The 52,698-nt window shown below is 61.9% G+C and carries 62 protein-coding genes and 1 pseudogene (1 of these 63 only partly in view); 21 read left to right on the forward strand and 42 right to left on the reverse strand.

What is annotated here, in order from left to right:
* The first annotated feature begins 84 nt into the window (after positions 1-84).
* Positions 85-1,752 (forward strand): carboxylesterase family protein, encoded by a 1,668-nt coding sequence (locus PMI07_RS33115; protein ID WP_245277263.1) that lies wholly within the window; start codon positions 85-87, stop codon positions 1,750-1,752.
* Between the two features lie 75 nt (positions 1,753-1,827).
* Here PMI07_RS33115 and PMI07_RS33120 read toward each other — a convergent pair whose 3' ends face one another.
* Positions 1,828-2,223, reverse strand: coding sequence for a helix-turn-helix domain-containing protein (locus tag PMI07_RS33120; RefSeq protein ID WP_037088804.1), 396 nt, complete (start codon positions 2,221-2,223; stop codon positions 1,828-1,830).
* 126 nt (positions 2,224-2,349) lie between these two features.
* Here PMI07_RS33120 and PMI07_RS33125 point away from each other — a divergent pair, with 126 nt between their 5' ends.
* Positions 2,350-3,108 carry an SDR family oxidoreductase gene (locus PMI07_RS33125; protein WP_007767438.1) on the forward strand — a complete coding sequence of 253 codons (759 nt, stop codon included), beginning with the start codon at positions 2,350-2,352 and terminating at the stop codon, positions 3,106-3,108.
* A 44-nt stretch (positions 3,109-3,152) separates the two neighbouring features.
* Here the strand turns inward: PMI07_RS33125 and PMI07_RS33130 are convergent, their stop codons facing one another.
* The 5 genes from PMI07_RS33130 to PMI07_RS33150 all read right to left on the reverse strand — a co-directional run bounded on the left by PMI07_RS33130 (position 3,153) and on the right by PMI07_RS33150 (position 6,723).
* A complete protein-coding gene (locus PMI07_RS33130) occupies positions 3,153-3,683 on the reverse strand; it encodes a dihydrofolate reductase family protein (protein WP_007767432.1) in 531 nt (176 codons plus the stop codon).
* 87 nt (positions 3,684-3,770) lie between these two features.
* On the reverse strand, positions 3,771-4,328 hold the full coding sequence (locus PMI07_RS33135) for a dihydrofolate reductase family protein (RefSeq protein WP_007767431.1): 558 nt from the start codon (positions 4,326-4,328) through the stop codon (positions 3,771-3,773).
* Between the two features lie 240 nt (positions 4,329-4,568).
* On the reverse strand, positions 4,569-5,381 hold the full coding sequence (locus PMI07_RS33140; RefSeq protein ID WP_007767430.1) for a VOC family protein: 813 nt from the start codon (positions 5,379-5,381) through the stop codon (positions 4,569-4,571).
* 59 nt (positions 5,382-5,440) lie between these two features.
* On the reverse strand, positions 5,441-5,911 hold the full coding sequence (locus PMI07_RS33145; RefSeq protein WP_081761038.1) for a DUF1579 domain-containing protein: 471 nt from the start codon (positions 5,909-5,911) through the stop codon (positions 5,441-5,443).
* Positions 5,912-5,961: 50 nt separating this feature from the next.
* Positions 5,962-6,723 (reverse strand): thioredoxin family protein, encoded by a 762-nt coding sequence (locus PMI07_RS33150; RefSeq protein ID WP_007767428.1) that lies wholly within the window; start codon positions 6,721-6,723, stop codon positions 5,962-5,964.
* 57 nt (positions 6,724-6,780) lie between these two features.
* Between PMI07_RS33150 and PMI07_RS33155 the strand changes: the two genes are divergently transcribed.
* A complete protein-coding gene (locus PMI07_RS33155; RefSeq protein WP_037088892.1) occupies positions 6,781-7,236 on the forward strand; it encodes a MarR family winged helix-turn-helix transcriptional regulator in 456 nt (151 codons plus the stop codon).
* A 51-nt stretch (positions 7,237-7,287) separates the two neighbouring features.
* Here PMI07_RS33155 and PMI07_RS33160 read toward each other — a convergent pair whose 3' ends face one another.
* Complete coding sequence (locus PMI07_RS33160; protein ID WP_007767422.1) at positions 7,288-7,710, reverse strand: organic hydroperoxide resistance protein; 423 nt, start codon at positions 7,708-7,710, stop codon at positions 7,288-7,290.
* Between the two features lie 150 nt (positions 7,711-7,860).
* Here PMI07_RS33160 and PMI07_RS33165 point away from each other — a divergent pair, with 150 nt between their 5' ends.
* Complete coding sequence (locus tag PMI07_RS33165) at positions 7,861-8,322, forward strand: MarR family transcriptional regulator (protein WP_024164394.1); 462 nt, start codon at positions 7,861-7,863, stop codon at positions 8,320-8,322.
* A gap of 70 nt (positions 8,323-8,392) precedes the next feature.
* Here the strand turns inward: PMI07_RS33165 and PMI07_RS33170 are convergent, their stop codons facing one another.
* The 3 genes from PMI07_RS33170 to PMI07_RS33180 all read right to left on the reverse strand — a co-directional run bounded on the left by PMI07_RS33170 (position 8,393) and on the right by PMI07_RS33180 (position 10,795).
* A complete protein-coding gene (locus PMI07_RS33170) occupies positions 8,393-9,094 on the reverse strand; it encodes a L,D-transpeptidase (RefSeq protein WP_037088805.1) in 702 nt (233 codons plus the stop codon).
* A gap of 233 nt (positions 9,095-9,327) precedes the next feature.
* A complete protein-coding gene (locus PMI07_RS33175; protein WP_007765168.1) occupies positions 9,328-10,152 on the reverse strand; it encodes a L,D-transpeptidase in 825 nt (274 codons plus the stop codon).
* A gap of 178 nt (positions 10,153-10,330) precedes the next feature.
* Entirely contained in the window at positions 10,331-10,795 is a 465-nt protein-coding gene (locus tag PMI07_RS33180; protein ID WP_007765170.1) for an Rrf2 family transcriptional regulator, read from the reverse strand.
* 137 nt (positions 10,796-10,932) lie between these two features.
* On the opposite strand from PMI07_RS33180, the gene PMI07_RS33185 reads away from it, so the two are divergent.
* On the forward strand, positions 10,933-11,820 hold the full coding sequence (locus PMI07_RS33185) for an NAD(P)/FAD-dependent oxidoreductase (protein WP_007765174.1): 888 nt from the start codon (positions 10,933-10,935) through the stop codon (positions 11,818-11,820).
* 26 nt (positions 11,821-11,846) lie between these two features.
* On the opposite strand, the gene PMI07_RS33190 is transcribed toward PMI07_RS33185, so the two are convergent.
* From PMI07_RS33190 to PMI07_RS33210, 4 genes are all read right to left on the reverse strand, one after another.
* Entirely contained in the window at positions 11,847-12,800 is a 954-nt protein-coding gene (locus tag PMI07_RS33190; RefSeq protein WP_037088893.1) for an alpha/beta fold hydrolase, read from the reverse strand.
* Positions 12,801-12,909: 109 nt separating this feature from the next.
* Positions 12,910-14,535, reverse strand: a complete 1,626-nt coding sequence (locus PMI07_RS33195) for a cisplatin damage response ATP-dependent DNA ligase (RefSeq protein WP_007765181.1) — start codon at positions 14,533-14,535, stop codon at positions 12,910-12,912.
* A gap of 224 nt (positions 14,536-14,759) precedes the next feature.
* The gene (locus tag PMI07_RS33205; RefSeq protein WP_007765188.1) at positions 14,760-15,770 is read right to left on the reverse strand and encodes a ligase-associated DNA damage response exonuclease; all 1,011 of its coding nucleotides are present in this window, start codon (positions 15,768-15,770) and stop codon (positions 14,760-14,762) included.
* 37 nt (positions 15,771-15,807) lie between these two features.
* A complete protein-coding gene (locus PMI07_RS33210) occupies positions 15,808-17,340 on the reverse strand; it encodes an MDR family MFS transporter (protein ID WP_024164396.1) in 1,533 nt (510 codons plus the stop codon).
* 118 nt (positions 17,341-17,458) lie between these two features.
* On the opposite strand from PMI07_RS33210, the gene PMI07_RS33215 reads away from it, so the two are divergent.
* The 3 genes from PMI07_RS33215 to PMI07_RS33225 are packed head-to-tail and all read left to right on the forward strand — an operon-like array spanning position 17,459 to position 18,640.
* Entirely contained in the window at positions 17,459-18,010 is a 552-nt protein-coding gene (locus PMI07_RS33215) for a MarR family winged helix-turn-helix transcriptional regulator (protein ID WP_007763480.1), read from the forward strand.
* Positions 18,011-18,067: 57 nt separating this feature from the next.
* Positions 18,068-18,313 carry a type II toxin-antitoxin system ParD family antitoxin gene (locus PMI07_RS33220; protein ID WP_024164397.1) on the forward strand — a complete coding sequence of 82 codons (246 nt, stop codon included), beginning with the start codon at positions 18,068-18,070 and terminating at the stop codon, positions 18,311-18,313.
* On the forward strand, positions 18,314-18,640 hold the full coding sequence (locus PMI07_RS33225) for a type II toxin-antitoxin system RelE/ParE family toxin (protein ID WP_024164398.1): 327 nt from the start codon (positions 18,314-18,316) through the stop codon (positions 18,638-18,640). It begins immediately after the preceding gene.
* On the opposite strand, the gene PMI07_RS33230 is transcribed toward PMI07_RS33225, so the two are convergent.
* Positions 18,637-20,154 carry a diguanylate cyclase gene (locus tag PMI07_RS33230; RefSeq protein WP_024164399.1) on the reverse strand — a complete coding sequence of 506 codons (1,518 nt, stop codon included), beginning with the start codon at positions 20,152-20,154 and terminating at the stop codon, positions 18,637-18,639. The genes PMI07_RS33225 and PMI07_RS33230 overlap by 4 nt on opposite strands.
* Before the next feature lie 230 nt (positions 20,155-20,384).
* Between PMI07_RS33230 and PMI07_RS33235 the strand changes: the two genes are divergently transcribed.
* Positions 20,385-21,764: a TIGR03808 family TAT-translocated repetitive protein gene (locus tag PMI07_RS33235; RefSeq protein ID WP_007768748.1), complete on the forward strand. Its 1,380-nt coding sequence runs from the start codon at positions 20,385-20,387 to the stop codon at positions 21,762-21,764.
* On the opposite strand, the gene PMI07_RS33240 is transcribed toward PMI07_RS33235, so the two are convergent.
* Positions 21,761-22,072 carry a type II toxin-antitoxin system RelE/ParE family toxin gene (locus PMI07_RS33240; RefSeq protein ID WP_007768751.1) on the reverse strand — a complete coding sequence of 104 codons (312 nt, stop codon included), beginning with the start codon at positions 22,070-22,072 and terminating at the stop codon, positions 21,761-21,763. The two genes, PMI07_RS33235 and PMI07_RS33240, sit on opposite strands and share 4 nt — an antisense overlap.
* Positions 22,069-22,356 (reverse strand): type II toxin-antitoxin system ParD family antitoxin, encoded by a 288-nt coding sequence (locus PMI07_RS33245; RefSeq protein WP_007768755.1) that lies wholly within the window; start codon positions 22,354-22,356, stop codon positions 22,069-22,071. Before PMI07_RS33245 ends, PMI07_RS33240 begins: the two co-directional genes overlap by 4 nt.
* Before the next feature lie 133 nt (positions 22,357-22,489).
* On the opposite strand from PMI07_RS33245, the gene PMI07_RS33250 reads away from it, so the two are divergent.
* The gene (locus PMI07_RS33250; protein WP_007768758.1) at positions 22,490-23,149 is read left to right on the forward strand and encodes a glutathione S-transferase family protein; all 660 of its coding nucleotides are present in this window, start codon (positions 22,490-22,492) and stop codon (positions 23,147-23,149) included.
* A gap of 4 nt (positions 23,150-23,153) precedes the next feature.
* Here PMI07_RS33250 and PMI07_RS33255 read toward each other — a convergent pair whose 3' ends face one another.
* A complete protein-coding gene (locus PMI07_RS33255) occupies positions 23,154-24,050 on the reverse strand; it encodes a LysR substrate-binding domain-containing protein (RefSeq protein WP_024164400.1) in 897 nt (298 codons plus the stop codon).
* Positions 24,051-24,153: 103 nt separating this feature from the next.
* Between PMI07_RS33255 and PMI07_RS33260 the strand changes: the two genes are divergently transcribed.
* Positions 24,154-24,354 carry a hypothetical protein gene (locus tag PMI07_RS33260; RefSeq protein WP_007751065.1) on the forward strand — a complete coding sequence of 67 codons (201 nt, stop codon included), beginning with the start codon at positions 24,154-24,156 and terminating at the stop codon, positions 24,352-24,354.
* Between the two features lie 36 nt (positions 24,355-24,390).
* Positions 24,391-24,741, forward strand: coding sequence for an MmcQ/YjbR family DNA-binding protein (locus PMI07_RS33265; protein ID WP_007751067.1), 351 nt, complete (start codon positions 24,391-24,393; stop codon positions 24,739-24,741).
* Positions 24,742-24,750: 9 nt separating this feature from the next.
* Here PMI07_RS33265 and PMI07_RS33270 read toward each other — a convergent pair whose 3' ends face one another.
* Both PMI07_RS33270 and PMI07_RS33275 read right to left on the reverse strand, forming a co-directional pair.
* Positions 24,751-25,383, reverse strand: a complete 633-nt coding sequence (locus PMI07_RS33270) for a glutathione S-transferase family protein (RefSeq protein ID WP_007751068.1) — start codon at positions 25,381-25,383, stop codon at positions 24,751-24,753.
* A 67-nt stretch (positions 25,384-25,450) separates the two neighbouring features.
* Complete coding sequence (locus PMI07_RS33275; RefSeq protein ID WP_007751069.1) at positions 25,451-25,807, reverse strand: hypothetical protein; 357 nt, start codon at positions 25,805-25,807, stop codon at positions 25,451-25,453.
* 117 nt (positions 25,808-25,924) lie between these two features.
* Here PMI07_RS33275 and PMI07_RS33280 point away from each other — a divergent pair, with 117 nt between their 5' ends.
* A complete protein-coding gene (locus PMI07_RS33280; RefSeq protein ID WP_007751070.1) occupies positions 25,925-26,680 on the forward strand; it encodes a DeoR/GlpR family DNA-binding transcription regulator in 756 nt (251 codons plus the stop codon).
* Positions 26,681-26,926: 246 nt separating this feature from the next.
* On the opposite strand, the gene PMI07_RS33285 is transcribed toward PMI07_RS33280, so the two are convergent.
* Complete coding sequence (locus PMI07_RS33285; RefSeq protein ID WP_007751073.1) at positions 26,927-27,934, reverse strand: asparaginase; 1,008 nt, start codon at positions 27,932-27,934, stop codon at positions 26,927-26,929.
* A 96-nt stretch (positions 27,935-28,030) separates the two neighbouring features.
* On the opposite strand from PMI07_RS33285, the gene PMI07_RS33290 reads away from it, so the two are divergent.
* Positions 28,031-28,768, forward strand: a complete 738-nt coding sequence (locus tag PMI07_RS33290; RefSeq protein WP_037088807.1) for a DUF3750 domain-containing protein — start codon at positions 28,031-28,033, stop codon at positions 28,766-28,768.
* 73 nt (positions 28,769-28,841) lie between these two features.
* Here PMI07_RS33290 and PMI07_RS34660 read toward each other — a convergent pair whose 3' ends face one another.
* The 6 genes from PMI07_RS34660 to PMI07_RS33315 all read right to left on the reverse strand — a co-directional run bounded on the left by PMI07_RS34660 (position 28,842) and on the right by PMI07_RS33315 (position 33,877).
* Positions 28,842-28,988, reverse strand: coding sequence for a DUF1127 domain-containing protein (locus PMI07_RS34660; RefSeq protein ID WP_007751079.1), 147 nt, complete (start codon positions 28,986-28,988; stop codon positions 28,842-28,844).
* Between the two features lie 604 nt (positions 28,989-29,592).
* Positions 29,593-29,874 carry an XRE family transcriptional regulator gene (locus PMI07_RS33295; protein ID WP_007751081.1) on the reverse strand — a complete coding sequence of 94 codons (282 nt, stop codon included), beginning with the start codon at positions 29,872-29,874 and terminating at the stop codon, positions 29,593-29,595.
* Positions 29,875-29,887: 13 nt separating this feature from the next.
* Positions 29,888-30,199, reverse strand: coding sequence for a type II toxin-antitoxin system RelE/ParE family toxin (locus PMI07_RS33300; protein WP_007751083.1), 312 nt, complete (start codon positions 30,197-30,199; stop codon positions 29,888-29,890).
* Positions 30,200-30,245: 46 nt separating this feature from the next.
* Positions 30,246-31,247 carry an NAD(P)H-quinone oxidoreductase gene (locus PMI07_RS33305; RefSeq protein ID WP_007751085.1) on the reverse strand — a complete coding sequence of 334 codons (1,002 nt, stop codon included), beginning with the start codon at positions 31,245-31,247 and terminating at the stop codon, positions 30,246-30,248.
* 102 nt (positions 31,248-31,349) lie between these two features.
* Complete coding sequence (locus tag PMI07_RS33310; RefSeq protein WP_024164401.1) at positions 31,350-33,155, reverse strand: GGDEF domain-containing protein; 1,806 nt, start codon at positions 33,153-33,155, stop codon at positions 31,350-31,352.
* A 173-nt stretch (positions 33,156-33,328) separates the two neighbouring features.
* Positions 33,329-33,877, reverse strand: a complete 549-nt coding sequence (locus PMI07_RS33315) for an HdeD family acid-resistance protein (RefSeq protein ID WP_024164402.1) — start codon at positions 33,875-33,877, stop codon at positions 33,329-33,331.
* Positions 33,878-34,367: 490 nt separating this feature from the next.
* On the opposite strand from PMI07_RS33315, the gene betC reads away from it, so the two are divergent.
* Positions 34,368-35,891, forward strand: a complete 1,524-nt coding sequence (gene betC / locus PMI07_RS33320; RefSeq protein WP_007751352.1) for a choline-sulfatase — start codon at positions 34,368-34,370, stop codon at positions 35,889-35,891.
* Position 35,892: 1 nt separating this feature from the next.
* Positions 35,893-37,356 carry a betaine-aldehyde dehydrogenase gene (gene betB, locus PMI07_RS33325; RefSeq protein ID WP_007751351.1) on the forward strand — a complete coding sequence of 488 codons (1,464 nt, stop codon included), beginning with the start codon at positions 35,893-35,895 and terminating at the stop codon, positions 37,354-37,356.
* 8 nt (positions 37,357-37,364) lie between these two features.
* On the opposite strand, the gene PMI07_RS33330 is transcribed toward betB, so the two are convergent.
* Together PMI07_RS33330 and PMI07_RS33335 are read right to left on the reverse strand one after the other, a co-directional pair.
* The gene (locus PMI07_RS33330) at positions 37,365-37,718 is read right to left on the reverse strand and encodes a helix-turn-helix transcriptional regulator (RefSeq protein WP_007751349.1); all 354 of its coding nucleotides are present in this window, start codon (positions 37,716-37,718) and stop codon (positions 37,365-37,367) included.
* Between the two features lie 3 nt (positions 37,719-37,721).
* Positions 37,722-37,919, reverse strand: a complete 198-nt coding sequence (locus tag PMI07_RS33335; protein WP_244448008.1) for a cytotoxic translational repressor of toxin-antitoxin stability system — start codon at positions 37,917-37,919, stop codon at positions 37,722-37,724.
* A 99-nt stretch (positions 37,920-38,018) separates the two neighbouring features.
* Between PMI07_RS33335 and betA the strand changes: the two genes are divergently transcribed.
* Positions 38,019-39,668: a choline dehydrogenase gene (gene betA, locus PMI07_RS33340; RefSeq protein WP_007751344.1), complete on the forward strand. Its 1,650-nt coding sequence runs from the start codon at positions 38,019-38,021 to the stop codon at positions 39,666-39,668.
* On the opposite strand, the gene PMI07_RS33345 is transcribed toward betA, so the two are convergent.
* The 10 genes from PMI07_RS33345 to PMI07_RS33390 form a co-directional block, all read right to left on the reverse strand.
* A complete protein-coding gene (locus PMI07_RS33345) occupies positions 39,669-39,968 on the reverse strand; it encodes a type II toxin-antitoxin system RelE/ParE family toxin (protein ID WP_007751341.1) in 300 nt (99 codons plus the stop codon). It abuts the gene before it with no gap.
* Entirely contained in the window at positions 39,965-40,237 is a 273-nt protein-coding gene (locus tag PMI07_RS33350; RefSeq protein WP_007751339.1) for a YlcI/YnfO family protein, read from the reverse strand. The genes PMI07_RS33345 and PMI07_RS33350 overlap by 4 nt, the downstream gene beginning before the upstream one ends.
* Before the next feature lie 65 nt (positions 40,238-40,302).
* Entirely contained in the window at positions 40,303-40,773 is a 471-nt protein-coding gene (locus PMI07_RS33355; RefSeq protein WP_007751337.1) for a DUF6644 family protein, read from the reverse strand.
* Between the two features lie 7 nt (positions 40,774-40,780).
* Positions 40,781-41,122, reverse strand: coding sequence for a DUF6152 family protein (locus PMI07_RS33360; RefSeq protein WP_245277271.1), 342 nt, complete (start codon positions 41,120-41,122; stop codon positions 40,781-40,783).
* A gap of 145 nt (positions 41,123-41,267) precedes the next feature.
* A complete protein-coding gene (locus tag PMI07_RS33365; protein ID WP_024164404.1) occupies positions 41,268-42,629 on the reverse strand; it encodes an AcvB/VirJ family lysyl-phosphatidylglycerol hydrolase in 1,362 nt (453 codons plus the stop codon).
* Positions 42,626-43,945: a phosphatidylglycerol lysyltransferase domain-containing protein gene (locus tag PMI07_RS33370; protein WP_007752804.1), complete on the reverse strand. Its 1,320-nt coding sequence runs from the start codon at positions 43,943-43,945 to the stop codon at positions 42,626-42,628. The genes PMI07_RS33365 and PMI07_RS33370 overlap by 4 nt, the downstream gene beginning before the upstream one ends.
* Positions 43,946-44,178: 233 nt before the next feature.
* Positions 44,179-45,216 carry a sulfate/molybdate ABC transporter ATP-binding protein gene (locus tag PMI07_RS33375; RefSeq protein ID WP_007752802.1) on the reverse strand — a complete coding sequence of 346 codons (1,038 nt, stop codon included), beginning with the start codon at positions 45,214-45,216 and terminating at the stop codon, positions 44,179-44,181.
* A 15-nt stretch (positions 45,217-45,231) separates the two neighbouring features.
* Positions 45,232-46,110 carry a sulfate ABC transporter permease subunit CysW gene (cysW, locus tag PMI07_RS33380; RefSeq protein WP_007752800.1) on the reverse strand — a complete coding sequence of 293 codons (879 nt, stop codon included), beginning with the start codon at positions 46,108-46,110 and terminating at the stop codon, positions 45,232-45,234.
* A complete protein-coding gene (gene cysT, locus PMI07_RS33385; RefSeq protein WP_007752798.1) occupies positions 46,103-46,960 on the reverse strand; it encodes a sulfate ABC transporter permease subunit CysT in 858 nt (285 codons plus the stop codon). Before cysT ends, cysW begins: the two co-directional genes overlap by 8 nt.
* 13 nt (positions 46,961-46,973) lie before the next feature.
* Positions 46,974-48,020 carry a sulfate ABC transporter substrate-binding protein gene (locus PMI07_RS33390; RefSeq protein ID WP_007752794.1) on the reverse strand — a complete coding sequence of 349 codons (1,047 nt, stop codon included), beginning with the start codon at positions 48,018-48,020 and terminating at the stop codon, positions 46,974-46,976.
* 246 nt (positions 48,021-48,266) lie between these two features.
* On the opposite strand from PMI07_RS33390, the gene PMI07_RS35900 reads away from it, so the two are divergent.
* The gene (locus PMI07_RS35900) at positions 48,267-48,434 is read left to right on the forward strand and encodes a hypothetical protein (protein WP_245277265.1); all 168 of its coding nucleotides are present in this window, start codon (positions 48,267-48,269) and stop codon (positions 48,432-48,434) included.
* A 12-nt stretch (positions 48,435-48,446) separates the two neighbouring features.
* Here PMI07_RS35900 and PMI07_RS35905 read toward each other — a convergent pair.
* The 3 genes and pseudogenes from PMI07_RS35905 to PMI07_RS33400 all read right to left on the reverse strand — a co-directional run.
* Positions 48,447-48,500: pseudogene (locus PMI07_RS35905) on the reverse strand (hypothetical protein); the annotation flags it as partial.
* A 49-nt stretch (positions 48,501-48,549) separates the two neighbouring features.
* On the reverse strand, positions 48,550-48,795 hold the full coding sequence (locus tag PMI07_RS33395; protein WP_007752793.1) for a type II toxin-antitoxin system ParD family antitoxin: 246 nt from the start codon (positions 48,793-48,795) through the stop codon (positions 48,550-48,552).
* Between the two features lie 56 nt (positions 48,796-48,851).
* Entirely contained in the window at positions 48,852-49,307 is a 456-nt protein-coding gene (locus PMI07_RS33400; RefSeq protein WP_007752778.1) for an Rrf2 family transcriptional regulator, read from the reverse strand.
* A gap of 361 nt (positions 49,308-49,668) precedes the next feature.
* On the opposite strand from PMI07_RS33400, the gene PMI07_RS33405 reads away from it, so the two are divergent.
* The 3 genes in view from PMI07_RS33405 to cysN are tightly spaced (at most 41 nt apart) and all read left to right on the forward strand, a layout consistent with a single transcriptional unit that may run on beyond the window.
* Positions 49,669-50,439 carry a phosphoadenylyl-sulfate reductase gene (locus tag PMI07_RS33405; protein WP_024164406.1) on the forward strand — a complete coding sequence of 257 codons (771 nt, stop codon included), beginning with the start codon at positions 49,669-49,671 and terminating at the stop codon, positions 50,437-50,439.
* A 41-nt stretch (positions 50,440-50,480) separates the two neighbouring features.
* A complete protein-coding gene (gene cysD / locus PMI07_RS33410) occupies positions 50,481-51,434 on the forward strand; it encodes a sulfate adenylyltransferase subunit CysD (RefSeq protein ID WP_007770206.1) in 954 nt (317 codons plus the stop codon).
* Between the two features lies 1 nt (position 51,435).
* Positions 51,436-52,698 carry the 5' portion of a sulfate adenylyltransferase subunit CysN gene (gene cysN / locus PMI07_RS33415; protein ID WP_024164407.1) on the forward strand. The gene runs 225 nt beyond the window's last position, so 1,263 of the gene's 1,488 nt are visible here — the first part of the coding sequence; its start codon is at positions 51,436-51,438; its stop codon lies beyond the right edge, outside the window.

Consider the following 52,698-nt stretch of genomic DNA (forward strand, 5'->3'; position numbering starts at 1 on the left):
CGCGCGACCCGCGGCCTGGAGGACATGGGAGGAGAAACAATGTCTCACCAAGCGAGGCACCTGCGGGTGCGCATGAGTATGCTTATGACGCTTATCGCCCTCGGCAGCACCGCCGCCAACGCCCAATCGAATGCGCCGCCGTCAGCGGACGGAGTGGGCATCGTGAAGGTGGAAGGCGGACAGGTCAGCGGCGTCGCGACCGATGTCGGCGGCGTACAGCTCTTCAAGGGCATTCCCTTCGCCGGCTCGACGGCGGGCAAGAACCGATTTCGCGCGCCGCAGCCGGTCGAGCCCTGGGAAGGGGTCAGGAAGGCGGACAGCTGGGGCGATCAGACGATGCAGGACATCACGATCAATCCGGTCGGCGGCTTCTGGGGAGACGAATTCTATTTCGATCCCGCCTTCATGCCCAAGGCCAGCGAAAGCGGCCTGAACCTCAACATCTTCACGCCGGCCAAGACCGCTGGCGACAAGCTGCCGGTCTATGTGTGGATCCATGGCGGTGGCAACGATCACGGTTATGCGTCCGAGATCGAGTTCTACGCGTCCAAGCTCGCCGCCCAGGGCGTGATTGTCGTACCGATCCAGTATCGCGTCGGGGTGTTCGGCTATCTCTCTCTCGCCGAACTCTCCAAGGAGGATCCCGACGGCATTTCCGGCAATTACGGCAGCCGCGACATCATCAAGGCGCTGCAGTGGGTAAAGGAGAACATCGCGGGCTTCGGCGGCGACCCGGCACAGGTGACGATCGGCGGGCAATCGGCGGGATCCACCAACGTGGCGGCGATGCTGCGCTCGCCTCTGGCCAAGGGGCTGTTCAAGCGCGCTGTGATCGAAAGCACGACGAGCATGCTTCCCCAGCCTTTCCCGGCTCAGGAGGAGCGCGAGAAGAAGAACGCAGCGGCGATCGAGGAGATATTCGGCAAGCCGATGAGCCTTGCCGACCTGCGCGCCTTCCCCGCAGAGGATTACCTGACGAAGAAGACCAAAAGCGGGGCCACGCTCTACAACGCCCTCAAGCAGGCCGTCATGACGCCGCCCTTCACGCTCGACGGCAAGGTGTTCACCAAGGAAACGGTCAACATCATCCGGCCCGGCGCACTCGACGGCATCGGCGTGATGATCGGCGGCACGTCGGACGAACTGACCTCGCTTTCCGGTCCGCTGCCCTCCGGCGCGCAGCCGCCTGACGGGACGATGACGACCGAAGAGTTCGACAAGGCTATGCAGGCCGTCTATGGGGACGCCTACAAGAAGGTCTACAGGCCGTCCGATCCGCGCGATGCCTATCGCCTGTATCTTCGGTCGCAGGCGGACTACCGGATCCAGGCCTCGCTGATCGCGGCGGAGTACATCAAACGCCACAACAAGGACTCGGATGTCTTCGCCTTCTACTTCAACCACCGGCTTCCCGGGCGCAATACCGAGTTCTACGGCTCGTTCCATTCGTCCGATCTCTGGTACTTCTTCAACTCGTTGCGCGAGGCGCCGGGACATCGCGGCTGGACAGGCGCCGACTACCGGATGGCCGAAACCATGTCGACCTACCTCGCCAACTTCGTGAAGACCGGCAATCCGAACGGCGCCGGCCTTCCCGAATGGCAACAGCCGGTGAAGAGCACGGCGTTCATGCGGTTCGCCGACGGCTACGCCTATCCGGTGAGCTCGACGCCCTATCCGGAACGGGATGCGCTGAACCGGGCGACGGTGCTCAAGAAGAACAACATGACGGAAGCCGATCTCAGCCAGTAGGAAACAGCAATCCGCCGCGCCCGATCGGGTGCGGCGGATTGGCATGATCCCAGCCGACAAAGCCGGGATTGGGCCTCAAGCGCCCCCGTTGCGCTCCTCGAAGGCCTTGCGCGCCGCCTCGATATCGGCGTGGCGGACCGCGGCCCATTCCCAGACGCTGCAGAAAGCGGCGCTGAGGCTTCGGCCGAGTTCGGTGAGGGTGTATTCCACCTTGGGCGGGATGACCGGATAGACCGTGCGCGAGACGAAACCGTCGCGCTCCATCTGCCGCAGCGTCTGGGTCAGCATCTTCTGGCTGATGCCGCCGGTCAGCTTGCCGATCCGGGTGAAGCGCAGCGTGCCGTGTTCTTCCAGCACTTCGAGGATCAGCATGGTCCATTTGTCGGCCACCTGGCCGATGATGCCGCGCACCAGTTCCTCCAGGACCGGATCGATCTCATCGGGGATCTCGCGGCCCGAGGGCGACCGCATCGGCGTTCGAACTCCCTGATCCACAGTCACTCTCCTTTTGGTGCGTATAAATCTTTTGGGTGCCTTCTTACGAATAGAGATTGATAGCCGTATTTTCCGGTCACGCAACACGGAAAGACAACGACCATGAAAATGAACGGCAACACGATCCTCATCACCGGCGGCAATTCGGGCATTGGCCGGGCTCTGGCCGAAGCGTTCCATGCGCTCGGCAACCAGGTGATCATCACCGGCCGGCGCCAGTCGACGCTCGACGCGGTGACGGCCGCCAATCCCGGCATGAAAGGCATGGTGCTCGATCTTTCCGATGCCGAGGGCATCAAGGCATTTTCCGCCGCGCTGGCGGCCGCCTATCCGTCACTCAATGCCATCATCAACAATGCCGGCATCATGGTGCCGGAACATATCGGCGCGGGTTCGGACTATCTCTCGACCGCCGAGGACACGATCACCGCAAACCTGCTCGGCCCGATCCGGCTGACCGCGGCGCTGCTGCCGCAGCTCAGAACCCAGGAAGATGCGGCGATCCTCACCGTATCCTCCGGCCTCGCCTTCGTGCCGATGGCGCTGACGCCGACCTATTCGGCCACCAAGGCCGCCATCCATTCCTATTCGATGGCGATTCGCCAGCAGCTCAAGGATAGCGGGCCGCAGGTGATCGAGATCGTGCCGCCCTATGTTCAGACGACGCTGATGAGTGACCGTCAGGCGAGCGATCCCAACGCCATGCCGCTTGCCGATTTCATCTCGGAGGTCATGGACATCCTGGCGACGCAGCCGGACGTCAAGGAAGTCGTCGTCGAGCGCTGCAAGCCGCTGCGTTATGCGGCCGAGAACGGCAATTTCGACGCGATGTTCAACGGCATCAACTCGATGAGCCACTGACTACGGACGCGCGCTGGCGGGCTGATAGCTGACGAGACACGCGATCAGGCAGGAATGTATGTCAGCCTGATCACGTCCTCGCCGACGTGATCGGTGGAGACAAGGCGGAGCGGTGGCCGCGGGCCGGCGAAGAACGGCTTGCCGCGCCCCAGCACGACGGGGTGGAAATAGAGCCGATACTCATCGACAAGACCAAGGTCGGTCAGGCTTCGTGCGAGGTCCGGTCCGGATACTGAAATCTCTCCAGCGAGCCGAGCCTTCAGGTCACGGATCACCGCCTCGACGTCGTCCTCGACAAGGGTGGCGTTGGGGCCGACCGACTTCAACGAGCGCGACACGACCCATTTCGGCAGGCGCCGCCATGCCGCCGCGAACTCGCGGTGTTCAGCACTCCACTCGGGACGGTCCTCGTCCCAGTAGCGCATGGTCTCGTACATGCGGCGACCGTACACACTGCCCGTCAGGTCGCGCACGTGCTCTATCCAGTGGCGAAAGAGTTCGGGGCATGTCGACATTTCCATGTGGTCGACATAGCCGTCCAGGGACTGGTTCATTCCAAAGACAAGCTTCGCCATGCTGCAAAATCTCCACCGAGGGTATTCGGAATAACTTGAGGCGACATGACGCCACTTGAGGTCGGGGGCGAAACGCCCTTCTATCCACTAGCTGCCGTTCACGACGTCGTAGCGCATGAAGACGGTGCCGTTTGGGAAGGGCACCTCTTCGATGCGCGCGAGTTTCATCTTGTTGCGCGTCTGGAACATCGGCGTACCGTCACCGACCGCGACGGGCACGTAATAGATGCCGACCTCGTCGACCAGGCCGGCATCCAGATAGGCGGCGGCGAGTGTCGGGCCGGACACGAAAATGTCCCGTCCGGTTTGGATCTTCAGGTCGCGCATCGCCTCGGTATCGAGAGAGGGCAGGATTTTCGTACGCCGAGTCTTCGGCTCGGTCAGTGTCTCCGAGACGACGATCTTGTCGGTTTGTCGCCAGAGCTCGGCATATTCCGCCTCAAACGGCGTCCCGCCCTGGTAGGTCTCCCAGATCGCCATGGTTTCGTACATGCGCCGGCCGTAGACGGCGAGGCCACAGCGGCGCCCCTCCTCATTGGCATGGCCATGCACTGCCGCATCGATATGTCCCCAGTCGAAATCACCCGTGGCATCGTTGATATAGCCATCGAGCGAGATCATCATCTCGAACACAAGCTTTGCCATCGGTTCCTCCTCAGGCGACCGTGATCAGCGAAGCGGTCGATTCGTCCGGCATGTCGATCGGGATGTCGATCGGGATGTCGTGGCCGCAGGCACGCTCATGCACGGCCCATTTCGCACATCAGTTAATCAGGCCGCACGATTGGGGAAACCCTCACCCTTTGGGGCATGCCTTCGCGTCTTTTCAACGCCTCGCATGCACTTCAGAGTGAGGGCTTCCACCCGCCAAACAGACTGCTCTGCCTACTTCTTCGCGGAGGTCAGTGCGAAGAAGGCGCCCTGCGGATCGAGCGCCTGGACGATCCAGGAACCGCCGGGAACTTCCATCGGGCCGTGAACGACCTTGCCGCCGCCTGCCGTCAGCCGGGCGATTGCGGCGTCGATCGAGTCGACGATGAAATAGTAGCACCAGCAGGCCATCGGCACTTCCGCCGGCTTGGTCATCATGCCGCCGATCTGCCGGCCGTTATGGGAGAAGATGTGGTAGGTGCCCATCGGCCCCATGTCGAAATCATGGTCGAGCTTCCAGCCGAACATCTTGCCGTAGAAATCGACCGCTTCCTTGCCGTTGCCGGCATAAAGCTCGCGCCAGCCGACATTGCCGACGGCATCCGGGGCGAGTTCCTGCGGCGGATTTTCCATCGGCAGCGGCGTCATGATGCAGAGAACCGCACCATGCGGATCGGCGACGACCGCAAAACGGCCGATGCCCGGAATATCTTCCGGCTCACGCTGGACGCGGCCGCCATTGGCGACAAAGTCCTTGGCCATCTGGTCGACATCGTCGACCGCGACATAACCGGTCCAGTTCGGCGGGATCTTGCCTTCGAGTTCCGGCGGGAAGTTCATCATGCCGCCGATGCCGGGGCAATTGTCGCCTTCACCCATCTCGAACAGGTAATAGGCGGGCAGGTCGGGCATGCTCATCGCCTTGACCTTCCAGCCCACCACCGACGAATAGAAGTTTCCGCCGGCATCGGTGTCGGGCGTCATCAGCTCAACCCAGATGAATTTGCCATGGGTCTCGGATCGAGATCCGGTAACGGTCTGCAACATGGTCGTCTCCTCTACGAGTTACTGCGTCGACCGACGCGTTGAATTGGACACACGCAGGCTCAGCGCTTGCGGGCGTAGTTCGCCTCCATGAACTGCTTCCAGGAACCGTCCGGCTGTTTTGCGCTGGAATTGAAGGTGCGGTGATCGTCGTCCGTGAAGATGATCTGCTCGCGGTAATCGCCGATCTTGCCGGGCTCGGCGAAATCCGGGCCGGTCGTGTAGAGATTGAGCGTCGATCCGCCGTCCGATACTTCGCCCTCGTAGACCCACAGATGGTTCATCATCGTGCCGAGCCAGGTGCCGACATATTTGCCCTTGGCCGGATCGTAGCCGAGGGTGAGGATGGTGGTGGCGGGGCCACCGCCGCCGGGCATCTCGCCGCTGCCTTCGGCGACGAACCAGATGCCGTTCAGCGACCGGCAGACCTCGATCCATTTTTCATCGTGGCCCATGCTGGTGGACGTCACCTCCCAGAGGCCGACCATCCTTTCCAGAAAGCCGTGCTCGGTCTGAGGCTTGGGCATTTCCATCATGCTCATCGTCTTTTCCTCCTCTTTTCAGACGTCCAGAATGAACCCGTTCAATGGCAGCAGGATGAAGCCGCCTCTTCCGGTTTCTGTTCGTATTCGTCGTGACGCTTGACGAAATTCATCGTCGAATCCTCGTTGCGACCAAGCGGCGCCCGGTCGAGGATCATCAGCGTGCCGATCAGCTCTTCGCCGCCGCGGGCATAGGTGGAATAGGTATGAAATACCTCCCCCGCCTCGTTCCTGTAGAAGGCTGACAGGCCCGGCAGTTCGTCATGCGCCTCGGACGGCGGGACTTCGCGGAAGTTATAATACACCTTCTCCTTGGCGAGGTCCTCCCTCGTAAAGGAAACGTGATAGTCGAAGTTGAAATCACTGCCGAAGGACGAGACCCAGGGGAATTTCCAGCCCATGCGCTTTTTGTAGGCCTCGATCTTGTCGAGCGGCGCGCGAGCGACAGTAACGTAGGTGACGTCGTGATTGTTGAGATGCACCAGCGCGCCATCGACATGGTCCGACTGGAAAGAGCAGCCGGGGCAGCCGGCCTCCCAGTCCGGGCCGAGCATGAAATGGTAGACGAGCAACTGGCTGCGGCCGTCGAACAGTTCGGCGAGCGACTTTTTGCCCTTGGGGGTGTCGAAGACATAGTCCTTGTCGACCTTCACCCAGGGCATGGCCAGGCGTTCAGCGCGCACCTTGTCGCGCAGACGGGTCTCTTCCTTTTCCAGAGCCAGCAACTTGCGCCGGGCCTCCAGCCACTCCTCGCGGCTGACGACCGGGTTCTGGGGCGGGTTCTTCGATGCGGTGACATCCATGACAGGCCTCCTCCTATGCTTGACAGAATAGGTTGATATCAACATACTCTTCCCATGCTGTCAAACTCTCCGACCATTGACGTGATTCCCTTTTCGACCACGCTGCATGTGCGCGACACGTGCCTCTGCCTGCATGTGCAGCGGGCGGCGCGGGCGCTTGCCCGGCGTTTCGACAATGCGATGAAGCCGATCGGGCTCACCAATGGGCAGTTCTCGCTGATGATGTCGCTGAACCGGCCGCAGCCGGCGCCGATGGGCCAGGTCGCCACCCTGCTCGCCATGGACCGCACGACACTGACGGCGGCGCTCAAGGTGCTCGAACGGCGCGGCCTCGTCGAAACCACGGTCGACCCGAAGGACCGGCGCGGCAAGCTTTTGCGGCTGACGAACGACGGAATGACCATGCTGTCGGCCGCACTTCCGATCTGGATACGGGTGCATGCGGAGATCGACGCCGAGCTTGGCGAGGGCGGGCCTGAAGGGCTGCGGGCGACGCTGGGCACCATCAAATAAAAGAAAAGCCGGCACGACGGCCGGCTTTCCATCTCGAAATTGTCAGAACGATCAGGCGACCGAGACCGGCACTTCGGTCGAGGTGCGCATGGCGTGGCTATAGGGGCAGACGATGTGGGCCTTGGCGGCAAGGTCTTCGGCGACCGACTTTTCAACGCCCGGGATGCTGACCAGAAGCGAGACTTCGATGCCGAAACCGCCTCCGTCTTCGCGCGGGCCAATGCCGACGGTTGCCGTCACCTTGGCGTCGTCCGGGATCTTCACCTTTTCCTTGGCCGCGACAAACTTCAGCGCGCCGAGGAAGCAGGCGGAATAACCGGTGGCGAAGAGCTGTTCCGGGTTGGTGCCGCGGGCGCCGTCACCGCCGAGTTCCTTCGGAACGGTGAGCGTGACGTCGAGAACGCCGTCTTCCGAGGCGCCATGGCCGGCGCGGCCGCCGGTGGCGGAAGCCTTGGTGGTGTAGAGAATGGGCATGGTCTAACTCCCTTGGGTCTGTTCAGGTAAATCTTGTCCGCAATTCAATTGCGCACAATCTAATTACGCGCATTGCATTTTCCCGTCAAGCCTGCGAAAATGCGGGCCGGGAAAAAGATAGAGCACAGACACGTGAAGGCAGGACCGGCCATGCAGAAAAAAGCACGCGACCCGGACAATTTCGAAATCAAGCTCGATGCGCAACTGTGCTTTGCGATCTATGGCGCGGCGCATGCCTTCACGCGCACCTACAAGCCGCTGCTCGAACCCCTCGGACTCACCTATCCGCAATATCTGGTGATGATCACGCTGTGGGAAGAGGACGACCAGCCGGTGAAGGCGATTGGCGACCGGCTCGGGCTCGATTCCGGCACGCTCTCCCCTCTCCTCAAGCGCCTCGAACAATCCGGCCTCGTCGCCCGCAAACGCGATCGTGACGACGAGCGGCAGGTGCGGATCTCGCTGACGGCGAAAGGCGACGAACTTCGGCACCAGGCGACGGGCGTTGCAGAGGCGATCGGCAAGGCCGTCGGCTGCGGCCTCGAGGGAGCCGTGGCGCTGCGCGACGAACTGATCGCGCTGAAGCAGAGGCTGACAAAGGCGGGAGAGTGAGGAATCCCAATCCCCTTCAGCGCAAATCCGGGTTGCGCCGGGGATCACTAGCAAGTGCCTGTGACAGAAATTACTGCCAAACCACGATACGCGCCTTTTCCGGCACGCGGTCGTAGAGGTCGATGATATCCTGGTTCATCAGCCGCACGCAGCCCGACGAGACGGCCTTGCCGATCGAGTTCCATTCCGGCGAGCCGTGCAGGCGGTAGAGCGTGTCCTGGCCGTTCTTGAAGATGTAGAGCGCGCGGGCGCCGAGCGGGTTCAGAAGGCCGGGCGGCATGCCGCCGTTCTTGGCCGAATATTTGGTGAGTTCCGGCTGGCGGGCGACCATTTCGTCCGGCGGCGTCCATTTCGGCCATCTCTGCCGCCACTGGATGACGCCCTCGCCTTCCCAGGCAAACCCCTCGCGGCCGATGCCGACGCCGTAGCGCATCGCGGTGCCGCCGGGTTCGACGAGGTAGAGGAAACGCGAGGCCGTATCGACCACCACCGTGCCCGGACGCTCTCCGGTCGGATCGACGACCTGCTGGCGATAATAGCGCGGATTGATCTGTCGGTAGGGGATCGCCGGGATGACGAAACCGCCATCGACCACGGAGCCGTACATCATATCCAGCTCCGACGAAGGCCCTTCGATGGGCTCCGGGCGGAAAGCGACGGTCGTCACGATCGGACGCGGCGCGGATGAAGCGCAGCCGGCAAGCGTGGAGGCCGTGCCCACACCGAGGAGAGACAAGAAACTCCGGCGGGAAAAGGAAGGGTTCGGGATCATCTGAGACAGGACCGCTCGATAGGGAACGCAGGGAACAGCAAAATCGCACTTTAACGGCAGGGCGGCCGAAAGGTTCCGACTCGCTCCTCAAGCAGGAAGATAGGGCGGCGGTTCTTAACCAACCATTCACGACGCCTACACGGCGGTTCAAACCGATGGGATGAAACGAAAAAAGAGCGGCATCGCCGCCCTTTCCATGGATTGCCGGGCGATTGCCAGGCGTATTCCGGTGGTCAGAGGACCACGATCGAGGTGCCTTCGGGCACCCGGTCGAAGAGGTCGATGACATCCTGGTTGAGCATGCGCACGCAACCGGACGAGGTCTGCTTACCGACGGACTGCCAGTCCGGCGTGCCGTGCACCCGGTAGAGCGTGTCCTTGCCATCCTTGAAGATATAGAGCGCGCGGGCGCCGAGCGGATTGTTGAGGCCGGGGTTGGCACCGCCCTCGGCGGCCGCGAACTTGCGCAGTTCCGGCTGGCGGGCGACCATCTCGTCCGGCGGGGTCCAGCGCGGCCATTCCGCCTTGCGCTGGATGACGCCGCGGCCCTGCCAGGAGAAACCGGCCTTGCCGAGGCCGACGCCATAGCGGATCGCCTTGCCGCCCGGCTGGACGAAATAGAGGAAGCGTTCCCGGGTATCGACGACGATCGTACCCGGCGCTTCATTGGTGCGGTAATCGACATCCTGGCGCAGATAACGGGCATCGATTCGCGAATAGGGAATGGCCGGAAGCGTGTGGCCGTCGTCGCGGATCACGCCGTACATGGACCGGTGGACCGGATTGGAAACCGGCAGCCCATAGGTCTGGTGGAAAGTCGACGGATAGAGCTGACGCTTGTGCGGAATGGCGCCCGGCATCGGAGGCGGCTGGTTCGACGGCGGATCGGCATAGGGCGCGACGTTGAAGACCGGCGACGTCTCCTGGACGAAGACGTCCGGGTTCATGCGGCTGGTATCGGTGACCAAAGGGATCTGGCAGCCGGTCAGCGCCGCGGTCGCGGCAAGCGTGAAGGAAAGCCCGAGGTTTCGGCGGAAAGGTCGAAAAGAGAATGGCATGGGAACCCGCTTCCGGCAGATGACGTCTACCCCGACAATGGCAGATGCGGCTGGCGCGAGGCTGGTGGAACGGGGCGCCCAGATGGCACATCGTCAGATGCGGCGCGACTTACTCGTTAACTTCCGGGTGTCCGGAATGAAGAGCCGCCGAGCCGCCCCACGGATCGCGTGAATGTGGCTAACCGGCCTTGCACTCTGCCCCATGCCCGTGCGCGGGCAGCATCGCAAACCGCGCCTCGAAATCGCGGGCAATATCGGCAAGCGTCACATCGCCCAAACGCTCGAGCAGGAGTTTTTCGGCCGCGACAAAGGCATCCGTGAGCGCGGCATTGACGGCCTGTTCCACAAGGCATTGCGGCGTGTCGCAGGCAGGTCCGACCGCGAATACGGGCGGCCTGCCGATTGCGTGGTAGATGTCGAGCAGCGTCATCTCTCCCAGCGGTCGGGCAAGTTTCCAGCCGCCGCCGTGCCCCTTTTCGGACGTGACATATCCCGCGTCCCGAAGCCCCGCCATCGTGCGGCGGATGACGACGGGATTGACGTCCAGCATCGCTGCAATCCTCTCGGACGTCGCTGCGCCTTCATGCCGATCCATGTGGATCAACACGTGCAGCATGCGCGACAGCCGGCTGTCATGTCTCATCGATCGGCACTCCAGTTTCCCTCTCGTTTGCTGACCCTAGCACAAGTTCATATTACGCAACAATACAAGTTACAAAAGCGTTGACTGCGCCCTGTCACGCAACTTATGTTGTTTCGAGATAGCCAAGGAGTATCAGCATGTCCTACGATTGCATCATCATCGGCGGGAGCTACGCCGGTCTTTCGGCCGGCCTGCAGCTCGCCCGCGCCCGCCGCCGCGTTCTGGTGATCGACGACGGCCGCCGCAGGAACCGTTTTGCCGAGACTTCCCATGGGTTCCTCACCCGCGACGGGGAAAGGCCCGAGACAATTGCCGGTGAGGCTCGTTCGCAGCTGATGGCCTATCCGACCGTCGAATGGCTCGACGCACGGGCCGACGATGCCCGGAAAAGCGAAACCGGATTCTCGGTGACAGCAGGCGGCAAGGAGCTTGCGGCGAAACGGCTGGTGCTCGCCATGGGCGTCAAGGATCACCTGCCTGAGATCCCCGGCCTGATCGACCGGTGGGGCAAGAGCGTCTTTCATTGCCCCTATTGCCACGGTTACGAATTGAACCGCGGGCGGATAGGCGTGATCGGTGTCTCCGCGATGTCGATGCACCACGCGCTGATGCTACCCGACTGGGGGCCTACGACCCTGCTGCTCAACGATGCGTTCCGACCTGACGTGGAACAGGCCGGCCAGCTGGCAGCGCGCGGCGTCACCATCGAAGAAACGTCGATCTCGTCGATCGGCGGCCATGCCGAAATCCTGCTGCAGGATGGCCGGGCCTTGAGTTTTGCCGGACTTTTCGCCCTGTCGCAAACGGAATTGGCAAGCCCCCTCGCCGAACAGCTCGGCTGCGCCCTGGAGGATGGACCGGTTGGCCAGTTCATCCACACCGACATGACCCAGCAGACCAGCATTGCCGGCGTTTTCGCCTGCGGCGATGCAGCCCGCGCTGCGGGCTCGGTGGCCATTGCCGTCGGCGACGGCGCCATGGCAGGCGCTGCGACGCACCGATCGCTGATGTTCGGGCATTTCTGACGACGCGTAGCGGGCTCGGTTCGGCCCTAACCCGTGACCTGGTTGAAGAAGCGGATGCTTTCGGCGACCGCGCCGGGGACGACGCCGTTGTGGTTGCCGGGCAGTAGCTTTGCCTCGATCAAGACGCCGGCCGATTTTGCCCGGTCCATCAGCAACTGATGGTCGGCGTCGAAGGGCCTTTCCTCGGTGCCGCGCAGCAGGAGCGTCGGGCATTTGAGGCTGTGGCCGAAGCAGACCGAGGAGCGCATGATGAACTCCTTCTGGTCGCTCTCGTCGAAACGGACCTCGCGCTCGAACCGGCCGAAATAACGCCAGGAATTGACGCCCGCCGAGATCGGCGCCGAGGCGCGGAACTTTCGCGTCATCGAGGCGAGCAGCGCCAGCGTGCCGCCGTTCGAATGGCCGGCGAGGAAGAAACGGTTCTTGTCGATGCCCGGCAGTTCCTCCAGGTAGCTGGCCGCGGCCAGCGCATCCGAAGTCTCGTCGTAGAAGCCCGAATAATTGCCGGCCTGGCCGTTCTCGCCGCGGAACGAGGGCAGCATGACGACATAGCCCGCCTCCCAATAGGCCTTCATCAGTTCCCAGTGACCGTCCCCAGTGGCGTTGCCGCCGTGCAGGAAGAGAACCGCGGGTTTCAGCTTGGTGGAGGGCTCATAAGGCGAGACCCAGGCGATCAGTTCGATCGAGCCGTTCGGGCCGCCGCGATACATCACCTTCCTGGCGCCTGCGGGCGTGCCAAGCGGGGGAGACTGTTCCGGCGACGGGCCCTTCCTCAAGAGATTGGTATGGAACCGCTTGCGGGCTTCGCCATAGTCTTCCTTCTCGAGCGGCGGAACGTCGGGAACGGGAAACTCCGCGCTGGCCACGGCCGGCAGCAGGGCTGCGACCGCGAGGCCGGCGGACCCCGCCAGAAGCATGCGGCGGGTGACGCCATCGTGTCGCGAGGGGAATTTCGAAGCAAAGATGCGGTCTGATGCCATGTCTTTCGATGCCATGTCTGCGGAATCCATTCGTCCGTTGCGCGCGATTCCGATTTCAGCACTCGTGAAAGGCGCTGTCCATTCAACGATTCGGGAACAGCAACGGGTTTCAGCCGGTCTTGGCATCCAGCATCGCGGTCAGGGTCGACAGCCGGTCGGCATCGCGCGGCAGCTTGTCATAACGAAGCCGGGCGATACGCGGGAAACGCATGGCGACGCCGGACTTGTGGCGGGTCGAGCGGTTGATGCCCTCGAAGGCGACTTCCAGCACGAAACCGAAATCCCGCTCCGCCCGCACCGCCCGGACCGGCCCGAAGCGATCGACCGTGTTGTCGCGCACGAACTTGTCGAGCACTTCCAGCTCCGCATCGGTAAAGCCGAAATAGGCTTTTCCGACCGGCACGAGTTCCTCGCCGTCGGGCGTCTCGGCCCAGACGCCGAAGGTGAAGTCGGAATAATAGCTCGAGCGCTTGCCATGGCCGCGCTGGGCATAAAGCATCACCGCGTCGATATTGTAGGGATCGCGTTTCCACTTGAACCACGGCCCCTTCAGGCGGCCGGCCTGGTAGGGGCTGTCCTTGCGCTTGATCATTACCCCTTCGATGACCGGATCGGGCGGGGAGATGCGGATGCGGTCGAGTTCGTCCCAGGTGGCGAAGGGCACAAGCTGCGACAGGTCAAAACGGTCGTGCGGCGCCCGCTCGATGACGTCACCGAGCCGCCTGCGGCGCTCGAAGAAGGTTTCGGCGCGGATATCGAGATCGCTTTCGAACAGCAGGTCGTAGGCGCGCACGAAGGCCGGATATTCGTCCAGCATCTTGCCCGTCACCGTCTTGCGGTTCAGCCGCTGCTGCAGGTCGGAGAATGTACGGGTCGGGTTGTTGGAGCGGGCGGTGCCGCCGACCAGCAGTTCGCCGTCGATGACGCCTTCGAAATTGATCGACCCGACGACATCCGGAAAAGCGCCGGTGATGTCGTCGCCGGAGCGGGAATAAAGCTTTTTCGTGCCACCATAGCTCGACATCTGGACGCGAATGCCATCCCATTTCCATTCGGCGGCGTAATCGGCGGGATCGAGCTTTTCGAGATCGCCCGGCTCGACCGGATTGGCGAGCATGACCGAATGGAAGATCGCCGGCGTTGCGAGAACCGGCTTGTCGGCCCTGCCCTCAAGCCAGGCGAAGAGCGGTTCGTAGGGCGGGGTCAGCCCGTGCCAGAGGGTTTCGATCTCGGTGACATCTTTTCCACTCATGTCCGACAAAGCCTGCTTGGCGAGACGGGCGGAAACGCCGATGCGCAAAGCACCGGTCACGAGTTTCAGGAAGGCGAAACGGCTCGAGGTGTCGAGCTTGTCGAGCAAATCGCGGACGGCGGAGCGCACTTCGGTGCGGCCGAGGGAGTTCATTTTCGTGACCACTTCGCTCAGGCGCGGCTGGTGGTCGTCATCGATCACATCCTTGGCGCCGCCATCCCAGACCAGCGATATGGTTTCGGCGAGATCGCCGATATAGTCATAGGAATAGCGAAACAGGACCTCGTCCATGCGTTCCAGAACGAGGTCGCGCAGCATGGCCGGCTTGACGCTCTTCAGGTCGAGCCCGCCGGCGAGTGCGGCAAGGCCGTAGCCGCGGTCTGGATCGGGGGTATCGCGAAAATAGTCGGCGAGAAGGGTTAGCTTGCCGTTGCGCGACGGGGTGAGGACGAGGCGGTCGAGGAGGGTGGCGAAGGCTTTCATGGGAGCCACCTCTTTGAGAACGCGGCGTGTAGCTTACCCCCCTCTGCCCTGCCGGGCATCTCCCCCTCAAGGGGGGAGATCTGCAAGACGCACGGGCTCGCCTCCAAAACCAACACCTGAGGATGGCGAGACGTTGCCGCGAGTCGATCTCCCCCCTTGAGGGGGAGATGGCCGGCAGGCCAGAGGGGGGTGGCTACGGAGCGCTGAACGAAGACCATCCCCATTCAATCCCCCTCATCCTCATAGCCCACCAGATGCAGCGGCCGGGCGGGGATGTTCTTCAGCTCGCACCATCGCACCAGAGCCTCCTCGCGGCCGTGGGTGACCCAGACCTCGCTCGGGCCGATCTCCTCGATGGTCGAGAGAAGTTCCGGCCAGTCGCAATGGTCGGAGATGACGAGCGGCAGTTCGACGCCGCCCTGCTTGGCGCGCTGGCGAACCATCATCCAGCCCGACGCAAAGGCGATCAGGGGTTCGTTGAAGCGGCGTGCCCAGCGATCCTGGAAGGCCGAGGGCGGGCCGACGATGACGGCGCCCTTGAAGGCGTCGGGACTGCTCTTCTCGATGGTCGCGGGTCTTATATCGCCGAGATCTATGCCCTGGGCGGCGTAATAGTCGCAGAGTTTCGCCAATGCGCCGTGGATGTAGATCGGTTCGTGATAACCGCAATCGCGGATCAGCCGGATGACGCGCTGCGCCTTGCCGAGCGCATAGGCGCCGACGAGGTGGCTGCGTTCCGGAAACTGCTTCAGCGAGGTGAGCAGCTTATCGATCTCTTGCCTCGGATCCGGGTGATGGAAGACCGGCAGGCCGAAGGTGGCCTCGGTGATGAAGACGTCGCAGGCGACCGGCTCGAAGGGAGCGCAGGTGGGATCGACGCCACGCTTGTAATCGCCCGAAACGACGATCCGCAGCCCATCCTTTTCGATGGCGACCTGGGCCGATCCGAGCACGTGGCCGGCGGGGTGGAAGCTCAGCCGCACGCCTTCGACATCGATCTCTTCGCCGAAAGCGGCTGCCTGTTCCTCGCCGCAGAAATCCTCGCCATAACGCAGCCGCATGATGTCGAGCGTCTGGCGGGTCGCCAGAACCTTGGCGTGGCCGACGCGAGCGTGGTCCGAATGGCCGTGGGTGATCAGCGCCCGCTCGACGGGACGGACCGGATCGACATGGAAGCCGCCGATGGGGCAGAACAGCCCGGCCGGGGTGGGATGAAGCAGCGCCTCTGGTTTCATGCCCTTGAAGATAGGGCAAAAACGACGTTGCGCCAGATTACTCCGAGACGGCCACCGGCTTCTTTTCGGCCACGACCGCAGATGGCAGGCGAACCGGCTTCAGCATAAAGGCGGCGATGAGGCCGACGGCAGCGATGGCACTGCCGGCCATGAACACGGGGGTGAAAGCCTCGGTATAAAGCGTGTGGACCGCGATGCGTGACGGCTCGGGCAATGCCAGCATCATCAGGGGCGTCAGCGAGCCGATATCCTCGACGCCCGGAATGCTGGTGCCGACGCCCCTGATGCCGGCCGCGACGATCGCGCCATAGACCGAGATGGCGATCGAGGCGCCGGCCATGCGCATCAGCGTCACGGCACCGGTCGCCGCGCCCACATCCTCGCGGGGGGCGGAATTCTGTACGCCGATGATCGGCGCCTGCTGGCCGAAGCCGATCGCCAGACCCTGCATCAGCATGAAGCCGAGGATGATATAGATCGGGGTTGCGACCGGAAGCTGCGAGAAGATGAACAGCGCGACGATATTCAGCGACAGCCCCAGCAGCGTAAATGGCTTGTAGCGGCCGGTGATCGAGATCAGCCGGCCCGTCGATAGCGAGCCGATGACGATGCCGAGCGTCGTGGCGACGAAGCAGAAGCTCGCGGTTGTGGGCGAGAGGCCTGTCGTCGTCTGCAGGAAGAGCGCGAAATAGTTCGCCATGCCGATCGCCACCGCGCCGGTGCAGAAGGAGACGATCAGAAACAGCGAAAAGGTCGAGTCGCGGAAGAGTTTCAGCGGCACGATCGGCTCGGGCACGCGGCCTTCGACAAACACCCAGAGAGCGGCGCAGAGTGCGCCGATCGCCACGACCAGCATCGACTGCCAGGCGACCAGCGAGCCGAACAGCGTGACGCTGTCGGCCCAGACGACGATGCTCGCGACGGTTCCGGCCAGGAGGACGGCGCCGAGATAATCGATCTTCGGCTTGCGGATCGGGCGGCGATAGGGAAGCAGAAGCGAAATTCCGGTCACGGCGATGATGCCGATCGGCAGGTTGATGAGGAAGATCGACCGCCAGCCGAACAGCTCGCTCATCGTGCCGCCGAGCAGCGGGCCGAGGCTGCCGGAGGCCATGATCACCAGGCTCGAATAGCTCTGGTATTTCGCCCGCTCGCGCGGCTCGAACAGGTCGGCATTGATGGAAAAGATCGACACCATGATGCCGCCGCCGCCGAGCCCCTGGAGGACGCGCGAGGCGATCAGCGAATCCATCGACCAGGCAAGCCCGCAGGTCAGCGAGCCGATGGTGAAGATGACGATCGCCGCCAGCATCACGTACTTGCGGCCGAACAGATCACCGAGCTTGCCGTAGATCGGCATCGAGGCGCTGCTGGCAAGAAGATAGGCTGAGCCGACCCAGCCGAAACGCTCCAGTTCGCCGAACTCGCCGATAATCGTCGGCAGCGCGGTCGAGACGATCTGGTTGTCCAGCGTCGCCATGAACAGCGCTGTCAGCAAAAAGCAGAAGATCACCAACCGCTGGCGGTGGTTGGCGACGAGCGGCACATGGGCCGGGCGGGTCATATCCATGAGATCAATCCAAAGTGTCGGAATTTTATGTGCCTTCAGCATATAATTGTCAACGACACTTTGATGCACGACGCAAAGAATGGTTGGAAAGCCTTGTCCGCTTTGATATGTTCATCGCATGACAGCGAAGAGCCTTTTGAACCAGAACACTGCCGTTGCCTCCCCTTCCCCCGAGGATGTGGCCCGCGTGAGCGAGATGCTCGGGCGGATGCGGATTCTGATCGGCCGGCGGATCATCGGCCGCACGGCGATCGCCAATATCGCGCCGGGCCTCGAAATTTCGCATCTCGACGTGCTGGACGTGATGCGCCGCATCGAGGGTGAGGTGACGGTCGGCGCGATCGCCGAGGCGATGCGCATCGATCCCTCGCGCGGCAGCCGGCTGGTGGCCGATCTCGTCGCCCGCGGCATCCTGCGCCGCGACGCTTCGCAGGCGGACGGCCGCCGCTCCTTGGTGGTGCGGACCGAATCCGGCGACAGCCTGCTGGCTGAGATCCGCTCCGTCAAACGCTCGCTGCTGGCCCGCGTCCTGGAGGACTGGCCGGAAGACGAACTTCACGCATTCTCGCTGCTGTTCGAAAAATTCGTGTCGAGCTACGAAGAGGTCTTCGTGACGCCGGAAAAATTGCCGGAAGGCGAGCTCTCCGAAGCGCCCCGGCCAATGCCATAGATTGCGCATAAATTGCCATTCCCGTATTCTTGACGGAGATTATCCGGAGGCAGGCACATGAATGTTTCGATCGGTCCCCGCTGGGAAAAGTTCATCGAGGAAGCCGTGCAGGACGGCCGCTACGGCTCGGCCAGCGAGGTCGTGCGCGAAGGGTTGCGGCTGGTGGAGGAGCGCGAGGCGAAGCTCTCGGCGCTGAGGGAGACCATTCAAAGCTCAATTGCGGCTGGTGGAAGCCATACCGATGAAGAGGTTGAGGCCTTTCTTGACGCAGAGGCCGAAAAGCTTGCCAAGGAAGGCTTTTAATTGCCCCAGCTTCGCTATCTCAGCAGCGCCCGCTCAGATCTTGCACAGATCCAAGCCTATATTACGCGAGAAAGCGGCAATCCAGCCACCGGACGAGGCTTTGCTAGGCAACTACGGCTGAAATGCATAAGCCTTGCCGGCCTTCCAGGTAAAATGGGCCGTGCTCGCGACGAGCTTGAGACCGCCATTCGAAGCACAGCTTTTCGTGGTTATATAGTCTTTTTTCGCTACGTCGGCGACGAATTCCAAGTCGTCAACATCCTCGAAGGCCATCGGGATGCGGAGAAGCATTTCGGCATGGATGCCGACACGGAGGACGAGGGTTAAATCCCCTCGCCTGCCGAAACGCGCAGGCGGTCGCGGCCCAAGTCCTTGGCTTCGTACATGGCGCGGTCGGCACGGGCGAGCAATTCCTCGGGCGTATTTCCGTCCTGCGGGAAGAAGGCGACGCCCATGCTGCAGGTGGCGGTGACGCTCTTGTCGTCGATGACGATGGGCTTCGAGATCGCGGTTCGCAATTCCTGAAGCCGGCGTACCACGCCAAGTTCGTCCTGGCTGACATTGCTGAAGACGATCGCGAACTCGTCGCCGCCGAGGCGAACGAGAAGATCGGTCACGCGGACGCAATTGACCATGCGCCACGACAGCGTTTTCAACACCTCGTCGCCGGCCGCGTGCCCCAGCGTATCGTTGATCTGCTTGAAATTGTCGAGGTCGAGATAGGCGACCGTGACCTTGCGGTTCTCGCGGCGGGCCTCGTGCAGGGCACGGCTGAACTGCGCCCAGAACAGCGTCCGGTTCGGCAGGCCGGTCAGCGGATCGTGATGCGCCATGTGCTGGATGCGCTCTTCCGAGCGGGTGCGCTCGATGGCGATGCCGGCAATATCGGTCGCCATCGCGGTCAACTCAAGCTCGAGCTCGGTCGGTTCGCGCGGTGCACCGGAATATAGAGCGAACGTGCCCAGCACCAGCCCGTCGGCGCCCATGATCGGCGTCGACCAACAGGAGCGAAAGCCGAACCTCAGCGCCAGCTCGCGATAATTTTCCCACAGCGGGTCGGCCAGCACGTCCTTGACGAAGACGGGCTCGCGCCGCCAGGCAGCCGTGCCGCAGGAGCCGACCTTCGGGCCGATCTCGATGCCATCGATCAGTTTCACATAGGCTGGCGGAAGACGGGTCGCCGCGCCGTGGCGCAGCCGGTCCGAACCTTCTTCGAGAAACAGGACCGACGCCGTCATGTCGTCCAGCTCATCCTCCACCGTTTTGACAAGCGCATCCAGAACCGCCGAGAGAGGCTGGCCGCGGGCGATCATCTCAAGAAGACGCGCATGGCCATGCCGGCGGTCGTCCTGGCGCTTGCGTTCGGTGATGTCGCGCGAAATGCCGACCAGGCCGACGACCTGCCCGTGACTGTCGCGCAACGGCATTTTCGAGGTGGCGAGCCAGAGCACGCGGCCATCGCCGAGCTTGACGCGTTCCTCGCGACCGTCGATCGCCACGCCGGTCGACATGATCTCCTGTTCGACGAGAAACAATTCGCGCGCGGTTTCATGATCGAGAATGTCGAAATCCGTCTGGCCGATCAGGTCAAAGCCTTTATGCAGCTTGCTGCTGCGGCCGGCTGCGGCATTGGCAAAGACGAAGCGGCCGAGACGGTCCTTTACATAAATGAAGTCCGGGAGCTGATCGAGAAGGGTACGGGTTTCGAGCTCTCGCGTGACCAGCGCAATGTCGAGATCGATATCGCTGTCGGCGGAAACGCGCAGGAGGCGGCTGCAGAGCTCGTCAAGCGGATCGGCGGCAAACGTCAAGGGCATGCTATGCGACATGGGTCCCGCCATCCGAGTGCCTCCTCTTCATTTTCAATAGAAAAATATGCGGGAACCCGCCGCCCGATTACCGTATAGAATGGCGGAGAATTCCTTATCGTTGCTTAAAATCATCGTGAAATTGCCATGATTGAAGCTTGGGAAGAAGCCTTTTTTACTCAGTCATCCAAAACTTTTAGCGTAATAACAATATAAAGGACCGGCATGGAAAATGTTTTATTGACGCCAGGGGGAAGCGCTGGATGATTTCGAGACGGGCGGCGTTGACGATGATCGCGGGCGCGGCGGCTGCCGGGACCGTTCCTGGCCGTGTTCTTTCGGCCCCGCAAGGCTTTTCGACGATCGACCTGCGCGGCTCGATCGATGCCGGCGCGCACGGCGTCACGCCCGATGGAGGCGACAAGCAGAGCCGCAAGCTCGGCGAGGTCATCGCCAAGGCGGCACGCCAGAACATGCCGGTCTTCCTGCCGCCCGGAAACTATCCGGTGTCCAATCTCGACCTGCCGGATGGCACCCGCATCACCGGCGTGCCTGGCGCTTCGCGGCTCATCTATTCGGGCGACGGGCGGATGCTGAGGGCCGACGGCGCGCGCCGCATCGAACTTTCCAACCTCGTCATCGACGGCGCCAACCGACGGCTCGACGACCAGAGCCCGGCGCTCGTCCACATGCGCGGCATCAGTGAGATCGTCATCGACAATTGCGAGATCATCGGCGCGCGCAAGACCGCCGTGCAGTTCGAACGCTGCGGCGGACGGATCGAGCGGAGCCGGATTTCGGGCGTCGCCGAATATGGTCTATATGCCGTTGAAAGCACGGGCCTTTCTGTCACCGGCAACACGGTCTTCGATTGCGGCAATGGCGGCATCCTCATCCACCGCTGGACCAAGGGCGCCGACGGCACGATCGTTTCCGGCAACCGCATCTCCAGGATCGGCGCCACCAACGGCGGCACCGGCCAGTTCGGCAATGCGATCAACCTGTTCCGGGCCGACAATGTCATGGTCACCGGCAACCAGATCTCGCAGTCGGCCTTTTCGGCGATCCGCGCCAACAGCGCCTCGAACGCCCAGATCGCCAACAACACCTGCCTTGCTTCCGGCGAGACGGCGATCTACGCGGAATTCGCCTTCGAGGGCGCGATGGTCTCGGGCAATATCATCGACGGTGCGGCCAACGGCATTTCGGTCGTCAATTTCAACGAGGGTGGCCGGCTTGCGACCGTCGCCAACAATATCGTCCGCAACCTGACGCCGACCGGCCCCTATGTGCTCGACGGAGCGATCTTCGGCGTCGGCATCAGCGTGGAAGCAGATACGGCGGTGACGGGCAATGTCATCGAGAATGTGCCGCTCTGGGGCATGGCGCTCGGTTTCGGGCCATATCTGCGCAACGTCCTCGTCAGCAACAACATCGTTCGGCAAGCGAAGGTCGGCTGTGCGGTGACGGTGGTGGAAGGCGCCGGCGGAGCGCTGATTTCCGGCAACCTGTTCGAGGCGATGAAGGACGGCGCGGTGATCGGCTACCGCTGGAAGACGCCTTCCACCGCCGAACTCGGCCGGGGCGACGGGCAGGCCCAGGGGTTCAAGCATCTGACGATCGAGAACAACCGGATCGTTTAATCGAGATCACTGGAATCGTCCAAATCGATATTGCGGCCCCGATGGAAAATGCGCGCTATGAAGACGACATCTTCCTCCACGAAAAAGGCGATCGTCGCCTTGTAGCGATATCCAACGAGGCGAATGCCGGGTCTAATGTCGTCGCGCAACATCCCACGCTTGGGAAAGGTCGAAAAACCAAGGCAATAGCTTTGTATCTTACCGACATAGGCACGGGCCTGTTCCACACCCATTTCGGGAGACAGATAGATGAGAAGATCTTCAAGATCGTCGCTGGCCCTGCGTCCAAAAACGACCTTGTGGCTCATGCCTTGTTCTGCTTTTCCAGAAGCGAGGCCATCCTGGCATCAAGGCGCGCGCTGACCTCTTCGGCCGAAAGCGCGCGCTCAGGATTTGCCTTGAGTTCATCGTAGGCCGGAGCCACCTCCTCCACCAGCCACTTCTCGATCGCCGCATCGCGGGCGAGCAGCGTGCGCAGGCCGTCGCGGATGACTTCGCTTTCGGTGGCATATTCGCCGGAGGCGACCTTGGCCTTGACCATCTGCGCCATTTCGAGCGGCAGGGTGATGCTGAGCGACTGGGTGGTGCGCATGGCGGGCTCCTTTCCAAGAAATCGGACACGATTAAATCCTATCGAAAACTTTCATCATCGTCCAACGCGTATTGGTCTTCCGTTTTGCGCGGCCTGCCCGTAGCTTGCGCTCGCATTTTCTGGAGGGACTTTAATGCTGAAAATCTATGGTGTTTACCGCTCGCGTGCCACGCGCCCGCTCTGGCTCGTCGAGGAACTGGGTATTCCTTTCGAACATATTCCGATCATCCAGGGTTATCGCCTGCCCGAGCCGATGGCACCGGGCGCACCGATCAATACGCTGTCGCCGGAATTCTTGAGCGTCAATCCGATGGGTTCCGTGCCCTCGATGGACGACGACGGTTTCGTGCTGCACGAGTCGCTGGCGATCACGCTCTATCTCGCCCGCAAATACGGCGGCGAGCTCGGGCCGAAGGATATTGCCGAGGAAGGCCAGATGGTGCAGTGGTCGCTGTTCGGCGCCACCAGCGTCGAGACCCCGGCACTGAAGATCTCCGCCACGATCGCCGGCGGCCGCGCCGAAACCGAAGAAGGCAAGGCTGACATCGAAGTCGCGGCCCGCACCCTGAAGCGGCCGTTCGACGTGCTCGAAAAGCACCTTTCCAAGAACAGCCACATGGTCGGCGGTCGCTTTACCGTGGCGGATATCAATGTTGCGGAAGTCGTACGGTATGCGCAAGGGTATGCGCCGCTGTTCGACAGCCGTCCGGCCTTGAAGGCCTGGATCGAGGCCGCCCAGGCTCGCCCGGGCTTCAAGGCGATGTGGGACAAGCGGACCGCCGAACCGGCGTAATGCCTTAAACCCGGTTTTCCGTGAGTGGCGGCAGCTCCGTCTTCAGCCAATCGCGGAAAGCCCTTACCTTCGCCGGCAACCGTGCGCCGGCGCGGGTGACGAGATAATGCCCCATGCCGGTATGCGCCCGGATCGAGAACGGCTCGACCAGCCGCCCCTGTTCCAGCGCGTAGGTGGCGAGCGTATGCCAGGCGAGCATCACCCCCTGCCCCGCGATCGTCGCATCGAGGCAGAGCGAGGCGTCGTTGAACACATGGCGCGTCGCCATGCCGGCACCGGACAGACCCGCCTCGTTCAGCCAGATCTCCCAGGAGAACATCGAGGGACCGTCGATGATCGCCGGCAGTTTCAGGATGTCCTTCGGCTCCTTCAGTTTTTCTGCAAGCGCCGGGGAGCAGACCGGGAACACCGTCTGTTCGATGAGCAGTTCGGCGTCGACGCCCGGCCACGTGCCCGGCCCGACCCGAATGCCGAGATCGATATCGTCGACGCCGAGATCGGCGAGCCTGGTCGTCGCATCCATGCGCAGCCGGATTTCCGGGTGCAGGCTTGAGAACCGGTCGAGTCGGTGGACCAGGAACCGCGCCGCAAAGACCGGTGCGACGGAGATGGTCAGCAGCGCATCGTCCTGGCGCCTGCCGATCGCAACCGCTTCGGAGAGCGTGTGAAAACCTTCGGTCAATCGCGCCAGCATCGGCCGTGCGGCATCGACCGGCTTCATGCCCTTCGGCAGCCGTTGAAAGACCGGCTGGCCGAGCTGTGCTTCGGCCTTGATGACCTGCTGGCTGACGGCACCGACCGACACGCCGAGTTCGTCCGCCGCCGCCTGCAATGAACCGAGGCGGCCGACCGCTTCCAGTGCCCGCAAGCCGTTGAGATGCACGAGGTTGAGATTGCTCATATAGATTTTCTATAGTCAGTCACTCAAGAACTCAATTGAAAAAGGACGCTGGTGAGCCGATATTGCCTCTGCAAATGATAACAAATTTGCGAGGTGACCGGTCATGGGACCGCTGAAGATTTTCTTGAACCTGAAAGCCTGGTTGGAAACGACCGAAACATTGGTGGACCTGCAGTCGAACGACCCGTTCCGCCATCCCGACATTCGCTCGATGGACCTGCGGCAGCTCGCCGACCTACCCTTCCCGCGCCCGCTTCACACTGACACGAATCGCAACAACGCGCCTCTCGCGAAATGCGCCTGACGGCCCTATGATCCGTGTCCCGAAAGGGCGGATCGGATGTCTGACGTGAATTCCATATTCGAGCGGCTTAAGCTGCTCGCGGTACAGGCAGGGTTGCCGGAAGTCGAGCAATCGACCCACTACGGGACACCGGCATTGAAGGTGGGCGGCAAGGCCTTCGTCTCGGTCAAGAATGACGAGACCATCGTGCTCGCCGTTCCGATCGACGAGAAGGAACGGCTGATCGAAATGGCGCCGGACATCTATTTTCAGACCGACCATTACCGCGGCTGGCCATCGCTGCCGGTGCGGATCGACGAGATTAGCGACGACGAGCTGAAAATGCGGCTGGTGGCGGCATGGCGCTTTCGAGCGCCGAAGAAGCTTGCCGCCACCTACCAAGGTTAAGGGCCAGGGTTAGGCAGCGGTCGCGGCAGCTTGTTCGGCTATGGCGCGCTGTACCGCCGGGCGCTGCTTCATCCGCTCGTAATGCGCATTGACCTTCGGGAAGTCCGCACGGTCGAGTTTCATGTTGGCGAGCCAATCGGTCATCAGGTAGAGATAAGCGTCGGCCACCGAATAGGTCTCACCCAGCACGTAAGGGCCTTCCAGGAAGGAATCCTCGATCAGCTGGAAACTGTCGTGGAAGACCTTTGGCGCCTTGGCGATCATGTCGTCGAAGGAGGACTGGTTGTCCGCCCAGCGGTAACCGCGGCGCCAATGGGCATAGGCGACGTGCACCGTGGAGGCGATATAGGCGTTGAAGGCCTGCATCTTGCCGAACAGGAACGGATCGTCGAGCGGTGCCAGCTTCGCCTCGGGCGCGGCCTGGGCGATGAAGGCGAGGATCGCGACGGACTCGGTGATGACGCCCCTGTCCGTTGCGAGTGCCGGCACGCGGCCCTTCGGGTTGATCTTCAGATAGGCTTCCGACTGCTGTTCCTTGTCGGCGAATTTCACCCACTTGATCTCGTAGGGCAGACCGGATTCGGCAAGCGCGATATGGCTGGCCAGCGAACAGGCATTGGGCGAAAAGAACAGCGTATACATGAAAATCCTCCGTTGAGCGGCGGTGTTCTAACACGGTTTTCCGACGTCGGAAGCCTCAAACCACCGGTCAACTCACTCCGGGGACATCCTCCAGCCGATGCCAGACCGGAATGCCGCGTTCGGTGGCGATCCGGACATCGTTGTCGGCGCCCTTGGAGGCTCCCGGCAGGCGCAGGACGCCCTCGCAGAGCTGCAGCAGACGGCCGGCGACCGGATGGAAGATCTCCTCGTAGAGATCGTCACCGACATGTTTTCCGCCGGCCGCATGCCAGACCGGCAGCGCCACCCATTCGCCGATCATCGGCACATGACCGGCCTTGAACAGCGCATGCGACGGCGCTTCGAGCCGCCTGAGGTTTTCCGCCATCTTCTGAGGGTCGTCTCCGGTACCCGAGCGGTATGGGCCTGCAATCAAGATCAACATCTTCGTTTCTCCAAACCTGTCCGTATTCATCACGGAACTGCACGAAATGCTTTACACCCAAAGCGAATTCAGGCATAAATGCGCTTATTCATGCAATTTCGTGCAGAGTCAAGACCTATGCTGACAAGCCAACGCAAGAGCCTCATCCTCGACATGCTGCGCCGGGAGGGGCAGGTCGTCGCCAAACGGGCGGCAGAGGAATTCTCTCTGTCGGAGGACACGATCCGGCGGGATCTTCGGGAGATGGCAGCCGAAGGGCTGCTACGGCGCGTGCATGGCGGGGCAATGCCGGCCTCTCCCGACCTGCCGGATTTTTCGGCCCGGCGGGCCGTGTCATCGGATGTAAAGCAGCGGCTTGGCGCAAAGGCGGCCGGGATGGTGCGTGAGGGGCAGACGATCTTTCTCGACGGCGGCACGTCGACAGCGGAAATCGCCCGCGCCCTACCCCGCGATTTTGCCTTCACGATCATCACCCACAGCCCGACGATCGCGGCGGAACTCGAGCATCATCCGACAGCAGAGGTGATCCTGATCGGCGGGCGGCTTTACAAACATTCGATGGTCGCGACGGGTGCCGCGGCCATGGCGCAGATCGGGCTGATGCGGCCGGACATCTTCTTCCTCGGCGTCACCGCCGCCCACCCAGTGCGCGGGCTTTCGACCGGCGATTTCGAGGAGGCGGCGATCAAGCGGCATATTGCGGCATGTTCGGCCGAGACCATCACGCTCGCCACGGCGGAGAAGCTCGACGCGGTTTCACCGCATGTGATCATGCCGGTTTCGGCATTGTCGGGCATGATCGTGCAAAGCGGAATGGATGAAGAGCGGATTGCGCCTTATCGGTCGATAGGTGTGGGTCTCATGGAGGCGTGAGGCGAGACACCGGGAATTTTGGCGCCTCTCCCCTAAAGGCACTGCCCTCTCCATCCTCTCCGCCGTCATCCTCGGGCTTGACCCGAGGATCCACCGCCGCGTCTGTGGTGAAGGGACTCTTTTCACGCGAAAGACTTCGCGTGGATGGATCCTCGGGTCTAGCCCGAGGATGACGGAGTTTGGGGAGCTGGTTTCCCTAAAACCTCGCCCGGTGCATTGATGCCGACTGGAGCGATCTGACCAATCTCACGCAAACAGCGCGTCGGTCACCCTGACGTCACCCACATGGATGCCGTTCCAGTTCTTCATCGGCTTGTTGGCCATCGCCATCAGCTTGGTGTGCACCTCGCCGCCCTTTTCGAAATAGCGGGCGATCAGGGCGAAGATCATCGCTTCGGCGGCGCGCGTGGTGCCGTCCTCGCATTTCACCGCCATGGCGATACCCTGGTCCGGAAGGGCCGCGATGAACACGCCCTCGGCGCCTGTCTTGGCAAAGATCTTGCCGGGCGCGACTTCCATCAGCTTGGTGCAGGCGCGGTTGGTGCCGGCGACATAAAAGGGTTCGGCCATGCACGCGTCCATCAGCCGGCGCGAGGCTTTGGCGCGTTCGGCGGACAGGGTGTTGCCGGTCGCCATCTTTGCGAAACCGTGGGCGAGGCCCTTCAGCGGCACCGCATAGGTCGGGATCGAGCAGCCGTCGATGCCGCAATTCTGGTGGCCGATGACGGCGCCGGCCAGCACTTCCATCGTGCCGCGGATTTCCGCCTGCAGCGGATGGTCGTAACCGACATAGCCTTTGACTTCCATGCCGGTGTGCACGCAGGTGCAGACGAAGCCGGAATGTTTGCCGGAGCAGTTGTTGTGAAGGGCGGTCGGTGCCTCGATGGTGCGGGCCTGATGGATCAGCACCGCCTGTTCGGATGCCCAATGGGCGCCGCACTCGAGCGCGCCGTCATCACGTCCGGCCTTGCTCAGCATCGAGGCGGCCATCGCCACATGCGCGTCCTCGCCGGAATGGGAGGCGCAGGCAAACGCCAGTTCCTTGTTGCCGAAGCCATAGGCATCCGCCGCACCGCTTTCGATGAGCGGCAGCGCCTGCATGGCCTTGCTGGCGGAGCGCGGGAAGACATGCGCTTCCGCCTCGCCGAACGAGAACAGAACCTTGCCGTCACCATCGACGACGGCACCGAGCCCACGATGGCGGCTTTCGACAAGGTTGCCTCTGGTAACTTCAACGGTAACGGGGTTTTGCATGGTCTGTCCTGAAATTGCCGGTTTCAATAGTGCCTATCATCGGGCGCATATCACAGGCTCTTAAACGAGTCCGGCGGGATTTTCATGGGGGACCGTATGAAATCGGTTAAGCGGTTGTTTCTGGCCATCTTCATTGTCTACCTCCTGCCCACATTCGCGTCGGCGGGATTATGGGCGATCAAGGACCGGCCTTCCGGTTGGAGCAATGCGCGTTGGTCGTCGGCCGGCATCCTGCCAAAGCCCGAAGAGAGCAGTGATGCGGCGATCTACGTCTTCTCGGCAATGACGGGAGGCCTGAAGGGTGCCGTCGCGAGCCATGCCTGGATCGTCTACAAGGAAAAGGGCGCCCGGACCTATACGCGTTACGACAAGGTCGGCTGGGGCAATCCGATCCGCCGCAACCACCGGGAGCCGGACGCCTTCTGGTATTCCAACCCGCCGCAACTCGTCACCTCGGTGACGGGTTCGAAGGCGGAACTGTTGATCCCCAAGATCGAGGGCGCGATCGCGGCCTATCCTTACGCCGAGCCGGGCGGCTACACGATCTGGCCGGGGCCTAATTCCAACACGTTCGTCGCCTATGTGCTGCGCACCGTGCCGGAGCTTGACGCCGTGCTGCCGCCGCACGCCGTCGGGCGCGATTACCTGCCGGATGGGGAATTCATCCATGTGGACGAAGACTGGCGCGATGTGCATGTGACGCTCCGCGGCCTCATCGGATTGTCGGCCGGCCTGCGCAGCGGGTTCGAAGTGCATTTCCTGGGCCTGGTCGCCGGCCTCGATTTCGCCAATCCCGGCATCAAGGTCCCGGCGCTCGGGCGTATCGGGATTTGAGATGGCAGCTATGCACAAAATGCAAAACGCCCGCGGATGCGGGCGTTCGACATAACTTCATGTCAGATGGCGATCAGAAGCCGACGGCCTGGCGCGCAACGCGGCGGATATCGCCCTGGGCAATGCCGAGATCGTTGAGTTCGCGCGGTGTCATACGGCCCAGTTCGGCAACCGTCTGACGGTACTTGCGCCAATTGTTAAGAGTGCGTGCGACGTTCATGATGGTTCCCCTTTCCTGGGATTTTCGAAGCTTGAGCGCCAGTCCTTGGCGCTCTCGTTTGCTTCGATGAGATCTATATAAGCTCATCAAACGTGCACTAAAAGCGCCCACTCGGCAGGCCACCCATGCGATGAGCGCATGGGTCTTTCTCATATTAGAAATAATGAAAGATGAAGAGCCGCCGGCGCTGAAAATGAAAGGGCCAGAAATGGAAAAGGGCCGCTCCAGGCGACCCTTCCATGAGTTTGGTCCGGTTGAACGAACCCGGGGCGCTTCACAGCGGCCCGAAGGAAGATGAGGTTCAGGCCGAGGGTTGCCCCGTCAAGACCGCCACCTTTCCATTGCCCGTTACACAGACCGAAATCTCACTAGACATTGGATCACCTTCCTTTCACTACGTTGACGATGATTAAAAGGTAAGTGCCAAAGCCCTGTTCTGCAAGCCACGTTATGTAAACGATTGCGTATTTAATTGAGTTGCGGCGGCGACCTTCCGCCCCTAGAATTCGCCAGCTTCGATCGAGGCAGATTCTCTCCCTCAGCCCAAAGTCACCACGATCTTGCCGATATGGCTGCTGGTTTCCATCAATCGAGGGATCGAAGATCAGGCTGCGTCCGCGATATCCAGCCGGACGGAAAGCCCAACCTTTCCAGCAAGTTCTACCAGCGCGTCCAGACTGAAATTTGCAATCCTGCCCCGCAGCAGGTCGTTCAGCCTCGGCTGGGTGATGCCGAGGCGAGCGGCCGCCTCCGTCTGGGTCACGTTCCAGTTCCGAACCTTCTGCTCGATCGCAATCAGCAGGGCCGAGCGCATCGACATATTGGCTGCTTGCGCCGGAGTGTTTTCCAGCGCATCCCAGACATTTGCAAAGCTCTGGCGTTCCATTGGTCCAATCCGATCAGATCTGCCGCAGACGTGCGGTGGCGATATCCAGATCCCGCTTTGCCGTCTGCTGCGTCTTCTTCTGAAATGCATGCAGGACGTAAACGGCATCCTCTATTTTGGTCACGTAGATGATGCGAAATGCGCCCGTCTCGTCGCGGATGCGGATTTCCCGCACACCCGCTCCGATCGTCGTCATCGGTTTCCAGTCGCTCGGCTCAAGGCCGAGTTGAATTTTGTGCAACTGGACACCCGCCTCTTTACGGGCGGGCTCTGGGAAATCCCGCGGGCGATCCAGCGCGTCTCCGAGAAATTCCAGCCGCCTCATATCGATCCACGATTTATATCAAAACCAGTATAGCCCGATAACAGGACTATGCAAGCGTCACCACGATCTTGCCGATATGGCTGCTGGTTTCCATCAGCTTGTGGGCCTCGATAACTTGTCCGAACGGCAGCACCGAGTGGATGACGGGGGTGACGGTTCCGTTTTCCAGGAGCGGCCAGACCTGGCTCAAGAGATCGTCGCGGATGGCGCGTTTTTCGTCTGCCGTGCGCGGGCGCATGGTCGAGCCGGTGACTGTCAGGCGCTTCACCATGATCGGCGACAGGTTGACCTTTTCGGCCATGTTGCCGCCGAGGAAGGCGATGATCGACAGGCAGCCGTCCTTGGCGAGAACGGAGAGGTTCTTTTCGAGATAGGCGGCGCCGATCATGTCGAGCACGACGTCGACGCCCCGGCCGCCGGTTTCCGCCTTGATGACCTCGGCAAAGTCCTCGGTCTTGTAATCGATGCCTCTTGCGGCGCCGAGCTTTTCGCAGGCCTCGCATTTTTCCCAGGATCCGGCCGTCGCGTAGATCGTCGCGCCAAAGGCCTTGGCGAGCTGGATGGCGGTGGTGCCGATGCCGCTGGTGCCGCCGTGGATCAGCACGCTCTCGCCTTCCGTGAGGCCCGCCATCTGGAAGAGATTGGCCCAGACGGTGAAGAAGGTTTCAGGAACCGCCGCAGCCTTCACCGCATCGAAACCCTTCGGCCAGGGTAGCGCCTGTCCGGCCGGCACCGTGCAATATTCCGCGTAGCCGCCGCCGTTGGCGAGCGCGCAGACCTTGTCGCCGAGCTTGAATTCATCGACGCCCTCCCCGAGCGCCACCACTTCGCCGGCAATTTCCAGGCCGAGGATGGGGCTTGCATCCTTTGGCGGCGGATAGGCGCCCTTGCGCTGCTGCACATCCGGGCGATTGATGCCCGCCGCCTCCACCCGGACCAGGATCTCGCCCGCCCGCGCCGCCGGCAGCGGGCCGTTGGCAATGGTCATCACCTCCGGCTCTCCGAAGGACGGCAGATCGACGAAACGCATTTCGGTGGGAAGCGGCATGGAAGGACTCCTCTCAGAACCAGCCATCGACTTACGGCCGGCGTCGGGCACTGACTTAGGACAGTCCCCGGCTGATAGGAAGGCGGCGTTCCGCCGCCTAGATCATTTTGTCTCGCCAAAACTCGCGAAAACCAGACCGTCTTCTTTTTCCTTGGCTTCCGCCTTGACGGCGGCGATCTCCGAGCCGATGCGGCCGACATCGTCGAGCAGCAGGCCCTGGGGCAGTTCGAGCACGCCGATCGAGCAGCGCAGCAGCGGGAAATCCCGCTCGGCGCCGGCGCGGTCGTGGCCACGGATCTTGCCGGCGGCCCGCTCTTCCGGGGAGTAGAGCTCGACGACATCGTCGTGGAAATCGGAAAGCAGGCGTTCGAGGATCTCGTTCAGCTCGTCGCGGGTCCAGTCGCGCACGCCGATGAAGAAGTCGTCGCCGCCGACATGGCCGAGGAAATCGCCGTCTGAAAAGAAATAACGCTTCATCAGGGCGGCAAACAGCGAGATCGCATGGTCGCCCATCTGGAAGCCGTAATGGTCGTTGAACGGCTTGAAATTGTCGAAATCGCAGTAACAGAAGAAACGGGTTTCCTCGTCGTCGCGGCCGGTTTCCTGCATGAAGTCGCGGATGGCGCGGTTGCCCGGCAGGCCGGTCAGCGGGTTCTGGTCCTGGGCAATCTTCAGCTGCTTTTCGTTGATGACCTTGATCAGCGAGGCCGCCGACACGACGCCGGCATAGCGCATGTTTTCGGTGAGGATGACGCAGGCGCTGTTTTCCATATTGGCAAACAGGCTCATCAGTTCCTCGGCCTCCGCATCCAGCCCGACGATCGGGGCGCGATCGACGAAATGCGAGATCGAGCGCTCATAGACCTTGTTCTTCAGAAGATCGCGGCCGAAGGGCTGATAGATATATTCCTTCAGGTGGTATTCGTTGATGACGCCGCGCGGCTCGCCGTTTGCGTTCAGCACAGGGAAAAAGGCCTGGCGCGGATTGCGGCGAAACAGGTCGAAGACGCTGTCGATGCTCTGGTTCTCGTAGACGGTCGGCAGGTTCTCGATCTGCTTGCGGATGAGGATCTCGTCCAGCGACTGGCTGGAGCGACGGGTGCGACCGATATCGGCAAGATAGGGGAAGGACGGCTGCAGTTCGGATATGAATGTCGTCGGCCGGGCGATGAACCATCCCTGGACGAGATCGACGCCGTATTCGCGGCAGGCGAGGAATTCCGCTTCCGTCTCGATGCCCTCGGCGATGACGCGGATGCCGAGCACGTGGGCGATGTTGACGATGTTCTTGACGAGGTGGCGCTTGCGCGGGTTCCCGTCGATGCCGGCGACGAAATGGCGGTCGATCTTCAGGTAGTCGACCGGATAGTCGCAGAGCAGTTTCATCTCGCCGTGGCCGACGCCGAAATCGTCGATCGCCAGCTTGAAGCCCTCTTTCCGCATCTGCGTGACTAGATCGGCGAACTCCGGCACGCTGGTATTGTCGAAACGCTCGGAAAATTCGAAGCAGACGGAGGACGGGGCGATATTGGCCTTGCGCAGGTGCTGCACGACCTTCTCGAGGAAATAGTGGCCGTGGCGGATGAGCCGCACATCGAGATTGAGGAACAGCGTCTGGGACGAGAAATCCGGCAGGCTTGCGAATTTCGCAAGCGCGCGGGTCGACATCATCTGTTCGAGCGCCAGAAGCTGGCCGGTCTCCTGGGCTTCGTCGAGAAGTGCGAGCGGCGACGAAAACCCGATCCGCTCCTGGCCCCGCAGCAGGGATTCATAACCGAAGACTGACCCGGTGCCGACTTCGACGATCGGCTGAAACGCATTTTCGAGAACCAGCTTCGCGAGGGTGACAAGCTGGTCACTCGCATACCGACGGAAAACGCTCGGTTCCAAGATGGCCGCAGACGACATTACTCATTACTCCACTGCGCAATGGCCTAAAACACGCCTAAAACACGAATGTCAGGTTCCCGGAAATTGGTCAAAAATACCTTTCGCGAACGTGAAGCTTGGATGAAAGTTTTATGACAGGAAGAGATATTTTTATTGCAATATTAAAGACTTAACGGCAACTTTGACGTGTTTCACGCCTTGGCCGCAAGCGCAACCGCGATCAATGCCCAGCCCTGCATCGTCAGGTCGATCGCAAGGAACAGGCCGAGGATCCAGAGGCTGTTGACCGGCCAGCCGAGCGCGATGACGAGGCCCGCAAGCGCGGATATGACACCGCCGAAAATCACCCAACCGGACCCGCGCATCGGCCGCATTTTGAAGCCGACCCAGATGCGGAACAGGCCCGCGACGATCAGCGCCACCGCCATGAAGAAGGTGACGATAACGGCGGTCAGCGCCGGATTCCAGAAGGCGAGCAGGCCGGCAATGGTGTAGAGTATGCCGCTTGCCGCCCAGAACAGGATGTGGTCCCAGCCTTTCACCTGGAAAGCGTGGACGAGATAGGCAACGCCACCCACCAGCATCATCATGCCGATGTAGAAGACCGACGCGACGGTCGCCACGAAGAGATTGGCAAGCGCGATGAAACCGAAGACCAGCAGCAGAATTCCAAGGGCGAGAAACCAGCCCCACTTGTCACGGACCGTCGAAACCGACGGTGCATCCAGACCAAACGTCATGGCCAACCCCTTTTTGCCAAAACCTCACCCGAACCTAATGGATAGGATGTGGAGCAGGCTTGATCCGCGTCAACGGCGCGCTTTTGGAACAGGAAGGTTCGCAATCGCTTCTTGATTGCCAAGACGATCGAAAATAACTCAAATCACTGAAGGAATCTAAGGCAAATCGAGATGGTCACGGCCGAGCGACGACGCACGACGCACCACTTCCTCAAAAGCGGCGCGATTGCAGGTGGTGAGGTATCGTGGCCCATCCGCACACGCGGGCGGATCCTCGGGTCAAGCCCGAGGATGACGGCGGAGAGGGAGGTGCGACGGATGACAGGAGAGGCCTCCCGGCAGCCAGCAACCTCATCTGTTGCGCCAACCGATCCCACGCGCTCCGTCATCCTCGGGCTTGACCCGAGGATCCATCTGCCTGGCCTCCGGGCATTGCCTGCCGCGCGCGAAAGTGCCGGCTCCCCACGCCATCCCGACAATTGAGGACGCCATGACCAAGCCCAATATCCTCATCGTCATGGTCGACCAGCTGAACGGGACGCTGTTTCCGGATGGGCCGGCGGAGTGGCTGCATGCGCCGAACCTCAAGGCGCTCGCCGCACGCAGCGCCCGGTTTGTCAACAACTATACGTCTTCGCCGCTCTGCGCGCCGGCGCGCGCCTCGTTCATGGCCGGCCAGCTGCCGAGCCGGACGCGGGTTTATGACAATGCCGCCGAATATGTTTCGTCGATCCCCACCTTCGCGCATCACCTGCGCCGCGCCGGTTATTACACGGCGCTTTCGGGAAAGATGCATTTCGTCGGGCCGGACCAGCTGCACGGGTTCGAGGACCGGCTGACGACCGACATTTATCCGGCCGATTTCGGCTGGACGCCGGATTATCGCAAGCCGGGCGAGCGGATCGACTGGTGGTATCACAATCTCGGTTCGGTGACCGGCGCGGGTGTGGCCGAGATCACCAATCAGATGGAATATGACGACGAGGTCGCCTTCCTCGCCAACCAGAAACTCTACCACCTTGCCCGCGAGCGGGACGATGCCGACCGGCGGCCCTGGGCCCTGACCGTCTCCTTCACCCATCCGCACGACCCTTACGTGGCGCGGAAAAAGTTCTGGGATCTTTACGAGGATTGCGAGCACCTGCTGCCGGAGGTGGGGCCGATCCCGCTCGAAGACCAGGACCCGCATTCCAAGCGGATCATCTTTTCCTGCGACTACAAGAATTTCGACGTGACGGAAGACAATGTCCGCCGCTCGCGAAGAGCCTATTTCGCCAATATTTCCTATATCGACGAGAAGGTCGGCGAGCTGGTCGACACGCTGACGCGGACACGGATGCTCGACGACACGCTGATCCTGTTCTGCTCCGACCACGGCGACATGCTCGGCGAGCGCGGGCTGTGGTTCAAGATGAGCTTCTTCGAGGGCTCGGCGCGGGTACCGCTGATGATCGCCGGTCCTGGCGTGCCCGCTGGTCTGCATCTGGCGCCGGTTTCCAACCTCGACGTCACGCCGACGCTCTGCGACCTTGCCGGCATTTCCATGGACGAGATCAAGCCCTGGACCGACGGAGAGAGCCTGAAGCCTGTGATGGACGGTACTGCCCGCACGAGCCCGGTGCTGATGGAGTATGCCGCCGAAGGCTCCCATGCGCCGCTCGTCGCCATCCGCGCGGGCAAGTGGAAATATATCCACTGCATGCTCGATCCGGACCAGCTGTACGATCTGGAAAGCGACCCGAAGGAACTCGACAACCTCGCCGACGATCCGGATTTTGCCGAGGTGGTCGCCCTCTTCCGGCGCCAGCGCGAGGAGCGGTGGGACATGGGCGCCTTCGACGCGGCGGTGCGTGAAAGCCAGGCGCGGCGCTGGGTGGTCTACGAGGCGTTGCGCAACGGCGCCTATTACCCCTGGGACCACCAGCCCTTGCAGAAAGCATCCGAGCGCTACATGCGCAACCACATGAACCTCGACAATCTCGAGGAATCCAAACGCTATCCGCGCGGAGAATGAGATGAAAGCCCAGCCGATCGCCAGCCATTTCATCGACGGCGAATATGTCGAGGATATCGACGGCACCGTCATCGAAAGCCTCTATCCGGCGACCGGCGAGGTGATCGCCCGGCTGCATGCGGCAACGCCCGCGATCGTCGAGAGGGCGATTGCGGCCGCCAGGCGCGCCCAGCCGGCATGGGCGGCGATGAGCCCGACCGCCCGCGGCCGCATCCTCAAACGCGCTGCCGACATCATGCGGGAGCGCAACCGCGAGCTTTCCGAACTGGAGACGCTCGATACCGGCAAGCCGATCCAGGAAACCATCGTCGCCGACCCGACATCGGGTGCCGATGCCTTCGAATTTTTCGGCGGTATCGCAGCGGCAGGACTCAACGGCAGCTACATCCCCTTGGGGCAGGACTTTGCCTACACGAAACGGGTGCCTTTAGGCGTCTGCGTCGGCATCGGCGCCTGGAACTATCCGCAGCAGATCGCCTGCTGGAAGGGCGCGCCAGCGCTGATCTGCGGCAATGCCATGGTCTTCAAGCCTTCCGAAAACACGCCGCTCGGGGCGCTGAAGATCGCCGAGATCCTGATCGAAGCCGGCCTTCCGAAAGGGCTCTACAACGTCATCCAGGGCGACCGGACGACCGGGCCGCTGCTGGTTAACCATCCGGATGTCGCCAAGGTGTCGCTGACGGGCTCGGTGCCCACCGGCCGGAAGGTGGCGGCGGCGGCTGCCGGCAGCCTGAAGCACGTGACGATGGAGCTCGGGGGCAAGTCGCCGCTGATCGTCTTCGACGACGCCGATATCGACTCGGCGGTCGGCGGGGCGATGCTCGGCAATTTCTATTCGACCGGCCAGGTCTGCTCGAACGGCACCCGGGTCTTCGTGCAGCGGAACATCAAGGAGACCTTCCTGTCGCGCCTCAAGGCGCGCACCGAAAGCATGGTGATCGGCGATCCGATGGACGAGGCGACGCAACTCGGCCCGATGGTCTCCTTCGACCAGCGCCAGAAGGTGCTGTCCTATATCGACAAGGGCAAGGCCGAGGGCGCGACACTCGTTACCGGCGGCGGCATTCCCAACCACGTGACCGGCGAAGGCTACTACGTTCAGCCGACCGTCTTCGCCGACGTCACCGACGACATGACGATCGCGCGGGAAGAAATCTTCGGCCCAGTCATGTGCGTGCTCGATTTCGACGACGAGGCCGAGGTGATCGCCCGTGCCAACGGCACCGAGTTCGGCCTGTCCGGCGGAGTGTTCACGTCCGATCTCACGCGGGGGCATCGGGTGGCGGATCAGCTCGAGGCCGGCACGCTGTGGATCAACACCTACAATCTCTGCCCGGTGGAAATCCCCTTTGGTGGTTCCAAGCAATCCGGCTTCGGGCGCGAAAATTCGCTGGCGGCGCTGGAGCATTATTCGGAGCTGAAGACGGTCTATGTGGGCATGGGCAAGGTCGAGGCGCCGTATTGAAGATGGCGTCAATCGACTACCAGATCGTCGAGATCAACCTTGAGAACGGCGGCGATGCGCTTCAGCACGTCGACGGAACCGTTCTTCTTGCCGGCCTCGATCTCGGAGAGATAAGGCTGAGAAATGCCGGCCGCCTCGGCGAGCTGCGACACGGTCATCTTACGGTAGGCGCGGAAGGTGCGGATACGGCTATCGGTTTCGAACAGTTCATACACGAGTTCGGCCGGCCAGGTCTCTTCGCCGGCGGCGACGCGCGCCATGATCTCTTTGGCCGCGATGATATCCATCATGTCCTCAAACTCTTCCTCCGGCACCAGGACAAAGGGTTTGCCGTCGATGACCGTCCGGTTAAAAGCGCCCATCAGTTACTCCTTGTAGATGCCGCCCCTGGGACCAACATCGATGACCAGGACGAGGTTAGTCTGCTCGTCAATGATGATCCGGTCGTCGCCGACGCGTATACGAACAAGCGGACTACCCACCAGCTTCTTGAGATCGACCTTTTCGCCACGTGCAAACGCATCGACCTTCGCCTTGATCCCAGCCTGACGTTTGGGCTGCATCCGGCTCAGGCTTTTCTGTGCAGTCTTAGAATAACGCACCGGCTTCATTGCATCAATATAGCTTATAGCTATAATTAACGCAATCAGGGATTGAATTCCATGCAGGCAGATTACGTCATCATCGGTTCCGGTTCGGCAGGCTCGGCCATGGCTTACCGCTTGTCGGAGGACGGCAAGAATTCGGTGACCGTCATCGAGGCGGGGGGCACGGATTTCGGGCCGTTCATCCAGATGCCGGGGGCGCTCGCCTGGCCGATGAGCATGAAGCGCTACAACTGGGGTTATCTCTCCGAGCCCGAGCCGAACCTCAACAACCGCCGCATCACCGCGCCGCGCGGGAAGGTCATCGGGGGGTCGTCGTCGATCAACGGGCTGGTTTATGTCCGGGGGCATGCGGAAGACTATAATCGCTGGGAGGAACTCGGCGCACAGGGCTGGGCCTATGCGGACGTGCTACCCTATTTCAAGCGCATGGAACATTCCCATGGCGGCGAGGAAGGCTGGCGCGGCAAGGACGGGCCGTTGCATGTAAAGCGCGGGCCGGTGACCAACCCGCTCTTCCACGCCTTCATCCAGGCGGGCTCCCAGGCCGGGTTCGAGATGACCGAGGACTATAACGGCTCGAAGCAGGAAGGTTTCGGGCTGATGGAGCAGACCATTCACAATGGTCGCCGCTGGTCTGCAGCCAACGCCTATCTACGGCCGGCGCTGAAGCGCAGGAATGTCGAGCTGGTCTATGGTTTCGCGCAGAAGATCGTCATCGAGAACGGCCGTGCCGTCGGCGTCGAGATCTTTCGCCGCGGCGTCAGCGAGGTGATCCGCGCCAACCGCGAGGTGATCGTCTCCGCCTCCTCCTTCAACTCGCCGAAACTGCTGATGCTGTCCGGTATCGGTCCGGCGGAGCATCTGAAGGAAATGGGCATCGAGGTGAAGGCCGACCGACCAGGTGTCGGCGAAAACCTGCAGGACCATATGGAATTCTATTTCCAGCAGGTCTCGACCAAGCCGGTATCGCTCTATTCCTGGCTACCGTGGTTCTGGCAGGGCGTGGTGGGGGCACAATGGCTGCTTTCGAAGGGCGGGCTTGGCGCCTCCAACCAGTTCGAGGCCTGCGCCTTCCTGCGCTCCAGTGCCGGGCTCAGCCAACCGGATATCCAGTACCATTTCCTGCCGGTGGCGATTTCCTATGATGGCCGCGCGGCTGCGAAAAGCCACGGATTCCAGGTGCATGTCGGCTACAACCTGTCGAAATCGCGCGGACGCGTGACGCTGCGCTCATCCGATCCCAAGGCCGATCCGGTGATCCGCTTCAACTACATGAGCCATCCTGAGGATTGGGAGAAGTTCCGGCACTGCGTGCGGCTGACCCGGGAAATCTTTTCCCAGAAGGCGTTCGACCAATATCGCGGTCCGGAAATCCAGCCGGGGGAGCAGGTCGAAACCGACGATCAGATCGATGCCTTCCTGCGCGAACACCTGGAGAGCGCCTATCATCCCTGCGGCACCTGCCGCATGGGCCGCACCGACGACCCACTCGCTGTGGTCGATCCGGAATGCCGGGTGATCGGCGTCGAGGGCTTGCGCGTCGCGGATTCGTCGATCTTCCCGCACGTGACCTACGGCAACTTGAACGGCCCCTCGATTATGACCGGCGAAAAGGCGGCCGACCATATTCTCGGCAGGACGCCCCTGCCCCGCAGCAATCAGGAACCATGGGTCAATCCGAGGGCGATGGTGAGTGACCGGTGATCAGTGGTAATCGTCTTCGCGCTGGTGGCGGACGGCGAGGATGGTAACCGTCTCGCTGTCCTCCACTTCGTACAGGAGAATATATCCGCTCGAACCGAACGGGACGAGTAGCTCTCGTGCAAAAGCATTTTCGGCTGCAGCCCTTCGCCCTGCGAACGGAAAATCCTCAAGCACCTTCATCGCTTTTTGCATGGCATCGAAAACACGCTCGGCAAGCTGCAAATCAATCTCGGCCAGATTGCCGTAATATCTCTCGAAATCCTCATAAAATTCGTGAGTATATTGAAGGCGATAGCTCATTGAGCTTGACGAGCCCTTGCCTTCTCCAGTTTCTCGCGCATCATGTTCAGCACATCCTCAGAGCTGTAATACACTCCCGTCCGTTTAGCTTCATCGCGGGCCTTGAGCCCTCTTGCAATGAATTCTGCCTGGGTCTTTCGATAATCGACCTGCCGCCTCAAGGACTCTTCCATAAAAGCTGAAAGCGTTTCGCCCTCTTTGAGCACACTCTCCGCGGCTGCCCGCAGTTCCGGATCGACCCGCAGGGAAGGAATCGTTGCGGTTTTCATGTCTTCTCTCCATGCGTTGCAATTGCGATGCAGTGTGCTTGAGGTGTTGGAATTAATCAAGACGCCTACAAGAACCCGATCCATCTTCCGGCAATCACCGCGCTGATCCAGATCATAATTGAGAAGACGGCGGAAATCCGAAGCGCTGCCGTCGGCGCATCGCCGGAGAGCACCGCCCGCCATCCGGAATTGAAATGAACCGCCGCAACGTTCAGAAGGCCGAGCGCCACGAAGCCGAGCTTGGCGAGGAAAGCCGGGTTGCGGGCATATTCCAGCGGCCGGACCGAGAACAGGCAGAGGCCGGTGAGGATGGCGAGGAGAACACCGGCGCCGGCCAGGCGCGACAGGTAGGGCGCGATCGCGGCAAGCGGGACGACCGGGGCCAGGCCCAGCAGCCGGAGATCGAGTGCCAGGATGCCACCGAACAGCATGCCGATGCCGAGGATATGCGCGGCGTTGACCAGCAGATAGAGCGTCGAAGACGTGATCAACGCCCGCGCGAGCGGCGTTTCGGCAGCCATGGCGAGGAATTCCATGCCCGCCTCAGTTGGTCTTGATGCGTTCCGGATAGATGTCGAAGGTCTTGCCGGCAACCACGATCCGGACCGCCTTCAGGCGTTTCTCATCGCGGTCTTCGGAACGGTTGCCGGTAGCGGTGATCTGGTCGCCGACCTTGGCTTGGCCTTCCACGAAGCCGGCGCGCTGGGTCTGGTTGGGATTGCCGAGCTCGACGCGCCAGACGCCGTCCTCGGCCCTCACCTCGAGCGTCGGATGCGGCGGGGCAAAGGAAATCGACTGGATGGTGCCCTTGAGGTCTATCTGGTCGGCTTCCGCCCAGGACCAGCCGTGATGGGCGGCGGCGGTGCCGGCGAGCGCAGCGGTCATTGCGGCACCGGTCAGGATGCGGGTGATCGAAAGGCCAGGCATGACGGCTCTCCTCAGTTCCGGGTCATATGCCGGAAGATGTAGGTTACCTTCGCGGATGACCAGAGGTTTCACCGTTTCTTGAACGTCGGCTGACGATCGAACGTCAGTTGGTCGCCATCAGCGCCACGGCCCGGTCGACGATCAGGCGGTTGAGGGCGCGGTAGTCGCCGTCGAAATGGTGGCCGCCTTCGCGGGCGAGAATCTGGGCGCCGCGGATTTCCTGGACTGCCGGGCAGGCACTGTCCTCCTCCTCGAGCCCGTAGATGCACTGGATCTTGGACGGCTCGACCTCGCGCAGGTCGTCGACCGGATCACCGTATTTGCCGGTGCCGGTAAAGCCGAGCCAGCCGGTTACGTCGATCTCGAAATCCGCATGATGCGACAACGCCAGAAGCGAGACGAGCGAGATCGCCTGCTTGTCGGCCTCCGGCAGAAGCCGGTAAGTGGCGGGCAGGACATTGGCGCCGAAGGAATAACCGATCAGCAGGACGTTATCGACGTTCCACCGCTTGCGGTAGGAGGTGATGATATAGGAAAGGTCGGCAGCGGTCTGTTCCGGGGTCCGCTCGCTCCAGAAATAGCGCAGCGCATCGACGCCGACGACCGGGATGCCCTCTTCCTTCAGATAGGCGCCGAGCTGCTGGTCGATGTCGCGCCAGCCTCCGTCGCCGGAATAGATGATCGCCATCGTGTTGTGCTTCGGCGTCGCATGGATCGGCACGATCGGCAGATTGAGCGGCGAAGCGGAATGGGCGAGCCGCCGGACGATCGCCGACGCGTTCTCGAGCAGTGCCACATCCGCGCCCTGGGCGGCCTCACGGAACTCGATCGCGGGATGGATGCCCTTCAGGTCCTCGACATGGATACGACCTGCAGCGTCGGCCGTCGGGCTGAAGACGACCCGGACCGGATTGGGGAGATCGCCTTCCGTCAGGCCGTAGACCGTGCCGCCTGGAACGGGCGTCTTGGGTGCCGGCGTGCAGAGGATGGTCGACAGCGGGATGATGGACTGCGGGTCGATGGCGAGCGTCTCGGCGATCGTCGAATCCGGCGTCTGGGCGGCGATCGCCAGCGCCAGCGTGCCGCCGTCACCGATACCGGCCACGACCGGCGGGTGATAGCTGGCGATATCGGCCGAGCGGTGCAGCTGGCGCGTCACGTCTTCGATATCGGAAACGAGATAGAGGCAGTCATCCCGCTCTTCCTCCAGCGCCGCATAATAGTCGCGGATGTCCACGCCGACCACCAGCGCGCCGTCCCTGACCAGCGCCTCGGACGTCTGCTCCTCGCGATCCGTCCAGCCTTCGCCGCCCGAAAGCAGCACCACGACGCCGGTCGCCTTGCCTTCGGGGAAGGAAATCCGGTCGGTCGGCAGGCTCTTGGTCTTCAGGGCCGGTTCGGAGACGATGTTGACGATGGCAGCGACCAGCGTGATGCCGGCAAAGATGATCGGCAGAAGCTTCATCTGCGAAGGATGCCCTTCAGGCCACCGCCGATCAACATGGTAATGTCGAACATCGAAATGACCGGCATGCCGCGGCCCGAGACGACGAGATAACGCGGCTGCCATTCCGGATCGAATTTATCCTTGAACAACCGCACGCCGCGGAAATTGTAGAAACGCTCGCCATTCTGGTAAATGCGGTCGCCCACGTGGTTCCACAGCGGCGCCTTGTTGTGGGTCGAGAGCCCGGCAAGCGGCGCCATGCCGAGATTGAGCGTGCGAAAGCCGGCAGCCTTCATATGTTCCATGATGCGCACGAACAGCAAGACCATCATGCCCTGATGAGCATTCGGCAAATGGCGCATGAGGTCGATGCAGGCGTCACCGGCCGAGCCGGTCGACAGGACGTTGGCGAATGCAATAATCCTGCCTTCGACGCGGATGACGGCAACCGGGCCGGCCGCCACATACCGAGGTTGGAAGGTACCGAGCGAAAATCCTTTTTCCGTCGCATTCTGGGCGATCAGCCAGGTACGCGAGACGGACAGGAGCTCGTCCAGAACTGCGGGCACGTCCTCTGCCTCGATCATCGAAAATTCAAGGCCATCGCGAACCGCGCGGTTGACCGCGCGCCGAAGCCTGATCCGAGTGCCGCCCTTGAGGTCGAACTTCGTGAGGTCCACCACCGCCTGTTCGCCGAGCTTGTAGGGCTTCAGCCCGGCGTCGACGGTGAGCGGCAGGAAGTCCGGGGAGACCTGATAGAAAACGGCGCGGCAGCCCGCCTTGCGGGCCTCTTCCATGAACTTCAGCGTCAGGCCGGACCAGGCCTCGCGAGGGCCGACAGGGTCGAACAACGCCACCCAGGAGCGACCCTGCTGGGCGTACATGATGAACGCATCGCCGCAATCGGAGAACAGGATCTTCTTGTCGCCGAGGCGCACGAGGCCGGCGCTTGCATTGGGCTGCGTGGCGAGAATTTCGATGGCGCGGTTCATTTCGTCGCTCGCCGGCGGCTTGCGACAGCGCCGCGGACGCCGCAGCCGGTTGGTGGCGAGCGCGCCGATCAGCAGCGTCAGCGCAAGACCTGTCGGCGCGTGGATGTCGCTGTTCGACAGAAGCAGGCTCCAGCCGAGCCTCGCCAGATTTTCCTCCAGGAAAAGGTTGACGCCAAGCGAAATCACAAACAGGACCAGACCGAACGCCAGGAGAATGCCCGTATCGGGGGTAAGGCGGTCGATCAGCACCTTTCCCATCGAAACGGCAGTTTGAGCCGAATGCTTTGCCGGCGAGCCGGAGACCGGCTCGGGGGTATCGTCGAGTTGGGCAAAATCTGCCATAGGTTACCCGTCACAGAAAGAACGTTACGCCAGCGTTCGTCAGGGCCTGAGCCCGTGCGTTCATACCCGTTCATTGCAAATCAAAAATTGACGCATATCAATTTTGAAAAACTTTCCGTGATTAGGGTAAAAACGTCACGCAATAAAGTGGTGTGCACTGCGATTTGGCGGATTTCGACCTAGTTTTCCGGGTATTCGGCCTGATCACGTCAACCCCAGGATGCTGGCAGGACTTAATTGCGAAAAACCTTCCAGCGTGTCGGACGGAAACGGGCCTCGCTGCCGAGTTCGATCGGCGCATGCAGTGGCACTTCCACCTCGACGTGATAGGGTGCGTGGCCGTCATTGGCGATGTCGATCTCGGCGATACGGGTGCCGGCGAGACGGCGACAGGCGGTGACCTTGCCGAACAGCGCATCCGGCGCATCGACGAGCGTCACGTCTTCCGGACGGAAGAAGAGCTCCCCTGCTCCGTCGCCCGGCTCCGAAATGCCGATCGGCTGCCCCTGGAAAAGCATGGTGCCATCTTTCACCTCGACCGGAAGCTGCGAGGACTCGCCGATGAAGGAGAAAACGAAGGGCGAACCCGGCCGGTCATAGACGTCGTCAGCGGATCCGACCTGCTCGATCTTGCCCTGGCTCATGACCACGACGCGGTCGGCAAGCTCCAGCGCCTCTTCCTGGTCGTGGGTGACGAAGACCGTGGTGTGGCCGGTGCGGTCGTGGAATTCGCGCAGCCAGCGGCGCAGTTCCTTCCTGACCTTGGCGTCGAGTGCGCCGAACGGCTCGTCGAGCAGCAGGATGCGCGGCTCGATCGCCATGGCGCGGGCAAGTGCGACGCGCTGGCGCTGGCCGCCGGACAGCTGGTTCGGATAACGCTTGTCGAGCCCGCCGAGCTGGACCATCTCCAAGAGATCGGAGACCCGGCGGCGGATTTCCGCCTTGGGCGGGCGGCTGCCGGCCGGCCGGACCTTGAGGCCGAAGCCGATATTCTCGGCGACCGTCATATGCCGGAACAGCGCATAATGCTGGAAGACGAAACCGACATTGCGATCCTGCACCGAATGATGCGAGGCGTCCTGGTCGCCGAAGAAGATCTTGCCCGACGTCGGGAAATCGAGGCCGGCGATCAGTCGCAGCAGCGTCGTCTTGCCGGAGCCGGAAGGGCCGAGCAGCGCGATCAGCTCGCCTGAGGCGATCTTCAGCGACACGTCGTTCAGCGCCGGGAAACGTTCGAATTCCTTGCGGATATTGCTGATGGTGACTTCCATCTAGTCTTGGACCTTTCAATGCCTGCCGCCGGCAGCGCCGGCACCGAACCGAAGTTCGAGAAGGGTTTTCAATGCAAGGGTGACAAGCGCCAGCAGAGCCAGCAGCGAGGCCACCGCGAAGGCCGCGACGAAGTTATACTCATTATAGAGTATCTCCACATGCAGCGGCATGGTGTTGGTGAGGCCGCGGATATGGCCCGAGACGACCGAGACGGCGCCGAACTCGCCCATGGCGCGGGCATTGCAGAGGAGCACGCCGTAAAGCAGGCCCCATTTGATGTTCGGCAGCGTCACGTACCAGAAGGTCTGCCAGCCGGATGCGCCGAGCGACAGGGCCGCCTCCTCGTCGCCGGTGCCCTGGTCTTCCATCAGCGGGATCAGTTCGCGCGCGACGAAGGGAAAGGTGACGAAGACGGTGGCGAGCACGATGCCCGGCACGGCAAACAGGATGGTGATGCCGTGGCTTTTCAGCAAAGGACCGAGCAGGCTGCTGGAGCCGAAGAGCAGTACGTAGACCAGGCCGGAAATGACCGGCGAGATCGAGAACGGCAGGTCGATCAGTGTGATCAGGAAGGACTTGCCCTTGAACTCGAACTTGGCGATCGCCCAGGCGGCGCAGAGCCCGAAGACGAGGTTGAGCGGCACGGAAATCACGGCGACCAGAAGCGTCAGGCGGATCGCCGCAGCGGCATCGGGCTCGATCAGGGCCTCGTAATACTCCAGCCAGCCCTTGCGGAAGGCCTCGACAAAGACGGAAACCAGCGGCAGAAGCAGGAAGAAGGCGAGGAAAACCAGCGCCAGCCCGATCAGCAGGATCTTTGCGAGCGGCCGCTCGTCGGCGGGATTGCGGAAGGCCGGCGGTTTGCCGAGTGCGGAGCGGGTGTCTTCAGACATTGCCGTATCTCCTTCGGTTCCAGGCCTGGATGAGGTTGATGATGAAGAGCATCACGAAGGAGATGATCAGCATGATGGTGGCGATCGCCGTCGCCCCCGCATAGTTGAACTCCTCCAGCCGGATGACGATCAGGAGCGGCGCGATCTCCGAAACGTAAGGAATGTTGCCGGCAATGAAGATGACCGAGCCGTATTCCCCGACGCCTCTGGCAAAGGCCAGCGCAAAACCGGTCAGGATCGCCGGCGTCAATCCCGGCAGGATCACCTTCGAAATCGTCTGAAAACGATTGGCGCCGAGGGTGGCTGCGGCTTCCTCCACCTCGCGGTCCAGTTCTTCCATGACCGGCTGCACGGTGCGCACCACGAAGGGAAGGCCGATGAAGACCAGCGCCACGACGATGCCGAGCGGTGTGAAGGCGATGCGGAACGGCATGAACAGCGAACCGACCCAGCCGTTCGGCGCATAGAGCGCTGCAAGCGCAATGCCAGCGACCGCCGTCGGCAGAGCGAACGGCAGGTCGACGATCGCATCGATCAGCCGGCGACCCGGGAAATTGTAACGGGTCAGCACCCAGGCGACGACGGTGCCGAAGACGACATTGACCAGCGCGGCCACGAAGGCCGTGCCGAAGGATATATAAAGTGCGTCCAGCGTGCGCCGGTCGGTCAGAACAGCGAAAAACCCGCTCCAACCAAGCCCGGCAGTACGCCAAAGCAGGCCAGCAACGGGGATGAGAATGATCAGCGACAAGTAGGCGAGCGAAAAGCCGAGCGTCAACCCGAAACCCGGGATGATGCTCGGCTGCTTCAGTCGCCACTTTGCCGGTGAGGCAGTGGCGTTATGGATCATCTAATATTCCGACTTACTTACCGGGCTTGTAGATCTGGTCGAAAATGCCGCCGTCACCGAAATGCTCGGGCTGCGCCTTCTTCCAGCCGCCGAAGATCGGATCGTCGATGGTGACGAGCCTGATGTTCGGCAGCGCCTTCAACAATTCCGGCTTTACCACATCCGGCTTCGAAGGACGATAGAAGTGCTTCGCCGCGATGTTCTGGCCTTCATCGGAATAGAGATATTGCAGATAGGCTTCAGCCTGTTTGCGGGTTCCCCGGGCGTCGACGGTCGCGTCGACCACCGCGACCGGAGGCTCGGCGAGGATCGAGATCGGCGGAACGACGATCTCGAAGGCATCCTTGCCGAATTCCGCCCCGGCGAGATAGGCCTCGTTTTCCCAGGCCAGCAGCACATCGCCGATCTGGCGCTGCGCGAAGGTGACCGTGGAGCCGCGGGCGCCAGTGTCGAGGACGGGAGCGCGCTTGTAGAGTTCGCCGACATAAGCCTTGATCTTGGCCTGATCGCCCTTGTATTCCTCGTTCGCCCAGGCCCAGGCGGCAAGGTAGTTCCAGCGGGCACCGCCCGAGGTCTTCGGGTTCGGCGTAACGATCGACACGTCGCCCTTCACCAGGTCGCCCCAGTTCTTGATCCCCTTCGGATTGCCCTTGCGGACGAGGAAGACGATCGTCGACGTGTAGGGCGACGCATGGTTCGGCAGGCGTTCACGCCAGCCGGCCTTGATCTTGCCGGACTTCTCGATCGCGTTGATGTCGCTTTCGAGCGCCAGCGTCACGACATCGGCTTCAAGGCCATCGATGACTGAACGGGCCTGCGCGCCGGAACCGCCATGCGACTGACGGATCGTCACATCCTCGCCGCCCTGGGTCTTCCAGTATTTTGCGAAGGCGGCGTTGAAATCCTTGTAGAGCTCGCGGGTCGGATCGTAGGAAACGTTGAGAAGCTGGCTATCGGCAAAAGCCGGCGCGGCGATCCCGACCGTCAGGGACAGACCGAGTGCGACGGCGCCCAGACGCGTCCCCAGTCGCCGGCCCAATCCCGGGGCAAAATTGAACATAAAGATCCCTCCTGTGGTTCTGCCGAAACTCTATCGGTTGGGTCGTCTTAGTCAATCGAGGCCAAGAAGAAGGCAAAACTGTTTCCCTTTGACGGTCTGCGACGACAAAGAAACCATTAACCCTCCCGATATGGACAGAATGCCAGCATTGGCAAACCGGCGGTTTGCAAAATCACAATCCCGCCATAATCGAGATTTTGGGGGCGAGGGAGGAGGATTTTCCAAGCAGTTGGCGAGACACTAGAGATGTCGGCTGACATCCATCTTCTGATGAAGGATGCGGATAATATCGACAGCGTTTTCGGAAAACCGATAGAAAACACAATGCGCGCCGACGGATTATTTGAAATACCCTTGCCGAATATCAACCGGCCGACCGAGTTTCCGCCCTGCCGCCAATCCTTCCAGCGTTGAGATTAGTTCATCGTGGTAGCGCTCGGCCTGCTCCGACGACCACGTTTCGACCGTATAATCCCAGATATCCTCAAGATCCTCTTCCGCACGCGGTCAAAGCTTGTAGTCCCGGCCCTTAGCGGCCATGGCGCTCTCGCATCCGCTTCAGAAATGCCTGGTTGTCGAATGGTTGTGGCGGCCCCGACTCTTCGCCGGCAATCAGAGCGTCCTGTAGGGCCTTGACCCGGGCCTCATGTTCTTCAAGCAGGCGCAGACCTGCCCTGACGACATCGCTTGCCGAACCATAACGGCCGCTTTCGACCTGCGTGTCGATGAAACTGGCGAAATGATCGCCGAGTGAGATGGATGTATTTCGAGCCATACTGCCTCCTGCCCATTATACCAAATTTTGGTACATCGCCAAGCCGGAAGCAGACATCAAGCCGTCAGCAGTTCCCTGACCGGTGCCTTCGTATCCCCTGCGCCTTCGACGGCATCGGCAATGGTAGTGTTGAACAGCACGTCGCGGGTCGCATCGGCGACGCGGGCGAAGACGTGGCGGATTTCGCACAGGTGTTCGCCGTCGCAATCCTCGCATTTGCGGTAGGCGGTCTGAGACAGGCACGGCAGCGGCGCGATGGGGCCGTCGACGAGGCGCAGGACTTCGCCGAAGGTGATGGCATCGGCGGGTTTCAGGAGGAGATAGCCCCCCTGCTTGCCGCGGCGGGAAACGACGATGCCGGAGCGTTTCAGGTCGAGCAGGATCTGTTCCAGGAATTTCTTCGGAATGCTCTGCTGGAGGGCAATCTCGGAAATCAGCATCGGCGCTTCGGGATTGGCCTGTGCCAGGGCGGCCAAGGCCCGAAGGGCATATTTCGCTTTCTGGGATATCATCACGCAACCATCGACAATAGCGCCGCCGCAAGGCAAATGGTCCTCACGGCGCCGCTCACTTCAGCTTCGTTTGGGGCATCCAGAAGGGCGCCGGAAGGGCGCTCAGAGGGTGCATATCCGCCAGGGGAAACAGCGCCCCGGAGACATGTTTCCGCAATAGCTCAAATCACGAGAAAATACAAACCAATGCAGGGGTTTCCGGGGACAAAATTGGTCACGTTTGGTTAAGGCGGCAGGTTTTCTGTGTGAGCGCCGCTTTGGAGAGATATTTGCTCCGCATCACCATGGGAAGAAACAGGTTTTCCTGTCCTTGCGTGCGCGGAATCTGGATAATCAAGCAATCGCTCACGGAAGAATACCCATGACACTGCACGATGCCGCCGGCCGAGACCGCTTGGAACTGGCCGCCTCCCTCGACGCAAAACTCGAAAGCCTCGATCTTGCCGGCCGTCTGGCGCTTGCCGCGGAACTCGGCCATGCCGTGTTCACCACCTCGCTCGGCATAGAGGACCAGGTGATATCAGCGGCAATCGGTACCCACCGCCTACCGGTCGAAATCTCGACGCTCGAAACGGGGCGGCTGTTCCAGGAAACCGTCGACCTGATCGGCGAGACCGAGGAACGCTACGGCATCGAAATCCGCCGCTTCCGGCCGGAACAGGACGACGTGGACGGATACGCCACGAAATACGGCCTCAACGGCTTCTACGACAGCGTCGAAGCCCGCCACGCCTGCTGTCATGTGCGCAAGCTGAAGCCTCTTGCCAAGGCTTTGGCGGGCGCCGACGTGTGGGTCACCGGCCTTCGCCGCGGGCAGTCGGGCAACCGCGCCACGACGCCGTTCGCCGAATACGACGCCGAGCGCAACCTGATCAAGATCAACCCGCTGGCGGACTGGGACATCGAAACGATCAACGCCCATGTGGCTTCGGAAGCGATCCCCGTCAATCCGCTGCACAAGCGCGGTTATCCGTCGATCGGCTGCGAACCCTGTACCCGCGCCATCAAGCCCGGCGAGCCCGAGCGCGCCGGCCGCTGGTGGTGGGAAAACGACGAGAAGCGTGAATGCGGCCTGCATGTGCCGGAAAACGTCGCTCAGCCAGTCGCAGAGCTCACGCCCCAAGCGAATTGAAGCCCTTTGTGTTTGTTTCTTAAGACTACCCGGAGACCGAAATGCCCTTGTCAGTACAGGAAACGGAAGTGAAGAACCCGCCCGTTTCCAGACCGCCGCTTGATCCGCATCTGAAGGCCCTCGAAAACGAAGCGATCCATATCTTTCGCGAAGTGGCGGCGGAATTCGAAAATCCGGTGATGCTCTATTCGGTAGGTAAGGATTCATCCGTCCTGCTGCATCTCGCCCGCAAGGCCTTCTACCCCGGCCGCGTCCCCTTCCCGCTGCTGCACGTGGATACGACGTGGAAGTTCAAGGAGATGATTGAGTTCCGCGACGAGATCGCCGCGAAATACGATCTCGACCTCGTGGTCCACACCAATCCGCGCGGCGCAGAGGAAGGCATCACTCCGTTCAGCCACGGCTCGTCCTTCTACACCGACATCATGAAGACCGAGGCATTGCGCCAGGCGCTCGATGCCGGCGGTTACGACGCGGCCTTCGGCGGTGCGCGGCGCGACGAGGAGGCTTCCCGCGCCAAGGAGCGCATCTATTCCTTCCGCACCCCGGATCACAAATGGGACCCCCGCAACCAGCGCCCGGAACTCTGGAACGTCTATAACGGGATGATCCGCAAGGGCGAAAGCGTGCGCGCCTTCCCGCTCTCCAACTGGACCGAAGTGGATATCTGGCGCTACATCCAGGCGGAGGACATTCCCCTCGTGCCGCTCTACTACGCCGCCGAACGCCCCTATGTGGAGCGCGACGGAATGATGATCCTTGCCGAGGATCCGCGGCTCGAACTGCTGCCCGGCGAGACCGTGCAGCAGGGCATGATCCGTTTCCGGACGCTCGGCTGCTTCCCGCTGACCGGCGCCATCCGCTCGACGGCCTCCAACCTCGAAGAGGTGATCGCCGAGCTCGAAATCGCCACCGTTTCCGAACGCCAGGGCCGCGCGATCGACCGCGACCAGTCTGGCTCGATGGAAAAGAAGAAGCGCGAAGGATATTTCTGAGATGACCGCTCCCGCACAAACCGCTTCGGCGACCATCCTCCCGTTCGCCGAACCCCTGAAAGCCGTGCGCGATACGCGCCCGCTGCGCCTGATCACCTGCGGATCGGTCGATGACGGCAAGTCGACGCTGATCGGCCGCCTGCTCTGGGACACCAAGGCCGTCAAAGAAGACCAGGCGGCGACGCTCGCCCGGGATTCGGGCAGCCAGAACGATCTCGGCCTGCCGGACTTCGCCCTTCTGCTGGACGGCCTGCAGGCGGAACGCGAACAGGGTATCACGATCGACGTCGCCTATCGTTATTTCTCGACCGACCGGCGTTCGTTCATCGTCGCCGATACGCCCGGCCATGAGCAATATACCCGCAACATGGCGACCGGCGCCTCGACCGCCGACCTCGCCATCCTGCTGGCCGACGCCCGCGCCGGCCTGCTCGAACAGACCCGCCGGCATGCAACGATTGCATCCCTGATGGGCATTCGCCAGTTCGTGCTCGCCGTCAACAAGATCGACCTCGTTCATTACGACAAGGCAGTCTTCGACAGGATCTCCCACGATTTCCGCGAATTCGCCCTGTCGCTCGGCGTGCGCCAGATCACCGCCATCCCGATGTCGGCGCTCAAGGGCGAAAACGTCGTCTATCCGGCCGATGCCTCGATGCCCTGGTATGACGGCCCGACGCTCGTCGATGCGCTCGAGCTGGCCACCGTACGCTCCACCCAGGCCGGCGGCTTCCGCCTGCCGGTGCAGCGCGTCGTCCGCCCCGGCGAAAGTTTTCGGGGGTATCAGGGTACGGTTGCCGGCGGCTCGGTGAAGCCGGGAGACTCGGTCGTCATCCTTCCCTCCGGAACGGTCGCCAACGTCAAGCAGATCGTCACGTTCGACCTCGTGCGCAATGCCGCGGTGGCCGGCGACGCCATCACGCTCGTCCTCGACCGGCAGGTGGACGTAGCGCGCGGCGATGTCATCGTCTCGCTCGACGGCCAGCCGATGACCGGCCACCATTTCGACGCCCAGCTCGTGTCGCTGCAGCCGGGCGGCATCGAGCCCGGAAAACGCTATTGGCTGAAGAGCGGTTCGCGCCGCCAGCGTGTCGCTGTCGAACCGATCAGCCAGCTTGAACTTGCGACCGGCAAATGGCAGCCGCATGCCTCGACGCTCGCCATGAACGCGATCGGCAAGGTGCGCCTCTCCTTCGAGGAGCTGGCGGTCTTCGACGCTTACGACCAGAATCGCTCGACCGGCGCCTTCATCCTGATCGATCCG

Source organism: Rhizobium sp. CF080 (genome assembly GCF_000282095.2).
Lineage (GTDB): Bacteria > Pseudomonadota > Alphaproteobacteria > Rhizobiales > Rhizobiaceae > Neorhizobium.

What these genes read in the sequence shown, in the direction of transcription:
- PMI07_RS33315 (WP_024164402.1), bottom strand. Translation starts at nt 33,877, where the DNA reads ATGACGTTTGGTCTGGATGCACCGTCGGTTTCGACGGTCCGTGACAAG.
- PMI07_RS33275 (WP_007751069.1), bottom strand. Translation starts at nt 25,807, where the DNA reads ATGTTGATCTTGATTGCAGGCCCATACCGCTCGGGTACCGGAGACGAC.
- PMI07_RS33310 (WP_024164401.1), bottom strand. Translation starts at nt 33,155, where the DNA reads ATGTCGTCTGCGGCCATCTTGGAACCGAGCGTTTTCCGTCGGTATGCG.
- PMI07_RS33215 (WP_007763480.1), top strand. Translation starts at nt 17,459, where the DNA reads ATGACAGCGAAGAGCCTTTTGAACCAGAACACTGCCGTTGCCTCCCCT.
- PMI07_RS33130 (WP_007767432.1), bottom strand. Translation starts at nt 3,683, where the DNA reads ATGGCGAAGCTTGTCTTTGGAATGAACCAGTCCCTGGACGGCTATGTC.
- PMI07_RS33280 (WP_007751070.1), top strand. Translation starts at nt 25,925, where the DNA reads ATGCTGACAAGCCAACGCAAGAGCCTCATCCTCGACATGCTGCGCCGG.
- PMI07_RS33290 (WP_037088807.1), top strand. Translation starts at nt 28,031, where the DNA reads ATGAAATCGGTTAAGCGGTTGTTTCTGGCCATCTTCATTGTCTACCTC.
- PMI07_RS33190 (WP_037088893.1), bottom strand. Translation starts at nt 12,800, where the DNA reads ATGGCATCAGACCGCATCTTTGCTTCGAAATTCCCCTCGCGACACGAT.
- cysW (WP_007752800.1), bottom strand. Translation starts at nt 46,110, where the DNA reads ATGTCTGAAGACACCCGCTCCGCACTCGGCAAACCGCCGGCCTTCCGC.
- PMI07_RS33120 (WP_037088804.1), bottom strand. Translation starts at nt 2,223, where the DNA reads ATGCGGTCGCCCTCGGGCCGCGAGATCCCCGATGAGATCGATCCGGTC.
- PMI07_RS35900 (WP_245277265.1), top strand. Translation starts at nt 48,267, where the DNA reads ATGTCGGCTGACATCCATCTTCTGATGAAGGATGCGGATAATATCGAC.
- cysT (WP_007752798.1), bottom strand. Translation starts at nt 46,960, where the DNA reads ATGATCCATAACGCCACTGCCTCACCGGCAAAGTGGCGACTGAAGCAG.
- PMI07_RS33330 (WP_007751349.1), bottom strand. Translation starts at nt 37,718, where the DNA reads ATGGGCGCTTTTAACCGGACGGTCATCGACGGCAAACCCTTTGTCCTG.
- PMI07_RS33265 (WP_007751067.1), top strand. Translation starts at nt 24,391, where the DNA reads ATGTCTGACGTGAATTCCATATTCGAGCGGCTTAAGCTGCTCGCGGTA.
- PMI07_RS33255 (WP_024164400.1), bottom strand. Translation starts at nt 24,050, where the DNA reads ATGAGCAATCTCAACCTCGTGCATCTCAACGGCTTGCGGGCACTGGAA.
- PMI07_RS33270 (WP_007751068.1), bottom strand. Translation starts at nt 25,383, where the DNA reads ATGTATACGCTGTTCTTTTCGCCCAATGCCTGTTCGCTGGCCAGCCAT.
- PMI07_RS33360 (WP_245277271.1), bottom strand. Translation starts at nt 41,122, where the DNA reads ATGACCGCTGCGCTCGCCGGCACCGCCGCCGCCCATCACGGCTGGTCC.
- PMI07_RS33230 (WP_024164399.1), bottom strand. Translation starts at nt 20,154, where the DNA reads ATGGCGGGACCCATGTCGCATAGCATGCCCTTGACGTTTGCCGCCGAT.
- PMI07_RS33295 (WP_007751081.1), bottom strand. Translation starts at nt 29,874, where the DNA reads ATGGAACGCCAGAGCTTTGCAAATGTCTGGGATGCGCTGGAAAACACT.
- PMI07_RS33150 (WP_007767428.1), bottom strand. Translation starts at nt 6,723, where the DNA reads ATGGATGTCACCGCATCGAAGAACCCGCCCCAGAACCCGGTCGTCAGC.
- PMI07_RS33405 (WP_024164406.1), top strand. Translation starts at nt 49,669, where the DNA reads ATGACACTGCACGATGCCGCCGGCCGAGACCGCTTGGAACTGGCCGCC.
- PMI07_RS33210 (WP_024164396.1), bottom strand. Translation starts at nt 17,340, where the DNA reads ATGGATATGACCCGCCCGGCCCATGTGCCGCTCGTCGCCAACCACCGC.
- PMI07_RS33145 (WP_081761038.1), bottom strand. Translation starts at nt 5,911, where the DNA reads ATGGAAATGCCCAAGCCTCAGACCGAGCACGGCTTTCTGGAAAGGATG.
- PMI07_RS33400 (WP_007752778.1), bottom strand. Translation starts at nt 49,307, where the DNA reads ATGATATCCCAGAAAGCGAAATATGCCCTTCGGGCCTTGGCCGCCCTG.
- PMI07_RS33390 (WP_007752794.1), bottom strand. Translation starts at nt 48,020, where the DNA reads ATGTTCAATTTTGCCCCGGGATTGGGCCGGCGACTGGGGACGCGTCTG.
- PMI07_RS33250 (WP_007768758.1), top strand. Translation starts at nt 22,490, where the DNA reads ATGCTGAAAATCTATGGTGTTTACCGCTCGCGTGCCACGCGCCCGCTC.
- PMI07_RS33350 (WP_007751339.1), bottom strand. Translation starts at nt 40,237, where the DNA reads ATGAAAACCGCAACGATTCCTTCCCTGCGGGTCGATCCGGAACTGCGG.
- PMI07_RS33260 (WP_007751065.1), top strand. Translation starts at nt 24,154, where the DNA reads ATGGGACCGCTGAAGATTTTCTTGAACCTGAAAGCCTGGTTGGAAACG.
- PMI07_RS33220 (WP_024164397.1), top strand. Translation starts at nt 18,068, where the DNA reads ATGAATGTTTCGATCGGTCCCCGCTGGGAAAAGTTCATCGAGGAAGCC.
- PMI07_RS33370 (WP_007752804.1), bottom strand. Translation starts at nt 43,945, where the DNA reads ATGGCAGATTTTGCCCAACTCGACGATACCCCCGAGCCGGTCTCCGGC.
- PMI07_RS33365 (WP_024164404.1), bottom strand. Translation starts at nt 42,629, where the DNA reads ATGAAGCTTCTGCCGATCATCTTTGCCGGCATCACGCTGGTCGCTGCC.
- PMI07_RS33165 (WP_024164394.1), top strand. Translation starts at nt 7,861, where the DNA reads ATGCAGAAAAAAGCACGCGACCCGGACAATTTCGAAATCAAGCTCGAT.
- PMI07_RS33235 (WP_007768748.1), top strand. Translation starts at nt 20,385, where the DNA reads ATGATTTCGAGACGGGCGGCGTTGACGATGATCGCGGGCGCGGCGGCT.
- PMI07_RS33335 (WP_244448008.1), bottom strand. Translation starts at nt 37,919, where the DNA reads ATGCAGCCCAAACGTCAGGCTGGGATCAAGGCGAAGGTCGATGCGTTT.
- PMI07_RS33240 (WP_007768751.1), bottom strand. Translation starts at nt 22,072, where the DNA reads ATGAGCCACAAGGTCGTTTTTGGACGCAGGGCCAGCGACGATCTTGAA.
- PMI07_RS33375 (WP_007752802.1), bottom strand. Translation starts at nt 45,216, where the DNA reads ATGGAAGTCACCATCAGCAATATCCGCAAGGAATTCGAACGTTTCCCG.
- cysD (WP_007770206.1), top strand. Translation starts at nt 50,481, where the DNA reads ATGCCCTTGTCAGTACAGGAAACGGAAGTGAAGAACCCGCCCGTTTCC.
- PMI07_RS33115 (WP_245277263.1), top strand. Translation starts at nt 85, where the DNA reads ATGACGCTTATCGCCCTCGGCAGCACCGCCGCCAACGCCCAATCGAAT.
- PMI07_RS33205 (WP_007765188.1), bottom strand. Translation starts at nt 15,770, where the DNA reads ATGAAACCAGAGGCGCTGCTTCATCCCACCCCGGCCGGGCTGTTCTGC.
- PMI07_RS33185 (WP_007765174.1), top strand. Translation starts at nt 10,933, where the DNA reads ATGTCCTACGATTGCATCATCATCGGCGGGAGCTACGCCGGTCTTTCG.
- PMI07_RS33345 (WP_007751341.1), bottom strand. Translation starts at nt 39,968, where the DNA reads ATGAGCTATCGCCTTCAATATACTCACGAATTTTATGAGGATTTCGAG.
- PMI07_RS33160 (WP_007767422.1), bottom strand. Translation starts at nt 7,710, where the DNA reads ATGCCCATTCTCTACACCACCAAGGCTTCCGCCACCGGCGGCCGCGCC.
- PMI07_RS33135 (WP_007767431.1), bottom strand. Translation starts at nt 4,328, where the DNA reads ATGGCAAAGCTTGTGTTCGAGATGATGATCTCGCTCGATGGCTATATC.
- betC (WP_007751352.1), top strand. Translation starts at nt 34,368, where the DNA reads ATGACCAAGCCCAATATCCTCATCGTCATGGTCGACCAGCTGAACGGG.
- PMI07_RS33140 (WP_007767430.1), bottom strand. Translation starts at nt 5,381, where the DNA reads ATGTTGCAGACCGTTACCGGATCTCGATCCGAGACCCATGGCAAATTC.
- PMI07_RS34660 (WP_007751079.1), bottom strand. Translation starts at nt 28,988, where the DNA reads ATGAACGTCGCACGCACTCTTAACAATTGGCGCAAGTACCGTCAGACG.
- PMI07_RS33285 (WP_007751073.1), bottom strand. Translation starts at nt 27,934, where the DNA reads ATGCAAAACCCCGTTACCGTTGAAGTTACCAGAGGCAACCTTGTCGAA.
- betB (WP_007751351.1), top strand. Translation starts at nt 35,893, where the DNA reads ATGAAAGCCCAGCCGATCGCCAGCCATTTCATCGACGGCGAATATGTC.
- PMI07_RS33300 (WP_007751083.1), bottom strand. Translation starts at nt 30,199, where the DNA reads ATGAGGCGGCTGGAATTTCTCGGAGACGCGCTGGATCGCCCGCGGGAT.
- PMI07_RS33245 (WP_007768755.1), bottom strand. Translation starts at nt 22,356, where the DNA reads ATGCGCACCACCCAGTCGCTCAGCATCACCCTGCCGCTCGAAATGGCG.
- PMI07_RS33395 (WP_007752793.1), bottom strand. Translation starts at nt 48,795, where the DNA reads ATGGCTCGAAATACATCCATCTCACTCGGCGATCATTTCGCCAGTTTC.
- betA (WP_007751344.1), top strand. Translation starts at nt 38,019, where the DNA reads ATGCAGGCAGATTACGTCATCATCGGTTCCGGTTCGGCAGGCTCGGCC.
- PMI07_RS33180 (WP_007765170.1), bottom strand. Translation starts at nt 10,795, where the DNA reads ATGAGACATGACAGCCGGCTGTCGCGCATGCTGCACGTGTTGATCCAC.
- PMI07_RS33175 (WP_007765168.1), bottom strand. Translation starts at nt 10,152, where the DNA reads ATGCCATTCTCTTTTCGACCTTTCCGCCGAAACCTCGGGCTTTCCTTC.
- PMI07_RS33355 (WP_007751337.1), bottom strand. Translation starts at nt 40,773, where the DNA reads ATGGAATTCCTCGCCATGGCTGCCGAAACGCCGCTCGCGCGGGCGTTG.
- PMI07_RS33170 (WP_037088805.1), bottom strand. Translation starts at nt 9,094, where the DNA reads ATGATCCCGAACCCTTCCTTTTCCCGCCGGAGTTTCTTGTCTCTCCTC.
- PMI07_RS33195 (WP_007765181.1), bottom strand. Translation starts at nt 14,535, where the DNA reads ATGAAAGCCTTCGCCACCCTCCTCGACCGCCTCGTCCTCACCCCGTCG.
- PMI07_RS33125 (WP_007767438.1), top strand. Translation starts at nt 2,350, where the DNA reads ATGAAAATGAACGGCAACACGATCCTCATCACCGGCGGCAATTCGGGC.
- PMI07_RS33305 (WP_007751085.1), bottom strand. Translation starts at nt 31,247, where the DNA reads ATGCCGCTTCCCACCGAAATGCGTTTCGTCGATCTGCCGTCCTTCGGA.